The 56776-nt window shown below is 65.6% G+C and carries 53 protein-coding genes (1 of these 53 cut by a window edge); 35 read left to right on the top strand and 18 right to left on the bottom strand.

Going from position 1 to position 56776, the window contains the following annotated elements; translation table 11 throughout:
* From ACU0B3_RS14145 to ACU0B3_RS14115, 7 genes are all read right to left on the bottom strand, one after another.
* Window positions 1–790: the 5' portion of a TRAP transporter large permease gene (locus tag ACU0B3_RS14145; RefSeq protein ID WP_446261511.1), read on the bottom strand. It extends 527 nt beyond the left edge of the window; the window shows 790 of its 1317 coding nt (coding positions 1–790); its start codon is at window positions 788–790; its stop codon lies off the left edge, out of view.
* Window positions 783–1346, bottom strand: a complete 564-nt coding sequence (locus tag ACU0B3_RS14140; protein WP_446261510.1) for a TRAP transporter small permease — start codon at window positions 1344–1346, stop codon at window positions 783–785. Before ACU0B3_RS14140 ends, ACU0B3_RS14145 begins: the two co-directional genes overlap by 8 nt.
* A gap of 59 nt (window positions 1347–1405) precedes the next feature.
* The gene (locus tag ACU0B3_RS14135) at window positions 1406–2425 is read right to left on the bottom strand and encodes a TRAP transporter substrate-binding protein (RefSeq protein WP_446261509.1); all 1020 of its coding nucleotides are present in this window, start codon (window positions 2423–2425) and stop codon (window positions 1406–1408) included.
* A 63-nt stretch (window positions 2426–2488) separates the two neighbouring features.
* The gene (locus ACU0B3_RS14130) at window positions 2489–3919 is read right to left on the bottom strand and encodes a class I adenylate-forming enzyme family protein (RefSeq protein WP_446261508.1); all 1431 of its coding nucleotides are present in this window, start codon (window positions 3917–3919) and stop codon (window positions 2489–2491) included.
* Entirely contained in the window at window positions 3909–5180 is a 1272-nt protein-coding gene (locus ACU0B3_RS14125) for an acyl-CoA dehydrogenase family protein (RefSeq protein WP_446261507.1), read from the bottom strand. The genes ACU0B3_RS14130 and ACU0B3_RS14125 overlap by 11 nt, the downstream gene beginning before the upstream one ends.
* Window positions 5177–5950 (bottom strand): alpha/beta fold hydrolase, encoded by a 774-nt coding sequence (locus tag ACU0B3_RS14120; RefSeq protein WP_446261506.1) that lies wholly within the window; start codon window positions 5948–5950, stop codon window positions 5177–5179. Before ACU0B3_RS14120 ends, ACU0B3_RS14125 begins: the two co-directional genes overlap by 4 nt.
* Window positions 5947–6984 carry a peptidase M29 gene (locus ACU0B3_RS14115; RefSeq protein ID WP_446261505.1) on the bottom strand — a complete coding sequence of 346 codons (1038 nt, stop codon included), beginning with the start codon at window positions 6982–6984 and terminating at the stop codon, window positions 5947–5949. The genes ACU0B3_RS14120 and ACU0B3_RS14115 overlap by 4 nt, the downstream gene beginning before the upstream one ends.
* A gap of 77 nt (window positions 6985–7061) precedes the next feature.
* Here ACU0B3_RS14115 and ACU0B3_RS14110 point away from each other — a divergent pair, with 77 nt between their 5' ends.
* The 8 genes from ACU0B3_RS14110 to mnhG all read left to right on the top strand — a co-directional run bounded on the left by ACU0B3_RS14110 (window position 7062) and on the right by mnhG (window position 14434).
* Window positions 7062–8273, top strand: a complete 1212-nt coding sequence (locus ACU0B3_RS14110; protein WP_446261504.1) for a cytochrome P450 — start codon at window positions 7062–7064, stop codon at window positions 8271–8273.
* Between the two features lie 371 nt (window positions 8274–8644).
* Window positions 8645–11011 (top strand): putative monovalent cation/H+ antiporter subunit A, encoded by a 2367-nt coding sequence (locus ACU0B3_RS14105; RefSeq protein ID WP_446261503.1) that lies wholly within the window; start codon window positions 8645–8647, stop codon window positions 11009–11011.
* Complete coding sequence (locus tag ACU0B3_RS14100; protein ID WP_446261502.1) at window positions 11008–11427, top strand: Na+/H+ antiporter subunit B; 420 nt, start codon at window positions 11008–11010, stop codon at window positions 11425–11427. The genes ACU0B3_RS14105 and ACU0B3_RS14100 overlap by 4 nt, the downstream gene beginning before the upstream one ends.
* On the top strand, window positions 11427–11807 hold the full coding sequence (locus ACU0B3_RS14095; protein ID WP_446261501.1) for a Na+/H+ antiporter subunit C: 381 nt from the start codon (window positions 11427–11429) through the stop codon (window positions 11805–11807). The genes ACU0B3_RS14100 and ACU0B3_RS14095 overlap by 1 nt, the downstream gene beginning before the upstream one ends.
* Window positions 11804–13303, top strand: a complete 1500-nt coding sequence (locus ACU0B3_RS14090; protein ID WP_446261500.1) for a Na+/H+ antiporter subunit D — start codon at window positions 11804–11806, stop codon at window positions 13301–13303. The genes ACU0B3_RS14095 and ACU0B3_RS14090 overlap by 4 nt, the downstream gene beginning before the upstream one ends.
* Window positions 13300–13785, top strand: a complete 486-nt coding sequence (locus ACU0B3_RS14085; RefSeq protein WP_446261499.1) for a Na+/H+ antiporter subunit E — start codon at window positions 13300–13302, stop codon at window positions 13783–13785. The genes ACU0B3_RS14090 and ACU0B3_RS14085 overlap by 4 nt, the downstream gene beginning before the upstream one ends.
* Window positions 13782–14114 (top strand): monovalent cation/H+ antiporter complex subunit F, encoded by a 333-nt coding sequence (locus ACU0B3_RS14080; protein ID WP_446261498.1) that lies wholly within the window; start codon window positions 13782–13784, stop codon window positions 14112–14114. Before ACU0B3_RS14085 ends, ACU0B3_RS14080 begins: the two co-directional genes overlap by 4 nt.
* Entirely contained in the window at window positions 14111–14434 is a 324-nt protein-coding gene (mnhG, locus tag ACU0B3_RS14075) for a monovalent cation/H(+) antiporter subunit G (RefSeq protein ID WP_446261497.1), read from the top strand. Before ACU0B3_RS14080 ends, mnhG begins: the two co-directional genes overlap by 4 nt.
* 9 nt (window positions 14435–14443) lie before the next feature.
* Here the strand turns inward: mnhG and uxuA are convergent, their stop codons facing one another.
* Entirely contained in the window at window positions 14444–15628 is a 1185-nt protein-coding gene (gene uxuA, locus ACU0B3_RS14070; RefSeq protein WP_446261496.1) for a mannonate dehydratase, read from the bottom strand.
* Between the two features lie 147 nt (window positions 15629–15775).
* Between uxuA and ACU0B3_RS14065 the strand changes: the two genes are divergently transcribed.
* Together ACU0B3_RS14065 and ACU0B3_RS14060 are read left to right on the top strand one after the other, a co-directional pair.
* A complete protein-coding gene (locus ACU0B3_RS14065) occupies window positions 15776–17296 on the top strand; it encodes an acyl--CoA ligase (RefSeq protein WP_446261495.1) in 1521 nt (506 codons plus the stop codon).
* A 99-nt stretch (window positions 17297–17395) separates the two neighbouring features.
* On the top strand, window positions 17396–18376 hold the full coding sequence (locus ACU0B3_RS14060; protein ID WP_446261494.1) for a 2-dehydropantoate 2-reductase: 981 nt from the start codon (window positions 17396–17398) through the stop codon (window positions 18374–18376).
* On the opposite strand, the gene nagA is transcribed toward ACU0B3_RS14060, so the two are convergent.
* From nagA to rbfA, 4 genes are all read right to left on the bottom strand, one after another.
* Entirely contained in the window at window positions 18364–19524 is a 1161-nt protein-coding gene (nagA, locus tag ACU0B3_RS14055; protein WP_446261493.1) for an N-acetylglucosamine-6-phosphate deacetylase, read from the bottom strand. The genes ACU0B3_RS14060 and nagA overlap by 13 nt on opposite strands.
* Window positions 19521–20378, bottom strand: coding sequence for a BadF/BadG/BcrA/BcrD ATPase family protein (locus ACU0B3_RS14050; RefSeq protein WP_446261492.1), 858 nt, complete (start codon window positions 20376–20378; stop codon window positions 19521–19523). The genes nagA and ACU0B3_RS14050 overlap by 4 nt, the downstream gene beginning before the upstream one ends.
* An 87-nt stretch (window positions 20379–20465) precedes the next feature.
* Complete coding sequence (locus ACU0B3_RS14045) at window positions 20466–21197, bottom strand: phosphodiester glycosidase family protein (RefSeq protein ID WP_446261491.1); 732 nt, start codon at window positions 21195–21197, stop codon at window positions 20466–20468.
* Window positions 21194–21628 carry a 30S ribosome-binding factor RbfA gene (gene rbfA, locus ACU0B3_RS14040; protein ID WP_446261490.1) on the bottom strand — a complete coding sequence of 145 codons (435 nt, stop codon included), beginning with the start codon at window positions 21626–21628 and terminating at the stop codon, window positions 21194–21196. Before rbfA ends, ACU0B3_RS14045 begins: the two co-directional genes overlap by 4 nt.
* A 60-nt stretch (window positions 21629–21688) precedes the next feature.
* On the opposite strand from rbfA, the gene dapB reads away from it, so the two are divergent.
* Both dapB and ACU0B3_RS14030 read left to right on the top strand, forming a co-directional pair.
* A complete protein-coding gene (dapB, locus tag ACU0B3_RS14035; protein ID WP_446261489.1) occupies window positions 21689–22504 on the top strand; it encodes a 4-hydroxy-tetrahydrodipicolinate reductase in 816 nt (271 codons plus the stop codon).
* A gap of 88 nt (window positions 22505–22592) precedes the next feature.
* Complete coding sequence (locus ACU0B3_RS14030) at window positions 22593–22970, top strand: dihydrodipicolinate reductase (RefSeq protein ID WP_446261488.1); 378 nt, start codon at window positions 22593–22595, stop codon at window positions 22968–22970.
* Window positions 22971–23010: 40 nt separating this feature from the next.
* Here the strand turns inward: ACU0B3_RS14030 and ACU0B3_RS14025 are convergent, their stop codons facing one another.
* Window positions 23011–23235, bottom strand: coding sequence for a DUF1674 domain-containing protein (locus tag ACU0B3_RS14025; protein WP_446261487.1), 225 nt, complete (start codon window positions 23233–23235; stop codon window positions 23011–23013).
* Window positions 23236–23280: 45 nt separating this feature from the next.
* Between ACU0B3_RS14025 and ACU0B3_RS14020 the strand changes: the two genes are divergently transcribed.
* From ACU0B3_RS14020 to ACU0B3_RS13990, 7 genes are all read left to right on the top strand, one after another.
* Window positions 23281–24528, top strand: a complete 1248-nt coding sequence (locus ACU0B3_RS14020) for an RsmB/NOP family class I SAM-dependent RNA methyltransferase (protein ID WP_446261486.1) — start codon at window positions 23281–23283, stop codon at window positions 24526–24528.
* 129 nt (window positions 24529–24657) lie between these two features.
* Window positions 24658–26409: a heparinase II/III family protein gene (locus ACU0B3_RS14015; RefSeq protein ID WP_446261485.1), complete on the top strand. Its 1752-nt coding sequence runs from the start codon at window positions 24658–24660 to the stop codon at window positions 26407–26409.
* A 77-nt stretch (window positions 26410–26486) separates the two neighbouring features.
* Window positions 26487–28085 (top strand): bifunctional phosphoribosylaminoimidazolecarboxamide formyltransferase/IMP cyclohydrolase, encoded by a 1599-nt coding sequence (purH, locus tag ACU0B3_RS14010; protein ID WP_446261484.1) that lies wholly within the window; start codon window positions 26487–26489, stop codon window positions 28083–28085.
* Between the two features lie 10 nt (window positions 28086–28095).
* Window positions 28096–28596 (top strand): signal peptidase II, encoded by a 501-nt coding sequence (lspA, locus tag ACU0B3_RS14005; protein ID WP_446261483.1) that lies wholly within the window; start codon window positions 28096–28098, stop codon window positions 28594–28596.
* A gap of 35 nt (window positions 28597–28631) precedes the next feature.
* Complete coding sequence (locus tag ACU0B3_RS14000) at window positions 28632–29147, top strand: DUF3035 domain-containing protein (RefSeq protein WP_446261482.1); 516 nt, start codon at window positions 28632–28634, stop codon at window positions 29145–29147.
* Between the two features lie 382 nt (window positions 29148–29529).
* Complete coding sequence (locus ACU0B3_RS13995) at window positions 29530–30876, top strand: M16 family metallopeptidase (RefSeq protein WP_446261481.1); 1347 nt, start codon at window positions 29530–29532, stop codon at window positions 30874–30876.
* Window positions 30873–32210, top strand: a complete 1338-nt coding sequence (locus tag ACU0B3_RS13990; protein WP_446261480.1) for a M16 family metallopeptidase — start codon at window positions 30873–30875, stop codon at window positions 32208–32210. Before ACU0B3_RS13995 ends, ACU0B3_RS13990 begins: the two co-directional genes overlap by 4 nt.
* 40 nt (window positions 32211–32250) lie before the next feature.
* On the opposite strand, the gene dapA is transcribed toward ACU0B3_RS13990, so the two are convergent.
* Window positions 32251–33123, bottom strand: coding sequence for a 4-hydroxy-tetrahydrodipicolinate synthase (gene dapA / locus ACU0B3_RS13985; RefSeq protein ID WP_446261479.1), 873 nt, complete (start codon window positions 33121–33123; stop codon window positions 32251–32253).
* 124 nt (window positions 33124–33247) lie between these two features.
* Here dapA and ACU0B3_RS13980 point away from each other — a divergent pair, with 124 nt between their 5' ends.
* Window positions 33248–35353: a transglycosylase SLT domain-containing protein gene (locus tag ACU0B3_RS13980; protein WP_446261478.1), complete on the top strand. Its 2106-nt coding sequence runs from the start codon at window positions 33248–33250 to the stop codon at window positions 35351–35353.
* A 155-nt stretch (window positions 35354–35508) separates the two neighbouring features.
* Here the strand turns inward: ACU0B3_RS13980 and ACU0B3_RS13975 are convergent, their stop codons facing one another.
* Together ACU0B3_RS13975 and mnmD are read right to left on the bottom strand one after the other, a co-directional pair.
* The gene (locus ACU0B3_RS13975; RefSeq protein WP_446261477.1) at window positions 35509–36381 is read right to left on the bottom strand and encodes a DMT family transporter; all 873 of its coding nucleotides are present in this window, start codon (window positions 36379–36381) and stop codon (window positions 35509–35511) included.
* A 7-nt stretch (window positions 36382–36388) separates the two neighbouring features.
* Window positions 36389–37063: a tRNA (5-methylaminomethyl-2-thiouridine)(34)-methyltransferase MnmD gene (gene mnmD / locus ACU0B3_RS13970; protein WP_446261524.1), complete on the bottom strand. Its 675-nt coding sequence runs from the start codon at window positions 37061–37063 to the stop codon at window positions 36389–36391.
* A 40-nt stretch (window positions 37064–37103) separates the two neighbouring features.
* On the opposite strand from mnmD, the gene ACU0B3_RS13965 reads away from it, so the two are divergent.
* The 9 genes from ACU0B3_RS13965 (at window position 37104) to rpoC (ending at window position 50083) form a co-directional block, all read left to right on the top strand.
* Window positions 37104–38132, top strand: a complete 1029-nt coding sequence (locus tag ACU0B3_RS13965; protein WP_446261476.1) for an NAD(P)/FAD-dependent oxidoreductase — start codon at window positions 37104–37106, stop codon at window positions 38130–38132.
* 159 nt (window positions 38133–38291) lie between these two features.
* Window positions 38292–38717, top strand: coding sequence for a 50S ribosomal protein L11 (gene rplK / locus ACU0B3_RS13960; protein ID WP_446261475.1), 426 nt, complete (start codon window positions 38292–38294; stop codon window positions 38715–38717).
* Between the two features lies 1 nt (window position 38718).
* On the top strand, window positions 38719–39420 hold the full coding sequence (rplA, locus tag ACU0B3_RS13955) for a 50S ribosomal protein L1 (RefSeq protein WP_446261474.1): 702 nt from the start codon (window positions 38719–38721) through the stop codon (window positions 39418–39420).
* Between the two features lie 355 nt (window positions 39421–39775).
* On the top strand, window positions 39776–40294 hold the full coding sequence (gene rplJ / locus ACU0B3_RS13950) for a 50S ribosomal protein L10 (RefSeq protein WP_446261473.1): 519 nt from the start codon (window positions 39776–39778) through the stop codon (window positions 40292–40294).
* Window positions 40295–40366: 72 nt separating this feature from the next.
* Window positions 40367–40747: a 50S ribosomal protein L7/L12 gene (gene rplL / locus ACU0B3_RS13945; RefSeq protein WP_446261472.1), complete on the top strand. Its 381-nt coding sequence runs from the start codon at window positions 40367–40369 to the stop codon at window positions 40745–40747.
* A 341-nt stretch (window positions 40748–41088) separates the two neighbouring features.
* Window positions 41089–45225, top strand: coding sequence for a DNA-directed RNA polymerase subunit beta (gene rpoB, locus ACU0B3_RS13940; protein ID WP_446261471.1), 4137 nt, complete (start codon window positions 41089–41091; stop codon window positions 45223–45225).
* Window positions 45222–45578 carry a hypothetical protein gene (locus ACU0B3_RS13935; protein ID WP_446261470.1) on the top strand — a complete coding sequence of 119 codons (357 nt, stop codon included), beginning with the start codon at window positions 45222–45224 and terminating at the stop codon, window positions 45576–45578. Before rpoB ends, ACU0B3_RS13935 begins: the two co-directional genes overlap by 4 nt.
* An 11-nt stretch (window positions 45579–45589) precedes the next feature.
* Complete coding sequence (locus ACU0B3_RS13930; RefSeq protein WP_446261469.1) at window positions 45590–45832, top strand: hypothetical protein; 243 nt, start codon at window positions 45590–45592, stop codon at window positions 45830–45832.
* Between the two features lie 9 nt (window positions 45833–45841).
* Window positions 45842–50083, top strand: a complete 4242-nt coding sequence (gene rpoC / locus ACU0B3_RS13925) for a DNA-directed RNA polymerase subunit beta' (protein ID WP_446261468.1) — start codon at window positions 45842–45844, stop codon at window positions 50081–50083.
* A 130-nt stretch (window positions 50084–50213) separates the two neighbouring features.
* On the opposite strand, the gene ACU0B3_RS13920 is transcribed toward rpoC, so the two are convergent.
* A complete protein-coding gene (locus tag ACU0B3_RS13920; protein WP_446261523.1) occupies window positions 50214–50813 on the bottom strand; it encodes a DJ-1/PfpI family protein in 600 nt (199 codons plus the stop codon).
* A gap of 5 nt (window positions 50814–50818) precedes the next feature.
* A complete protein-coding gene (locus tag ACU0B3_RS13915; RefSeq protein ID WP_446261467.1) occupies window positions 50819–51256 on the bottom strand; it encodes a VOC family protein in 438 nt (145 codons plus the stop codon).
* Window positions 51257–51356: 100 nt separating this feature from the next.
* Between ACU0B3_RS13915 and ACU0B3_RS13910 the strand changes: the two genes are divergently transcribed.
* The 6 genes from ACU0B3_RS13910 to ACU0B3_RS13885 form a co-directional block, all read left to right on the top strand.
* On the top strand, window positions 51357–52166 hold the full coding sequence (locus ACU0B3_RS13910) for a glycosyltransferase (RefSeq protein WP_446261466.1): 810 nt from the start codon (window positions 51357–51359) through the stop codon (window positions 52164–52166).
* Window positions 52167–53027, top strand: coding sequence for a DMT family transporter (locus ACU0B3_RS13905; RefSeq protein WP_446261465.1), 861 nt, complete (start codon window positions 52167–52169; stop codon window positions 53025–53027).
* A gap of 281 nt (window positions 53028–53308) precedes the next feature.
* Window positions 53309–53680, top strand: coding sequence for a 30S ribosomal protein S12 (gene rpsL, locus ACU0B3_RS13900; RefSeq protein ID WP_050532627.1), 372 nt, complete (start codon window positions 53309–53311; stop codon window positions 53678–53680).
* 12 nt (window positions 53681–53692) lie between these two features.
* Window positions 53693–54163, top strand: a complete 471-nt coding sequence (gene rpsG, locus ACU0B3_RS13895) for a 30S ribosomal protein S7 (protein ID WP_446261464.1) — start codon at window positions 53693–53695, stop codon at window positions 54161–54163.
* A 39-nt stretch (window positions 54164–54202) separates the two neighbouring features.
* Window positions 54203–56320, top strand: coding sequence for an elongation factor G (gene fusA / locus ACU0B3_RS13890; RefSeq protein ID WP_446261463.1), 2118 nt, complete (start codon window positions 54203–54205; stop codon window positions 56318–56320).
* 81 nt (window positions 56321–56401) lie between these two features.
* A partial coding sequence (locus tag ACU0B3_RS13885; protein ID WP_446259580.1) for a GTP-binding protein occupies window positions 56402–56776 on the top strand: 375 nt, incomplete at its 3' end.

Raw genomic sequence — 56776 nt, 5'->3', positions numbered from 1 at the left:
TCAGGAAGGCGCCTGCCGCGCCCATGCCCGCGGCTTCGGTGGGTGAGAATGTCAGGTAGATCGGCCAGATGTTGAGGGCTCCGTAGAGCCCGCCGATCACGAGGAAGAAGAGCAGCAGCACCGCCCAGACGGATTTGAGCGCGAGAAGACGGCCCTTGAGGTCGGTCTTTTCCCCCGCCGGGCCGGCATCGGGGTTGCGGGCCACGGTGTAGCGCACGGCGGCGAGGTAGAAGAAAACGCCCAAGAGGCCGGGGATGATGCCCGCGATGAAGAGCTGCCCGATCGAGGTTTCAGTCAAAAGCCCGTAGATCACGAGGATTACCGAGGGCGGGATCAGGATGCCGAGCGTGCCGCCCGCCGCGATGGAGGCGGTCGAGAGGCTGTCGGAATAGTTGTACTTGCGCATCTGCGGCAGGGCGACCTTGGACATGGTCGCGGCAGTTGCCAAGGACGAGCCGCAAATCGCGGCAAAGCCGCTGCACGCCACGATGGTCGCCATTGCGAGCCCGCCGCGCAGATGGCCGAGAAAGGCGTTCGAGACCTGGTAGAGCTCGCGGCTGAGGCCGCCCTTGTTCACGAAGAGCCCCATCAGGATAAAGAGCGGGACCACCGACAGGCCGTAGTCCTGAGCCGTGTCGATCAGGAGGCGCCCGACCATCGAGATGGCGGCGCGAAAGTTCCGCAGCTCCATGAAGCCGACAAAGCCGACGATCCCCATGGCAATCGCGATCGGCATCCTGAGGAACACCAGAACCAGCACTGCGCCGAGGCCGATCAGCGATTCAGTCATCGTGTGATCCCTTCGGGGTCAGCCGGTGGGGCGCAAAGATACGCACCAGCCCGCGCGCGAGAAAGACGAGCGCGGTGATGGCGGTAAAGGCGGCGATGAACCAGCCGGGGATGTATTGCGGAAAGCCCAGATACTCGGTCTCGTCCCCGAAAGAGCGCGCGCGCTCGGCGAGGTCAAAGACGCGCTTGGCGGGCCAGAGGAGCGCAGCACCGCACACAAGGTCGATCAGCGCATCGCGCCAGCGTGCGAGCGCCCGGGTAAAGAGCGGATCGAGCAGGTCGACGGCGATATGTGTGCCCTTCCAGCTGACCATCGGCAGCGAGGCAAAGACGATGATCGCCATGAAGAGCCGCGTCAGTTCGGTCGCGGATTCGATGGGATTGTCGAGCGCCGAGCGCAGCACGACGTCGAGAAACGTCATCGCCATCAGCGCAAAGAGGAAGAGCCCCGCGATCCAGCCCGGCAGCACCCCGATCAGGTGCCAAACGCTGGGCTGGCGCAGCGAAACTTCCTCCGCCCGGATCGCGGTTTCGGTCTGGCCTTCAAGGTCACTCACGGGGGGGGATCCTCAAGCAAACGGGGCCCTGCGAGAGGGCCCCGTCAGTTCGGTCGCGATCAGGAGCCGCCAGCGGCCATCTGTTCGGAGATGAAGGCACGCGCGGCGCTCGCGTCGATGCCGGCGCCGTCGACCTCGGCCATGACCTCGGTGATGATGCCCTCGGCGATGCCGTTCCATGTGGCGGCGTCTTCGGCGGAGGCTTCGATCAGCTTGTTGTCGGGCGCGTCGGCCAACGCCTGCGCGCCGATTTCGTCGATCTCGTCCCAGACTTGCCCGGCCATGCGCGAGGTCATCTCACCGAACAGTGCGGAAAGCGCCTCCTGATCCTCGGTGCTCATGTCCGCGAACGTGTCCTCGTTCATGATCAGCGCGAACGAGCCGCGGTAGAACCCGCCCGGCACGGTGTAGGTGTTCTTGGCGACTTCGTAGAGTTTGAAGCCTGCCTTGCCCTCCATCGGCATCATCACACCGTCCGCAGCATCCGAGGCAAGCGTCTCGTAGACCTTGGGCGCAGGCACGCGGATGCCGGTCGCGCCAAGCGCCGCGCCGACCGCGCCCGAGACACCACCGCCGAGGCGCAGCTTCATCCCTTCGATGTCCGCGAGCGAGGTGACGTCGGCATTGGTGTGCAGCACGCCCGGCCCGTGCGTCATCAGGCCGATCAGCTTGACGCCCCGGTGCTCGTTCGCGGCGCCGAGGAACTCCTCATGCGCGCGCCAGTAGGCGACGGCGGCGGCCTCGGCGTTGCCCTCGTAGCCCGGCAGCTCGATCATCTTGGTCGCCACGAACCGGCCCGGGTTGTAGCCGTGGAAAATCCACGTCATGTCTGCCGCGCCATCGAGGATAAGATCCATCTGCGCAGGCGGGGAGGCGAGACCGTACTTGACCTCTGCCGTGACGCGCCCGTCGGTGGCGGCCTCGATCTCTTCGATCAGGCGCGGCCAGAAGAGCGCGTTGATCCCGTGCGTGGGCGGCGCCCAGCTGGAGATCGTGAGCGTGGTGTCAGCAGCAAAGGCCGCGACCGATGACACGGCGATGGCGGAGCTGGCCACCAGCGTTTTGAGCAAAGTCTTCATATCGTCCTCCCTAGACGTGTGTGGTCCCTGCCGCGGTGTGCTCCCGCGGTCTTGGGTCAAGTGTTAACACTTGGCCTTGAGGCTTGTCGCCAGCTTTCTGACCTCCTCCGCCACGACCTTGCCCATGGCATTCCGGGGGAGAGCGTCTGCAAAAAGCACCTCGCGGGGGTGTTTGTAACGCGCGAGCGTGCCGTCGAGCATCGCGAGGAGGTCCTTGCCTTCGAGCGGTGCGCTTTTCACGGCCACCACCACCGGCGTTTCGCCCCACTTGGGATGCGGAAGACCGACCACCGACAGCTCCTTGATTGTGGGGTGCGTGCGCAAGATGCGCTCGATCTCCGCCGAGTAGATGTTCTCCCCGCCTGAGATGATGATGTGCTTGATCCGGTCGGCGAAAAAGTACTGTCCGTCCGCATCACACGTCGCCACGTCCCCGGTTTTGAACCAGCCGTCTTCGAACGCGGCGTCTGTCAGCGCGTCGTTCCGCCAGTACCCCAGCGCCACGTTCCGCCCGCGCACCCAGATCTCCCCCGGAGCGCCATCTTGCGCGGCACGCCCCTCGGGCGTGACAAGCCGCACCTCGCACGTCCCCTTGCGCCCGAGCGAGCCTGCGGTCTCGATGGCGTCCTCATGGGTCTGGTAGATCGCAAAGGGCGCTGTCTCCGTCGCGCCGTAGATCTGCATCATCGGGATGCCCCGCGCATGCACCGCGTCGATCAATTCGCGCGGCACATCTGTCGAGCCAATCGACAGGCACCGCACACCCGAGAGGTCCGCCGTCTTCCAAGCCTCCGTTCCCAGCATGGCGCCCAGCACCGTTGGCACCGTCACCGCCGTCTGAGCTTTGGCTAGGTCCTTCACCGCCGCGACAGGATCGAACGTCCGGTGCAAGAGCACCGTCGCACCCACCGAAAAGGCAGGCGTCGGCAGGATATTGAGCCCGCCCACATGAAACGTCGGCAGGATGCTCAGCACCGTATCGTCCGCCGTCAACCCATGCGCCGCCACCGACATCTCGGCATTGGCCACCAGCGCCTCCTGCGCCAGCACTGCACCCTTCGGCTCACCCGTCGAGCCGGAGGTGTAGACGATCAGGAGCGGGTCACCGAGGCTCGGCTCTGTATCCTTCCCCTCGGGCTTTGCCACCGGAAGCGCCGCCGCCTTCTCCGCAAACGCCTCATCCCAGTAGACCGCCGAGGGTGCACAATCCGAGACGATCCGCGCGATCTCTTCGTCGGCCAGCCGCCAATTGAGCGGCACAAAGATCGCTCCGATCCGTGCGCAGGCAAAGATGAGGACAAAGACCTCCGGCGCATTCAGCCCGTACCACGCCACGCGGTCACCATGGCCAATGCCCTTGGCCCGCAGCTCATCAGTACGCTCCGCAATCAGCGCCGCGAACGCCGCATAGCTCAGCGCCTCATCTTCAAACAGGATCGCAAAGTGACCGGGCTGAGCCTCAGCCGCCCCCACAATCCAGGCGTCAAGCGTCATCGCTCTCGCCAGGCTGATAGAGCGCGCCCTTGCCAAGCATGTCGAGGCAGAGCTCCGCCGTCCACGGCAGCATCAGCGAACCGCACCGGCTGTCGCGATAGAGCCGTTCCAAAGGCAAGGACCGCAGCATCGATTGCCCTCCGCACGTGCGGATCGCCAGCTGCGCCATCTCGTTGGCGTTCTCCATCACCGTGTGCTGCGCCGCCCAGGCGCGCATCAGGCTGTCGTGCGAGGGATCGGGCCGCGCCTCGGAGATCGCCTGGAACCAGAGCCCTTTGGTCTGCTCCAGCATCACCCGCATCTGTGCCACCGCCAGCTGCTTGGTCGGGTACATCCGGCGCTTGACCGGGGGCGTGCCCGGCACTTCTCCGCGCAGATAGGCCACGGTGAAGTCATAACACGCCTGCGCAATCCCCATGTAGGCGGGCGTCAGCGTCATGAACATATGCGGCCAGCGCCGCGCCGCGCAGGGGTAGACCCCCATCGGCATCAGCTGCGCCTCGTCCGGCACGAACACGTCCTCGAAAAGCAGCGTCCGCGAAACCGTCCCGCGCATGCCCAGAGGGTCCCACTCCCCCTCGACCCGAACCCCCTCGGCGTCCGCAGGCACGGCGAGGTACATCGTGTTGCGGCGGGAGTGCTCTTCGTCCGGGGTTTGGAGTGCAGTGCACAAGGCGCCGTAGTAATTCGCGTGCCCGGAGAGGGAGGCAAAGATCTTCTTCCCGTTCACCTTCCACCCGCCATCGACCTTCAACGCCGTCGTGCCGAACGCCTTGAACCCCGCAGCTGCTGCGCCCCCTTCTGAGAAGGGCTGGGCGTAGATCTTCCCTTCATCGAGAATGCGCCGGTAGTGCAGACGCCGCGCCGCGTGGTGCTCCTTGCGGACCGAGTCCTCCAGCTCCAGTTGGTCGAGCAAGTCTCCGGTCCAAAGGCAGGACGAGACGTGCATGTTGAACGTCAGCGCCGTCGCCCCGCAGAACCGCCCGATCTCGGAGGCGGTCAGCATGTAGGTCTTCAGATCCGCGCCGAGCCCGCCCTCGGCCTCCGGGATGCAAATGCCCAAGAGGCCGGACGACGCCAGATCGGCAAAGTTCTCCGTCGGGAAGGACGCCGCCCGGTCATACCCCGCCGCTCGCGCTGCAAAGTTCGTGGACGCCAACGCCCGCGCCTTGGCCGACAGCGAAGCCTGCTTCTCGGTCAGCCCCCAGGCGTCCGGCTCAAAGATCGGCGCGATGTCAATCGGAGCATGATGTGCCGTCACGAGATCACCTCTTGCAAAAAGTCCCTCACCAGCGCGTTGAACGCCTCTGGCTGTTCTTGGTGCGGCATGTGCCCTGCGCCTTCAAGGGTATGAAACCGCGCACCCGGGATGCGCTGGGCCATCTTGGCCATGGTCTGCGCGGGTGCATTGCGGTCCTCGCTGCCTGCGATCAGGAGGGTAGGGTGGGCAATCTCGCCCACCTCCGCCGCACGGTCAAAGGTCACGAGACACTTAAGGATACCGCGCCACGTCTCCTCCGGTACATCCGCCAGAACCTCAGCGATGAAGGCGATCTCGGCAGGGTCCGTTCTCGGCCCGACCAGATGCGGCGCCGCTTGCTTGGCCATCTCCGCCATCGTCTGCCCCGCTTCGAGCGGCGCGAGGCGTGCTTTGAGAAAGGCATCCTTGAAGCTTTCATCGCGCCCGCCAAACCTCGGGGTAGTTGTAACCAGCACCAGCGACGCGATCTGTTCCGGCCGCCTCAGTGCGTGGTCCAAAGCGATCATCCCGCCAATCGACTGCCCCATCAGGTGTACGGGTGTCCCGAACTCCTCGAGGAAGGCGGCTAGCCGCTGCGACAAGGATTCAAACGTCGGTGCCTCCCGCAGCTCCGACCCGCTATAGCCGGGCATGTCCCAGGTCACCACGCGCCAGCCGTCGAACGCTTCCATCTGGTGGTGAAAGCTCCGCCCGTCCGCGCCGATCCCGTGCAGGCAGACCAGTGTCTGCGGTCCGTCACCAACTTCGCGGTGTGCAATCCCGTGGCTCACACCGGCACCCCGTCCCGCACCACGTGCACCCCGTCGAGGAGGATGTCACAGCCCATCATCGGCAGGTCGAAATGCCCGCGGGTGAAGCGGTCGGCGAACTCGTTGGCGCCTGTCGAATAGAGAAAGTTTCCGGCCAAAGCCCGCAGCTCGGTCCCGTTGAGGTCAGCCTTGTCGTACATCGTTAGCGCCTCGTAGCGGGCCGCGGGATTGAGCCCCCAACCGACGTGGCTCGTGGCATAGGCAAGTGGGTCGTCGAACCCGGCGTAGTAGCTGCGCATGAGCCGCGCGTCGGTGCCAGACCCTTCGATCGACGTCACGAAGTCCGCCTCCAAGGTGCAGGTCACCGCAATCTCGAAATACCGTTTGAAGGTCAGGTTGATGTCGCCCGGTGCAAAGACCAGCCGCCCGTTCACACTGCCCGCCTTGGGAAAGCTCACCACCAGCCCGCCCGGCCAATGCGCCAGCGTGCCGGGGCGGTCGGTGTAGCCCCAGACGCCCACGGTGGCCGCGCCCTCCATCGCGACAGTCAGGTCTGTCCCGGCCTCGGATGTCACCCGCATCTCGCGCGCGGCGCGGCAGCGGGCGACGGCGTCTTTGACCACATCCTTGATCGCCGGGTCGGGGACAAGGCGGCAGAGAATGTCCGGATGCTCGTTCGAGATGTTGAGGATGCGCGCGCCGGAGCGAAGGATCTTCCCCGTTTCAGGCGCGTGCATGAGTCCTTCGACGGTCAGGTCGATCACCACATCCACTGCGCAGAGTTGGGTGACGGCCTCTAGCTGCGGCGTCAACGCCTCGCAGGCGCCTGTTGAGCGGATGATCGGACCCGGAGCGGGCGCGGGCGTCGGGACGGTCACGCGTTCGAAGTGCAGGCCCATCCGGTCCAGCGCTGCACAAGTTAAGGAGACGTTCACCGCCCGCGAGCCGGTTTCCGACAGCACGGCGATGCGCTCGCCCTGCGCCATCTTGCACAGCGTGAAGACCCGCTCGAATGCGTCCAGCCATGCCGGATGAATGATGCTTGTCTCGTCCACAGTCCCTCGCTCCCTTGCGCGTTAGGGTTGCCGGTCATCCCCGCTTGGTTCAAGCTAAATGTCCGAAGGGGGCTACGATGGAAACTGACCTGAGCGCGTTCGATCTGCGCGCCGTTCCGGAGGCGTATCTCGAGGACCCCTATGCCGTCCTTGCGCAGCTCCGGACCCAAGCGCCGGTGCACCAAGCGCCCGACGGGACCTTTGTGCTGACGCGCTACGACGACATCGTGCAGACCTACCGCGACCCGGCGCTCTGGTCGTCGGACAAGACCGCGGCTTTCCTGCCGAAGTTCGGCGACACCCCGCTTTTCGAGCATCACACCACCAGCGTCGTCTTCACCGACCCGCCCGATCACACGCGCATCCGGCGGCTCTTCCAGTCGGCCTTCACCCGCAAGGCGCTGGCCGCGTTTGAGCCTCGGATCACGGCGCTTGTGGACGGCTATCTCGACCGGCTTGAGGATCAGGGGAAGGTGGAGGTGGTGGAGGAGTTCTCCTTTCAGTTGCCCATCGAGGTCGTGTGCGATCTGCTCGGCGTGCCGGGGGAGGACCGGGAGCTGCTCCGCCAATGGGCGAACGCCATCCTCACCGCGCTCGAACCGGCGCTGACGCCGGAACAGCTCGAGGCGGGGAACACCGCCGTTGTGCAGTTCAAGGACTACCTGCGGGACCTCATCGCGCACCGCCGCGCGCATCCCGAGGGGGCGCAGGACACCGAAGTGCTGACGGTTCTGGCCGATGCCGAGGCGGACGGGGAAAAGCTCACCGAGATCGAGCTTTTGCACCAGTGCATCTTCATGCTGAACGCGGGCCACGAGACCTCGACCAACATGCTGAGCCACGGCATTCACGAGATGCTCCAGCGCCCCGATCAGGTTGCGCGGCTCCGTGAGGACCCGGCGTTGATCGACACATTGGTCGAGGAGGTCCTGAGGTTTCAGGCGCCGATCCAGATCAACAACCGGCAGGCGACGCAGGACCAAGTCCTGTCGGGCGTCACCATCCCGGCGGGCAGCACGGTGCACATGATGATCAACGCCGCCAACCGCGACCCGGCGCAATTCGCGGACCCGGACACCTTTGACATCGGGCGCAAGCCAAACCGGCACCTCTCGTTTGGCCTTGGCGTGCACATCTGTGCGGGCAACGCGCTGGCGCGGATGGAGGCGGTGATCGCCTTCCAGCGTCTCTTTGCGCGCTTCCCCGGCCTCACGCTCGCCGCCCCTGCCGAGATCGCGCCGCGCCTGCGGTTCCGCGAGGTGGCGCGGCTCGAGGTGGTGCTGGCTTAGAGCGGGCGACCTTAAGCTTGATGCATACGAAACGGATGTGCACGCGCCGTCCCGCGGGGTGGCGCAATCGCGCCGCCCCATGGGGGCGGGCCGGCGCAGCCTGACGTTACCCGTCAGGCGGGCGCTTAAGTCTAAGCTCGCCTGCCTTAAGGCCGCATTGTGCATGTGCAGAAACTTGCGCGCGAAGTGGATTTTCGATTTGAAGATTGCAGACTGCGACCCATCTACACATCCGAAGAAGGTGTAGTATGACGCGCAAGAATCCCTCCCCACTGAGCACTCCTCCCGCTTTGAAGAACGTCCTCTGCCGCATTGAGACGCGCCGCCCTGTGCAGGAATCGCGTCACAAGACGTTGCGGATCGGCTGATCCATGGCTGACATGACCGATATGGACGCGCCCCGCGGCAACGGGCTTGTGGGGATCGCGCCCGTCGCGCTGGCGCTGGCGCTCTTTGCCCTCTTTGCCACGATGATCCCCGATATCGCCGCCGGTGAGACGCTGCGCTACGCCTGGGATTGGGTGCCGTCGCTCGGGATCGCGCTGTCGTTTGTGGTCGACGGGCTGAGCCTGACCTTTGCGCTCCTGATCAGCGGGATCGGCACGCTGGTGCTGCTGTACTCGAACACCTACCTCGCCGGGCATCCGCAATTCGCGCGGTTCGCGCTTTTCCTGACGTCATTCATGCTGGCGATGCTGGGGCTGGTGCTGGCGGACAACCTGATCGCGCTCTTCGTGTTCTGGGAGTTGACGACGATCACCTCGTACCTGTTGATCGGGTTCGGGCATGAGACAAGCAAAGGTCGGCGGTCGGCGCTGCAGGCGCTCTTTGTGACGGGCGCAGGGGCGCTGGCGATGCTGGCCGGCTTTATCCTGCTGGGCTTTACCGCTGGCACCTTCGAGATCTCGGAGATCATCGCGCAAGGTGATGCGATCATCGACGATCCTATGTACCTGCCGATCCTGATCCTCGTGCTGGCGGGCGCGTTCACCAAGTCGGCGCAATTCCCGTTTCATTTCTGGCTGCCGAACGCGATGGCGGCGCCGACACCGGTGTCGGCGTTCCTGCACTCGGCCACGATGGTCAAGGGCGGCGTCTACCTGATGGCGCGGCTCTACCCGGCTTTGTCGGGGACAGACGTTTGGATGTGGACGCTGACCATTGCGGGCGCGTTCACTGCGGTCTTTGCGAGCCTTCTGGCGCTCAGGCAGACCGACCTGAAGCAGGCGCTGGCCTATACGACGCTGATGGCGCTGGGCACGCTGACGCTGTTTCTGGGGCAGTCGGGCGGTTACGCGATGACGGCCTTCGTGACTTTCCTGATCGTGCACTCGCTCTACAAGGCGGCGCTGTTTCTGGTGGTGGGCTGCATCGATCACGGCACCGGCACGCGGGAGGCGGATGTGCTGGGCGGTCTGTTGCGCCCGATGCCGGTCACGGCGTTTGCTGCGGCGCTTGCGGCGCTGTCGATGGCGGGGCTGCCGCCTTCCATCGGGTTCATCGGCAAGGAGCTGATGTATGCCGGCGCGATCGAAGCGCCGTCGAACGCGTGGTTCGTGACGGCGGCGGTGGTCGCTGCCTCGGCGCTGATGTTCGCGGTTGCGTTTGTCGTCGGTTACAAGCCGTTCTGGCGGCCCGCGGGGGGCGAGATGCCGGTCAAGCCGCACGAGGCGCCCTGGCAGATGCTGGCGGGGCCGGTGCTGCTGGCGGTGCTGGGCCTGACGTTCGGTCTGGTGCCGGCGCTGCTGCAAGCGCCGCTCGTGGACCCGACGGTGGCCGGCCTGATGGGCGAAGGCGCCGATCCGAAAACGCTCAAGCTCTGGGCGGGCGTGAACCTGCCGCTTTACCTGTCGGTTGCCACCATCGTCGGGGGTCTGGTCCTCTACGCGCTGCACCGTCCGCTGAGGGCGGGGCTGGCCGCGGCGACCGAGGCGGGGCCGAATTTCGACCGAGGCTGGGACCGGTTCCTTGCGGGCCTCAAGGCGTTCGCGGCCTGGCAGACGCGGGTGATCCAGCCAGGTGTCCTGCGCATCTACATCTTTGCGACCTTTGCGACGGTGCTGGTGGCTGTGGGCGGGACGATCCTGATCAAGAACGCGCTGCCGGCCTCGGTCGATTTCTCGGACGTGACCTGGAAGAACTTTGCCCTGATCGCGCTGATCCTGACGGGCGCCCTGCTGACCGCGGCGACGAACTCGCGCATCACGGCGATGGCGGCGCTCGGGGTCGTGGGGATCGGTGTCGCGGTGGTCTTTATCGTGTTCGGCGCGCCGGACGTTGCGATCACGCAGCTGCTGGTCGAGACGCTGGTCGTCGTGCTCGTGGCGGTCGCGCTCTTGCGTCTGCCGACGCTGGGCGCGCCGGGGTCCAACCCCTTCCGCCCGTGGGATGCCTTGCTGGCCGGCGGGATCGGCGCGGTTGTGACGGTGACGCTCTTTGCGGTGATCGAAGTGCCGATCGACCGGCGGCTGACGGATTATTTTGAGGCCGCGAGCTGGCCGGACGCCTTTGGCCGCAACATCGTGAACGTGATCCTCGTGGATTTCCGCGCGCTCGACACCTTTGGCGAGATCGCGGTGGTGGTGATCGCGGCGCTGGCCTCTTACGCGCTCTTGCGCACCACAAGCCCCGTGGGGCGGTTCAGCCTGCCCCCGAGCAGCGTCAGGCACGGCAGCGTCCGAGAGGTCGGGACCCTTCCCACGGACGATATGGCCAAAGGGTCGGAGGAGCGCACATGAACTCGATCATCCTGCGCGCGGGCACACGTTACCTGGCCGGGCTCTTGCTGCTCTTTTCGATCTACATGCTCCTGCGCGGGCACAACGAGCCGGGGGGCGGCTTTATCGGCGGGCTGATCGGCGCGACGGGGTTCGTGCTTTACGCGATCGCCTGCGGGACCGCCGACGCGCGGCAGGCGCTGCGGGTGATGCCACAGAGCATTGCGATGGTCGGGCTTGGGATCGCGCTCCTCTCGGGCGTCTTTGCGGTGTTCTTCGGAGACGCGCTCTTTACCGGGCAGTGGCTTTTTATCGGCGGCACCAAGGAGGAGGGCGGATTGCCGTTCTCCACGGTGCTCTTCTTCGACATCGGGGTCTACATGGTCGTCTTCGGCTCGATCCTCACGCTGGTGTTCGCGATGGAGGAGGAGATCTGATGGAGGCGCTGCTGGCCATATCCATCGGGGTGCTCGTCGCCGCCGCGGTCTATCTGATGCTGTCACGGCACGTGTTGCGGTTCATCTTTGGCCTCGTGCTGATCTCGAACGCGGCGAACCTGGTGATCTTTACCGCCGGGGGCCTGACGGAGGGCAGTCCGCCGCTGATCCCTTACGGCGAGGTTGCGCCGGTGGGCGTCGTCGGCAACGCGCTGCCGCAGGCGCTGGTGCTGACGGCCATCGTGATCGGGTTCGGGCTTTTTGCTTTTGCGTTGATCCTGATGTTCCGCGCCTACACGACGCTTGGCACGCTCGACAGTGACGAGATGCGCATTGCCGAGCCGCGTGAGGACGATGGCGGCGTGGAGACCCGGGCATGAGCTGGTACCTCGCCACGCCGCTGGTGATCCCGTTCCTGACGGCGGTCGCGGCGTTCATGCTGCGGCAAAGCCCGTGGGGCCGGTGGGTCAGCATCCTCGGCAACGTGCTCTTCCTGGCAGCGGCCCTGGTGCTGATGGCGCAGGTGCTCGCCGAGGGCATCGTGGTGGGCCAGATGGGCGGCTGGGGTGCGCCCTTCGGCATCACGCTGGTGGCCGATTACCTGAGCGGGGTCATGGTCGTGATCACCGCGATCACGGGTCTTGCCGTCGCCGTCTACGCCCTGTCGGATATCAACGAGCGCAAGGAGTACCTCGGGTACCACGCGCTCTTTAACGTGCTGCTCGGTGGCGTCACTGGCGCGTTCATCACGGGCGACCTTTTCAACCTCTATGTCTGGTTCGAGGTCATGCTGATCTCGTCCTTCGGCCTGCTCGTGCTCGGCGGGAGCAAGGCGCAGATCGATGGCGGGGTGAAGTACGTCACGCTCAACCTGATCTCCACGATCCTCTTTCTCGCCGGCATTGGCCTCCTTTACGGCATGACTGGCACGCTCAACCTCGCGGACCTCGCGCGCACCGTGCCGCAGGTCGAGAACAAGGGCCTCGTGACAGTTATTGCGATCATGTTCATGGTGGCCTTCGGGGTGAAGGCGGCGGTCTTCCCGCTCTTTTTCTGGTTGCCGGCGGCCTATCACACGCCTGCGTTCTCGGTGTCGGCGGTCTTTGCGGGCCTTCTGACAAAGGTCGGCGTCTACGCGCTGATCCGCATGTTCACGCTTGTCTTCAACGGGGACATCGCCTTTACCCACACGATCCTTTTGTGGGTGGCCGGGTTCACGATGGTGACGGGCGTTCTTGGCGCGGCGGCGCAGAACGACATTCGCAAGATCCTGTCGTTCCACATCGTGTCTCAGATCGGGTACATGATCCTCGGCCTCGCGCTGATGACGCCGCTGGCGATTGCCGGTGCGGTATTCTACCTCGTGCACCACATCATCGTGAAGGCGAACCTCTTTCTCATCGGTGGTGTGGCCGAGCGGGTGGCGGGCTCGACGGACCTGGCGCGCATCGGCGGGCTCTACAAGTTCGCGCCGCTGCTCGCCGTGCTGTTCCTGATCCCGGCCTTTTCGCTGGCAGGCTTTCCGCCGCTCTCGGGGTTCTGGGCGAAATACGTGCTCGTCGCGGCCGCGCTCGAGGCCGAGGGCTGGATCATCGCGGGCGTGGCGCTGGTCGTGGGCCTGCTCACCATCTACTCGATGACCAAGATTTGGGCGGAAGCCTTCTGGAAGGCGCATCCCGAGGGCGCCGAGCCGCGGCTGGCGCTGCTGACGGCCGAGGACCGGCGGTGCCTCTTGGGACCGATCGCGGCGCTGGCGGTGCTGACGCTGATCATCGGGTTCTTTCCCGAGCCCTTCGTGACCTTTGCGACGGACGCGGCGGCGCAGCTGTTGGACCCCGAAGCCTATGCGACGGCGGTGCTGGGGGCGGCCCCATGAGCAATTTCGCAGCCAACATCTTTCTCGCGGCGGCCTGGGCGGTGCTTTTCGGCAGCTTTACCTGGCTCGCGATGATCTCGGGCTTTGTGGTGGGCTACGCGGTGCTGTGGCTCTTGCAGCCGCTGACGGGCGTGCGGTCGAGCTACTTCAAGCGCGTGTGGTACTGGCTCAAGCTGCTGGTGCTCTTTCACTACGAGCTGGTGGTCTCGAGCGTGCAGGTCCTGTGGGACATCGTGACGCCGACGCTGCTGGCGCGACCGGCGATCCTCGAGATGCCGCTCGACGTCAAGACGGACGCGGGCATCCTTCTGGTCACCAACCTCATCTCGCTGACGCCGGGCACGCTGAGCATCGACGTAAGCGAGGACCGCAAGACCCTGACCATCCACGCGATGTTCGCCGACGACCCGGACGCGGTCATCGCCGCGCTCAAGAACGGGATGGAGAAGTGGGTCATCGACGCCGTGGAGGAACGCGCATGACGGCCGATCTCTTGGACGGGGCGATCATCCCCGGCGGGTTCTTTGACTGGGCGGTGATGTTCGGCTTCGCGATGGTCTTTTTCGCGGCCTTCATGGCGCTGGTGCGGCTTGCCAAGGGGCCGACGCTGCCGGACCGGGTCGTGGCGCTCGACATGATGACCGTCGCCATCGTCGCGTTCTGCGGTCTCGCGGCGCTGCGTTCGCGCGATGCGGCGTTTCTCGACGTGGCGGTGGTGCTGGCGCTGGTGGGCTTCCTGGCCACCGTGGCGCTCGCGCGCTTTGCCGAGCGGCAGGCCGTGCGACGCGAGCGGCAGGAGGACGACACATGACCGAGTTCATCGCAGCCGTGTTCGTCATCATCGGCGGGGTCATGTCGGTCTTTGCCGGCATCGGCATCCTGCGCCTGCCGGACGTCTTTATCCGCATGCACGCCGCCACCAAAGTCGGCACGCTCGGCTCGGGCCTCATCATCGCCGGCGTTGCGGTGCATTTCAACGATCCGGGCGTGGTGCTGCGCTGTATCCTGATCGTGTTCTTCCTGCTCCTGACCGCACCCATCGGAGCGCATATGATCGGGCGCGCGGCGCTGCGCATCGGGGTCAAGCCCTGGGGCGCCAAGGACACCGATGTGCACAACAGCGACAGCTGACGCGCGAGGCTAGCCCGCGCCCAGCGCGTGCAGGATGCCCCGCAGCTCGGCCAGACCGCGCAGCCGTCCGACCGCCGGATAGCCGGGCTGCGCCGGCCTTTCGAGATCGCTCATCAGGCGGTGTCCGTGGTCCGGGCGCATCGGGATCTCCCAGTCGGTCCGGCCTTCGGCCTTGCGCCGGGTCTCCTCGGCGCGGAGCGCGCGCAGCACGGCGACCATGTCCGTGTCCCCTTCGAGATGCGCGTCCTCAAAGAAGTCCGGGCGCGCAGCATCCCCCGACCGCGTCGTGTTGCGCAGGTGCGCAAAGTGGATGCGACCCGCGAAGCGCTGCGTGAAGGCGGGCATGTCGTTCGAGGCCAGCACCCCCAGCGAGCCCGTGCAGAGCGTCACCCCGTTGGCCTGCGACGGCACCATGTCGAGCAGCGCCTGATAGTCCTCTGCATTCGACAGGATGCGCGGCAGGCCGAGGATCGGGAACGGCGGATCGTCGGGATGCGCACAGAGCCGCAGCCCCAGCTCTTCGGCAACCGGCACGATCCGCTCGAGGAAGGCGGCGAGGTTGGCCCTCAGCCCGTCCGCCCCGATGCCGGCATAGGTGTCGATGAGGCCGGGCAGCGCGTCCAGCGCGTGAAAGTCGTTCGCCCCGGGCAGGCCGGCACCGACCGTGTTTCCGAGCCGCGTCCGCTCGTCATTGGACATGGCCGCAAAGCGCTCTTCGGCCCGCGCCAGCACGTCGGGTGCGTAGTCGTCCGCAGCGCGCTTCCGTTTCAGGATAAAGAGGTCGAACGCGACGAAGTCGGTAAACTCGAACGCCATTGCCGTGCCGCCGTGGGGCAGGACCTTGTCCGTGTCCGTCCGCGTCCAGTCGAGCACCGGCATGAAATTGTAGCAGACAACCTCTGGACCCTCGGCCTCCGCCAGCCTGCGCAGCGTCTCGGCGTAGGCGTCGAGATGGGCGTCGCACTCCGGGCCTGCCGTCTTGATCGCTTCGGAGACGGGCACGCTCTCGACCACGTCCCAAGTGAGGCCCGCAGCTTCGATCTCGGCCTTGCGCGCCGCGATGGCCGCCGAGGTCCAGGCCGTGCCGGGAGCAAACTGGTGGCAGGCGGTCACGATGCCGTCGGCGCCCGCCTGGCGGACCCACGCCAGTGGCACGATGTCGTCAGGTCCGAACCACCGCCATGTCTGCCGCATATCTGCCTGCCTTTCGAGGTGCTTTGGGTGCGTCTGCCGCCGCGCCCAGACAGCGGGATGCCGTGGGGGCGGGCGTATTGCCGGACGCCCTTTCACCTTGCCTGCCCGGCGACATGAGGTCAAATGCGTGCAGACCGCAGGAGGGCCGTGATGACCACGTTGAAAACCCTGATCGACGCGCAGCCGCCCGAGGCGCAGGCGCTGGGTGCGCCGTCCAAGGACTGGCTGAGCTACGGGCAGATGCAGGCGATGTCGGCGGACGTGGCCGCGCAGCTGCGCCGCACGGGTGTGGCCGCGACCGACCGGGTGGCCATCGTGCTTCCGAACGGCGCGGCGATGGCGTCGGCCTTCGTGAGCATCGCGCAGGCGGCGACAACCGCGCCGCTCAACCCGGCCTATCGGGAGGAAGAATTCGCGTTCTACCTCGAGGACCTCAAGGCCAAGGCCATCGTGCTGGCCGAGGGCGAGGACGGCCCGGCGCTGGCCGCGGCGCGGGGATTGGGGCTCAAGGTGCTGTGGCTCCGCGAGGACGCTTCGATTGCGGGCCTGATCACGCTTGAATGTGACGCTGCCGGGGCGCCTGCGCAGGAGGGCGCGCCAGAGCCTGACGATGTGGCGTTGATCCTGCACACGTCCGGCACCACGTCGCGCCCCAAGATCGTGCCGCTCCTGCAGTCCAACGTCGCGGCGTCGGCGCAGCATATCGCCGCCTCGCTGGCGCTGACGCCCGCGGACCGCTGCCTGAACGTCATGCCGCTCTTTCACATCCACGGGCTCTTGGCGGCGGTGTCGGCGACGCTTGTTTCGGGCGGGTCGATCTTTTGCACGGCCGGGTTCAACGCGCTCAACTTCTTTGCGATGCTCGGCGAGGCGCGGCCAAGCTGGTACACGGCGGTGCCGACGATGCACCAGGCGATCCTGTCGCGCGCGGGGCGCAATGCCGAGGTGATCGCGGACGTTCCGCTGCGGTTCCTGCGCTCCTCTTCGGCTTCCCTGCCGGCGCAGGTGATGGGGGCGCTGGCGGAGACCTTTGGCGCGCCGGTGATCGAGGCCTACGGCATGACCGAGGCCGCGCACCAGATGTGCTGCAACCGGCTCGATCTGCAGAAACCTGGCTCGGTCGGCGTCGCGGCGGGACCGGAGGTGCGCATCGCGGACGAGGCCGAGGACAGGCTGACCGAGGGGCTGGGCGAGGTCGTGATCTCGGGCCCGAACGTCACACCCGGCTACGAGAGCAACGCGGAGGCCAACGCCAAGAGCTTTTTCGAGGCTGAAGGTCGGCGCTGGTTCCGTACGGGCGATCAGGGCACCTTTGACGGGGACGGCTTCCTCAGCCTCACGGGCCGGCTCAAGGAGATCATCAACCGCGGCGGCGAGAAGGTCTCCCCGCTGGAGGTGGACGACGTGCTGATGGACCACCCGGCGGTCGCGCAATGCGTGGCCTTTGCCCTGCCGCACCCCAAGCTGGGCGAAGAGGTCGCCGCAGCGATCGTGCTGCGCGAGGGGGAGGCCGCAACGGAGCGCGACATCCGCGATTTTGCCTCCGCGCGCATGGCGGATTTCAAGGTGCCGCGGCGCGTGGTGATCCTCGATGAGATCCCCAAAGGCGCAACGGGCAAGATGCAGCGGATCGGGATGGCGGAGAAGTTGGGGCTGGTGGGCGCCTAAGTCTGTGACGTCGGTTTTCGTTTCGAGTTCGGGAGCCTCCGGCGGGGATATTTTTAGCCAGAAGAAGCCCGGGGCTGGTGCAGAGATGGGGAGCGCGGGATGAAGATTTGTGTGTTCGGAGCGGGCGCGATTGGCGGCTATATGGGCGCCAAGCTGGCGGGTGCCGGGGCTGATGTGAGTCTCGTGGCGCGCGGGCCGCATCTGGCGGCGATGCAGTCGCAGGGCCTGCGTCTGATCGAGGAGTCCGGTGAGACCTCTGTGCCGGTGCGCGCCTCCGAAGACCCAGGCCAGCTGGGGGTTCAGGACTACGTCATCGTCACGCTCAAGGCGCATTCGGTGCCGCCGCTTGTGCCGCGTATGGCGCCGCTGATCGGGCCGGAGACGACCATCGTGAGCGGCGTGAACGGGGTGCCCTGGTGGTACTTTCACAAGATCGGCGGGCCGCTGGAGGGCACTCGGCTGGGCACGGTGGACCCCGGCGACGCGCAGTGGGACGGGTTCGGCCCGGACCGGGTGCTGGGCTGCGTGGTCTATCCGGCGGCGGAAGTGATCGCGCCTGGCGTCGTCAAGCACATCGAGGGCAACCGGTTTTCGCTCGGCGAGCCGGACGGGTCCAAGTCCGAGCGCGCTCTGGCGCTGTCGAAGGCGCTGGTGGCGGCGGGGCTGAAGGCGCCGGTGCGTCCCAAGCTGCGGGACGAGATTTGGGTCAAGCTGTGGGGGAACCTGTCGTTCAACCCGATTTCGGCGCTGACCCATGCGACGCTCGACGTGCTCTGCACCGATCCCGGCACGCGGGCGGTGGCGCGCGGCATGATGCTGGAGGCGCAGGAGATCGCCGAGAAACTGGGTGTGAAATTCCCGATCGACGTGGAGCGGCGGATCGACGGCGGTGCTGCGGTTGGCGCGCACCGCACCTCGATGCTGCAGGACCTCGACCAGGGGCGCCCGATGGAGATCGACGCGCTGGTCACGTCGGTGCAGGAGCTGGGGCGGATCACCGGCACGGCGACGCCTGTCATCGACACGGTGCTGGCGCTGGTGCAGCTGCGCGGGCGGAGTGCGGGGCTTTACGGCGCCTGAAGCGGTTCGGCGCGCGAGAGGCCTGCGCGGATGCGGATGACGTCCCGGAGGGGCGTGCCGCTGGCGAGGTGGCCGACGGGCTGGCCAGTGAGCCGCGCGGGGATCGACGTGGCGGCGGCGAGAGCGTCTGCGAGGCTGAGCCGGGCTTCTGTGTGCAGCACGCGGACTGCGGTCACCAGGTCGAGGTCGGCGCCGGCGAGCGTGCCGTCTTCGAGTGTAAGCCGTCCGTTTTGGCGGAGCACGCGGCGGCCTTGCAGGTCGAACTCGCTCTCTGTGCTGCCCGCCACGGCCATCGCGTCACTGACGGCAAAGAGCGCACCGGGGCCGCGTTTGGCGGTCCAGGCTGTGCGGAGGCTTGCCGGGTGCACGTGGACCGCGTCGGCGATCACGCCGGCGGAGACGTGGCCCGCGTCGAGAGCTGCGCCGACGAGGCCGGGTGCGCGGCTCGTGAGCGGGCTCATCGCGTTGAAGAGGTGCGTGGCGCAGGACGCGCCGGCCTCGAAGTAGCTCAGGCACGTTGCGTAGTCGGCGTCGCTGTGGCCGAGACTGACCAGCGCGCCGGCCTTTGCGAGAGCGGCGACTTGGTCCAGCGTGGCGTTTTCCGGGGCGAGGGTCACCTTGAGCAGCGGCAGCGCGTCCGCGGCGTGCAGAAGCAGGTCGAGGTCGGCGGGCGTCATCGGTCGGATCAGGGCGGCGTCGTGGGCGCCCTTGCGAAGGACCGACAGGTGCGGGCCTTCGAGGTGCAGCCCGAGAAGGCCGGCGACGCCGTCAGAAAGAGCCTCCCGGGTGGCCGCGATGGCGGCTTCGGTGACGTCCGGCGTGTCCGTGATGAGCGTGGGCAGGATGTGCGTGGCGCCGAGGCTGCGATGAGCCGCGGCGATGGTGCGCAGGGTGGAGGCCGAAAGCGCGGCGCCGAACATCACCCCGCCGCCTCCGTTGACCTGCAGATCGACAAAGCCGGGCGCGAGGATGTCGCCATCGAGGTTCAGGGTTTTGGCGCCGGGGATGTCGGGTGTGCCGTATTGGAGCGTGCGCAGGAGGCCGTCTTCGAAGAGTGCGGCGTAGCCGTCCCACAGGCCTGTGCCGTTGAAGATCGGGCCGCCGTGGACGATGAGGCGGTCCGGTGTGGGTCGTTTGGCGGGGCTCATGGACGTGCCTCGGCGGCGAAGTCTTGCGCGAGGGCAAGTGCGCCGTCGATGGCGCTGGCGAGGGGGGCCTTGAGGCAGGCGCGCAGGTCGTCCGGGAGGAAAGGCGCGAAGTGGGGGCCGATTCCACCGGTGAGGCAGACGGGCATCTCCGGCGTCCAGCCGAGTGCACGGGCGGCGTATGCGATTTCGGCTGCGCCTTCTTTGAGGATGTCTTTGGCGAGTGGGTCCGTGGCGGCTTCGGTGACCATTGGGGCGAGGGCGGCGATGTCGGACGTGGGGCGTGTGCGAACGCCGGTGACGATGCCCGAGGGGGTGCCGAACCGCGCAAGGAGTCGCTCGGAAAGGGGCGAGGCGGCGCGGCGTCCGTCGCAGATCTTGAGCGTTTCTGCCAGCGCGCGGCGCACGAGCCACGCGGCGGAGGCTTCGTCGCCGAGGTCCGCGCCCCAGCCGCCGGCACCGTGTGCCTGGCCTTGGGATTGCAGGACAAAGAAGCTGCCGGTGCCGCATTGCGCGAGAAATCCGTCCGCCGACCCAAGCGCGCCGCGCGCGGCGGCGGGGCGGTCGTCGGTGACGCGCAGGCGGGTGAGGGGCAGGGCCGCTGTGACCCTTTGCGCCATGTCCGGCGTCAGGACGCCCGCGAGCCCGGCGAAGGTCGGAATGTCGGTCAGGTCGACGCCCGAGCGGTCCGCGAGATCGGCGAGGCCGGCCTTGAGCTCGGCGACGGCACCGTCGAAATCGGCAGAGACGTTGGCGCCGCCGCGGCTGAGCTGCCAGCTCTTGCCACGGGCGATCAACGCAAACCTGCTGGTGCTGCCGCCTCCGTCGATGGCGAGGCAGGCCATTTCGTCTTTCACGGGAGTCCCTCCATCCCCGCGCCACTATAGCGATAGGCGGTTGCGCGGAAAGACCGTCTTTGTGTCAGCAGCTTAGGCTCCTAAACCCTAGCGCGTGACGGCGACGATCGGTCCCATGCGGCGGCCCGGGTCGCGGCGGTTCAGCGTCGAGGCGTAGAGCCGCGAAACGGAGCCGTCGAGAAAGAGCGCTTGGTCGAGGTTCAGCGTGTCCCGGAAGAGTCGCGCGAACTCGTGGAACGTGACGGCGGTGTTCGAGATTGCAAAGACCGCGCGCCGTCCGTCGCGGGACGTGCCGACGCCGTTGCGGATATGGCGCGACGTCGAGTTCGGCAAGAACCGGGGATGCAATGCGCCATCGATCACCAGCATCGGGCCGGATTGCGTGGCGTGCGTGCAGGCCGGCTTCTGTCTCGCGAACTGGCGGGTCTCGATCACGTTCGCGCGCCCCTCCCTGATGCAGAGAACCCCGTTGGGCAGCAAGCCGAAATTGCCGCGCGACGCGCCGGTGAGGAGCGGGGAGTGTGCCTGTCCGGCTTCGACATAAAGCCCGACGGGTGCGCGGTCGGCGTGGTACATGCCGGCGTTCATGGCAAAGACCAGCTCTTGCCCGCGCGCCCTGAGATCACGCGAGAGCACGTTGAAATGCCCGTAGGGCGTGCCGGTTTCGTCCACGCGGTGGAGCGACAGCGCGTCCTGCTTCAGGTCGACCGTGCAGATCGTGTAGGATGTGCCTTCGAACGTCGTGTCCTCGCACGCAGCGGCGAAGGCCGTGGTCGCGCAAAAGGTCCAGAGGAAAAGCGCAACAAGCGCGCGGGTCACGTGTCCGGCTCATCGTCGTTTGCGCCCTCGGCCTCGGGGCGGGACACGTCGCGGCGCACGATGTCCTGTGCCAGCATCGCGCGGGTCGCGTCCATCTGGTCGAAGGTCTCGTCGAGGCGGAACCGCAGATCCGGCGCGAACTTGAGCCCCGTTTTCTTGCCCACCACGCGGCGCAGCTCGGACTTGTTGCGCGCCAGCAGCGCGACGGCGTCCTCCTCCCCACGTCCCCCCAGAGGCATGACGTAGGCGGTGGCGATCTTGAGGTCGGGCGAGCAGCGCACCTCGGCCACGGTGATCGACAGCCGGTTGAGATCAGGGTCGTGGATGTCGCCCCGCTGCAGCACTTCGGAAAGCGTGCGCCGAATCACTTCACCCACGCGCAGCTGGCGCTGGGAGGGACCGGGGCCGTCATGGAACTTGTTCTTTGCCATGGGATCGCACATAGGCGAGGGCCAGGGTGCATACAAGCAGGCGGCGGCAAGGAGAGTGGGATGGCACAAGGTCCGGGGATCGTGGTCACGGGCGCATCGGGGCGCATGGGGCAGATGCTGATCGAGACGATCAAGGCGAGCGATGCCGCGTATCTCGTCGGTGCGGTGGAGCGCAGCGGTCACCCTTGGGTCGGGCAAGACGTCGGCACTGCGATGGGCGGTGCGGCGCTGGGCGTGACGGTGACGGACGACCCGCTCGAGGCTTTCGCGAACGCGCAGGCGGTGATCGACTTTACCGCGCCCGCCGCGACGGTGGAGTTCGCGAAGCTGGCCGCCCAGGCGCGCTGCGTGCACGTGATCGGCACCACGGGCATGACGGGCGATGACATTGCCGCGCTCGAGCCATGTGCGCGCCACGCGGTGATCGTGCGCGCAGGGAACATGTCGCTGGGTGTGAACCTTTTGGTGCAGCTGACCAAGCGTGTGGCCGCCGCCCTCGACGAGGATTTTGACATCGAGGTGATCGAGGCGCACCACCACCACAAGGTCGACGCGCCGTCCGGCACCGCCTTGATGCTGGGCGAGGCGGCTGCGGAGGGGCGTGGCGTTGACCTCGCGGATGTGCGCGACAGCGGACGGGACGGGATCACCGGTGTGCGCAAACGCGGCGACATCGGCTTCAGCGCCATTCGCGGGGGGGACATCGTGGGCGAGCACGACGTGCTCTTTGCCGCGCCGGGCGAGCGGATCGTGCTGCGCCATCTGGCGACCGATCGCGCGATCTTTGCCCGCGGCGCGCTCAAGGCGGCGCTTTGGGGACAGGACAAGGCGCCGGGCGCTTACGACATGGTCGACGTGCTGGGTTTGAACGACTGATCGTCGGCGACTTGCCGCGCGGCGCCGGCCAAAATGAACCGAAGCGGCAGATCGGACGTATATCCTCGGTAACGTCTGGAGTACCCCCATGTCTGTTTTGCGCGCCTCTGCCCTCGCACTTGGAGTTTGTCTTGCGCTTGCCGCTAGCGCCGCCACCGCCACGGCGAGTATGGCCAAGATCGACACGCGTGCGCAATTCCTCGACGCGCTCTCGGGCAAGAGCCTGCGGATCGGCATCTACGGCCTGTCACTCGATGTGCAGCCTGGTGGAAAGATCGTGGGCCGCGCGGTCGGTCGTCCCGTGACCGGCGACTGGGCGTGGCAGGACGGCTATTTCTGCCGAACGATCTTTTGGGGCGAGCGGGAAATCCCCTACAATTGCCAGCGCGTGGATTACGATGGCGACACGATGCGGTTCACCTCGGACCGTGGGGCGGGCCGCTCTGCGGATTTCAACCTGCGCTGAGGGCGGCGTGGGTAGGGTGGGCAGATGCCCACCTTACGGATCAAAAGTCGATCGCGAGCCCTTTTTTCTCCCAATCGCCGTAACGCACGGGTTCGGGTCCGTCGCGTCCTCCAAGCTCGACCGGCAGCTCCAGCGCGTTTGCGTCGGCCTTGCGCGCGTCGGCTTCGGCGAGGGCGCGTTGGGCGGCCTCCGGCAGCTTTGAGCGGCGTGCGGCTTCGGCGGCGGCAGCCTCTTCCGGCGTGGGGGTGATCTGTTCCTCGTCCATACCCGGTGATATAGCCCGCGCGCTGATTAAGACCAAGGGGCCGCCATGTCGCGCATCACGCCAGCCCGCCGCGCGGGGTTCGACCTGCTTTGGCAGGTGCTGGGACATCAGAAATTGCTGAGCGAAGTCGATCTGGACCCGCGTCTGGACCCAGCCGACAGGGCGCGCGCGCGCCGGCTCGCGGTCGAGACGCTGCGGCATCTGCCTACTCTCGATACGGTCTTGTCAAAGCATTTGCGCAAGTTGCCTCCTGCGCGTGCGCGGGCCATCCTGCGGATATCGGCGCTCGAGCTGTGTCAGGGAGGTGCGGCGCATGGCGTGGTGAACGACGCCGTGGCGATGGCGACGCGTCATCCCAAGACGGCGCCGCTCAAGGGGCTGATCAACGCGGTGCTGCGCAAGGTGGCCGAGACGGGTCCGGCGGCCTTTGCCAAGGCGCCGCCACCGCGCTTGCCTGAATGGCTGCGCGGTCCGCTGGAGATGGCGTACGGCGAAGCGCGGCTGTGCGCGATGGAGATGGTGCACGCACAAGTCCCGCCTACCGACCTGACGCTCAAACCGAACGCGACGCAAACGCCCGAGGGCATGCTCTTGCCGTCGGGCTCGCTCAGGCTTGAGGCGCCGGGCCAGATCAGCGCCCTGCCGGGGTTCGAGGCGGGTGCGTGGTGGGTGCAGGACGCCGCGGCCGCACTCCCGGCGCAGGTTTTGGCGGTTCAGCCCGGCGAGCAGGTGCTTGACATGTGTGCGGCGCCGGGCGGCAAGACCCTGCAGATGGCGGCAGCCGGGGCGGAGGTCACCGCGCTCGACCTTTCGGAACGGCGTCTGGCACGGGTACAGGAGAACCTCGACCGGACGGGTCTGACGGCCAAGCTGGTTACAGGGGATGCGCTCGAACACGCGGGCTCCTACGATGCGATCCTGCTGGATGCGCCATGCTCGGCCACCGGCACGCTGCGCCGGCATCCCGACCTTCCGTATGCCAAGGACGGGTCGGGCTTTTTCGAACTCTTCAGCTTGCAGGCGAGGATGATCGACGTCGCTGTGACCTGCCTCAAGCCCGGCGGGCGGCTGGTGTTCTGCACCTGCTCGCTTTTGCCGGACGAAGGGGAGGTGCAGGCCGAGGAGGCGCTGTCTCGACATGACGACCTTGTCCCTGACCCCGAGGCGCTAGACCGCCCCGGCATCGACCCTGCCTGGCGCGATGGGCCTTGCGGTTTGCGCCTGACGCCCGAGGTGATGGCCGAGGCGGGCGGGTGCGACGGGTTCTACATCGCCGCCTTCCGCAAAGCATGATCTCGCGGCATTTGCGCGTCAGTTTGCGCACACGTGCCCGCTGCCACTCGCGCGAGGTTTTCTGGCAGTGTATACATGCGCTCAAACGCGCGTCAGGCGCGTGACAGAGGCTTTCGAGGCGCCCGCAAGATGAGCACCCTTCGCCCCACATGGACCGCGCGCCGGACACGTGCGCTCAACCGTGCCTATGCGTGGGGGACCGGGTTTGCCAAACCGGCGACAGGGTTCGTGCTGCAACCCGAGCCACGCTCGACCGGGCACTTTGCCAAGGGGCGGCAGCTGACGGCGGGCAACCTGATGTTCGCGGGACACCTCATCGAGGCCAAAGATGCGATGCTCTGGGACCTCGATCTGCCCAATGCCGCCTTCGCGGATGAAATCCACGGCTTTGGCTGGCTCGACGACCTAGCGGCTGTGGGCGATGCGGGCGCGCGTGCCGTGGCGCAGCGCTGGCTCTGGGGCTGGATCGAGGCGTATGGCCGTGGCAAGGGTCCCGGCTGGACGCCTGAGCTGTCAGGCCGGCGCATCATCCGCTGGATCCACCATGCTCTGTTTTTGCTGCGCGGGGTGGAGCCGGAGCAATCGCACCGCTTTTTCCGGGTACTTGGCCGTCAGGCGCTGTTCCTCGGACGTCGCTGGAAGGCCGCGCCGCCGGGGCTGGCGCGGTTCGAGGCGTTGACGGGGCTGCTTTACGCCGGGCTGTCGCTCACGGGGATGGAGCGGCACGTGGCGCCCGCGCGCAAGGCGCTGGCCGACGAGTGCCGCCGTCAGGTGTCGGACCAGGGCGGGATCCCGACGCGCAATCCCGAAGAGCTGCTCGAGGTCTTTACGCTGCTGACCTGGGCGGAGGCGGCGCTTTCGGACACGGGCCACCAGCCCCCCGAAGAGGTGCGCGCGGCGATCCAGCGGATCGCGCCGACGCTCCGCACGCTGCGCCACGCCGATGGCGGTCTGGCGCGGTTTCACGGGGGCGGGCGTGGTCTGGACGGGCGGCTTGATCAGGCGCTGGCGGCATCGGGGATCAAGCGGCGGCAGACGGATGGGCTGGCCATGGGCTTTGCCCGGCTGTCGGCGGGGCGCACTTCGATCATCGTGGACGCGAGCCCTCCGCCGACGGGGCGCGCCTCGCATAACGCGCATGCCTCGACGCTGGCGATGGAGCTCACGTCGGGAAGGCGCCCGGTGCTGGTCAATTGCGGCTCTGGCGCGACCTTTGGTGAGGATTGGCGCCGGGCCGGGCGCGCGACGCCGTCGCATTCGGCGCTGTCGCTCGATGGCTATTCCAGCGCACGGCTTGGCTCGCCGGGGATCATCGCCGGTGCGCGGCTCGAGGCGCTGGAGGACGTGCCGGTCCACGTGCCGGTGCAGATCAGCCCGCTGGCCGAAGGCTACCGGTTCGAGGGCGGGCATGACGGCTACGTCGCGACCCACGGCCTGACGCATGCGCGCATCCTCGAGCTGAGCCTCGACGGGCGCACGCTGATGGGTGAGGATCTGCTCCTGGTGATGGAGGACGGGCACAAGCGCTACTTTGACGCTGCGATCGAGAGCTCGCGCCTCAGCGGGATCGCCTGGCAGGCGCGGTTTCACCTGCACCCCGAGGTCGAGGCCGAGATCGACATGGGCGGCACGGCCGTCTCCCTCGCGCTGCGTTCGGGTGAGGTCTGGGTGTTTCGCAGCGAGGCATCCGTGACGATGGCGCTCGAGCCGTCGGTCTACCTCGAAAAAGGCCGTTTGCGTCCCCGAGGCACCAAACAGGTGGTTTTGTCTGGCCGCGCGGTGGAGTATGCGACGCGCATCCGCTGGTCGGTGGCCAAGGCACAGGAGACTGCCGATGCAGTGCGGGACCTCGCGCAGGACGCGCTGGACCCGACTGCCTGAACGACGCTGCCTCGGCCTATGGCCGGCGGACTGCTCTGAGGTCTCTGCTGTGAGGCCGCTCAACGATAGGACTGCCCATGACCCCGAATGCCGACACACCTCCCGATACGGTGGCTGTCACCCTTGCTCTGATCTCGGTCTCTGAAAAGACCGGCCTTGTGGAGCTGGGGGAGGCGCTGGTGGCGCGGGGTGTGGCGCTTGTCTCGACGGGCGGGTCGGCCAAGGCGCTGCGGGCCGCTGGGCTTGACGTGCAGGACGTGGCGGACCTGACCGGCTTTCCCGAGATGATGGACGGGCGCGTCAAGACGCTGCACCCGACGGTGCATGGCGGGCTGCTCGCGCTGCGCGGCAACGCGGATCACGTGGCGGCGATGGACGCGCATGGCATCCCGCCGATCGACCTCTTGGTGGTCAACCTCTACCCGTTCGAGGCGACAGTTGCGGCGGGTGGAGACTACACGGCCTGCGTCGAGAACATCGACATCGGCGGGCCGGCGATGATCCGGGCCGCAGCCAAGAACCACGGCTATGTGACGACCGTGGTGGATGTGGAGGATTACGGCGCGCTCCTCGAGGAGATGGACCAGCACGGTGGGACGTCGTTTGCCTACCGGCAGACGATGGCACAGCGCGCCTATGCGCGCACGGCGGCTTACGATGCGGCGGTCTCGACCTGGATGGCGGGCGCGGCGGAGATTGCCACGCCTCGGAGGCGGGCAGTGGCCGGCACGCTGAGTCAGGAGCTGCGGTATGGCGAAAACCCGCAACAGGCGGCGGCGTTCTACGTCGACGGCTCGGACCGGCCGGGGGTTGCCACTGCAATGCAGCATCAGGGCAAGGCGCTGAGCTACAACAACATCAACGACACCGATGCGGCCTTTGAGCTCGTCAGCGAGTTCGCCGGCGGCGCACCGGCCTGCGTTATCGTCAAGCACGCCAACCCGTGCGGGGTGGCGCAGGGCGGCTCTTTGGCTGACGCCTATGGGCGGGCTTTTGACTGCGACCGGGTGAGCGCCTTTGGCGGGATCATCGCGCTGAACCAGCCGCTCGATGAAGAGACGGCGCAAATGATCACCGGGATTTTCACCGAAGTGGTGATCGCGCCCGGGGCCAGCCAAGCGGCCATGAATATTTTTAGCCAGAAGAAGAACCTGCGTCTGCTCACCACCTCCGGCCTTGCCGATGCGGGTGCGGCGGGCATGATGCTCAAGCAGGTGGCGGGCGGGTACCTCGTGCAGGACCGAGACAACGGGCAGCTGGGTGACGTGCAGGTTGTGACCAAGCGCGCGCCGTCGGAGCAGGAGATGGCGGATTTGCGGTTTGCCTGGACGGTCGCCAAGCACGTCAAATCCAACGCCATCGTCTATGCCAAGGACGGCGCGACGGTGGGGGTTGGCGCGGGCCAGATGAGCCGGGTGGATTCGGCGCGCATCGCGGCGCGCAAGTCGGGGGACATGGCCGAGGCGCTGGGGCTGGACACCGCGCCGATCGTCGGGTCGGTCGTGGCGTCGGATGCGTTCTTTCCCTTTGCCGATGGGCTGATGGCCGCGGCGGAGGCGGGCGCGACGGCGGTGATCCAGCCGGGCGGGTCGATGCGTGACGCGGACGTGATCGCGGCGGCGGACGAGGCGGGGCTTGCGATGGTCTTTACCGGCATGCGCCACTTCCGGCACTGAGGAGCGCGCCATGGCATTGGTGTTCTGGGTGAGCTTTTGGACGTTCCTCTTGGATCAGGTGACCAAGTACGTCGTCGTGCACATGCTCGATCTCAAGACGGTGGGGTCTTTGGACGTCATCGATCCGTTTCTGAACCTGCGCATGGCGTGGAATTACGGGATCAACTTTGGCCTTTTTGCGAGCAATCAGGACGTGATGCGCTGGGCGCTGATTGCGCTGGCGCTCGGGATCGTGGCCGTTGTAATCGTCTGGATGCTGCGCGATCCGCCGGGCAAGCTGGGGCTGATTTCGGCGGGTCTTCTGATCGGAGGCGCGCTGGGCAATATCGTGGACCGGGTGCTGTATGGCGCGGTGGCGGACTTTCTGAACATGTCGTGTTGCGGGATCGAGAACCCCTATGCGTTCAACGTCGCCGACATCACGATCTTCATCGGCGCTTTTGGGCTGGTCTTCTTTGGCGGCTCGGAGAGCGGCAAAAGTGCGGGTGACGCGCCTCGCAAAAGCCGGTAATGATTGGCTGAAACACTCCGTTGAGGGTCGAGAGCATGATCAGGTCCCTTTGTCTGTGTCTGGCGGCGACGCTGCTGCTGACGGCCTGTGGTGGTGAGAACTACAGGCTGAACAATTTTGTCTCGGACGGCACACCCGAAGAGTTCGGCATCGTGCCGCGCGAGCCTTTGGAGCTGCCCGATGGTCTGGCGGCGCAGTCGCTGCCGCAGCCGACGCCCGGGGGCAGCAATCGGACGGATCAGACGCCGCTGAGCAACGCGGTGGCCGCCCTGGGCGGAAGCCGTGGGGCGTTGGCGGCGACGGGGGTGCCGGCGCGCGATGCGGGGCTGGTGAACTCGGCCGGCCGGTTCGGGATTGCGAGCGATATCCGCGAGACGTTGGCGGCAGAGGACGCCGCGTTCCTGCGCCGGGCCAAGCTCTTTAACGTCAAGCTGATCCGCGACGACGAGTACCGCAAGGCGTACCGCCGGTCGCTGCTGGACGCGCGTGCAGAGCTCGAGCGATTCCGCCGGGCGGGGGTGCAGACGCCGACGGTGCCGCCACGGCGGTGACGGGGGGCTGAGGCGGTGTGGGCCGGGATGGTCTGCTTCAAGGTGGTTTCCCAATAGGGTGACGATTGGGCTTGTGGACCTGTCTGCGAGGCTCGGGGCGTTTGTTTGCCATTTTCGGCAGTGCCCACCCTACTAGCACTTCCTCCCCGCGCTGGTAAGGTGGGCACTGCCGATGCGCTGACAGAGCCAGCCTTGCTGCCGCTGTTGTTGGTGCCGCGGTGACGGGACTGTGAGGCCTCGACGTATTGGCCCTTAAGGCGGGGCAGGAATTAATACGCATCTCGGTCTATTGGCCTGCGGCAACACGCTTTCGTCAGACCGCTTGAACCTCCGCGCCAGCGCCGTACCTTTGCCAAAGCATTTGTTCAAAGGGAGGCGCCTTATGCGCTGGATCTCGCAGATCGTCCTCTGCTGCACGCTGGCGCTTGCCGGCACTGCGCGGGCGGACATCCTCGACCAGGTCACGACTTTCACCCTCGACAACGGCATGGACGTCGTGGTGATCGAAGACCACCGGGCGCCCGCCGTCGTGCACATGATGTGGTACCGCGTAGGCTCGGCCGATGAGCCGGCAGGCGCCTCGGGCGTGGCGCACTTCCTCGAGCACTTGATGTTCAAGGGCACCGAGAACATGGAGGCCGGCGAGTTTAGCCAGGTGGTTGCGGCCAACGGCGGGTCGGACAACGCGTTCACGTCGTTCGACTACACCGCCTATTTCCAGCGCGTTGCGGCGGACCGTCTGAGCCTGATGATGCAGATGGAGGCCGACCGAATGCAGAACCTGCGCCTGACCGAGACGGACATCCTCACCGAGCGCGAGGTGATCATCGAGGAGCGCAACCAGCGAACCGAGAACGACCCCGGCGCGCTCTTCCGCGAGCAGCGGATGGCGGCGCAGTACCTCAACCACCGCTACGGGGTGCCGATCATCGGCTGGCGGCACGAGATGTCCGTGCTCGATATGGACGACGTGATGTCCTTTTATGAGGCGCATTACGCCCCGAACAACGCGATCCTGATCGTGGCGGGTGACGTGACGCCGGACGAGGTGCGGGCGCTTGCGATGGAGCATTACGCGCCGATCCCCGCAAACCCCGCCATCGAGGCGCGCGACCGGGTGCAGGAGCCACCACAGCAATCCGAACGGCGTTTGACGTTCAGCGATCCGCGCGTCGCGCAACCCTACGTGATCCGGTCTTACCTCGCGCCCGAGCGGGACGCTGGGGACCAGCGAGAGGCGGCAGCGCTCTACCTGCTCGGTGAAGTGCTGGGCGGCGGGCAGACCTCCGTTTTGGCCGGCAAGTTGCAGTTCGAGGCGCAAAAGGCGGTCTACGCCTCGGCCTGGCACGCGCCGACGCGGCTCGACGACACGATCTTTTCCAAGGTCATGGTCCCGGTGCCCGGCGTGTCGCTCGAAGAGGCCGAAGCTCTGCTGGACCAGGCGATTGCGGAGTTCCTCGAAGAGGGCGTCGACGAAGCGCAGCTGGACCGGATCAAGCGCCAGCTCAAGGCATCGCAGATCTACGCGCGCGACAACGTGAGCGATCTGGCCAACCTCTTTGGCCGGGCGCTGACGTCCGGTCTGACGGTCGAGGACATCGGCGCGTGGCCGGACCTCGTGCAGTCGATCACCGGAGAAGAGATCATCGCCGCGGCCAAACGCACTTTCGTGCGCGAGCGGGCGGTGACCGGATACCTGATGCAAGACACCCCGGAGGTCAGCCAATGATCCGCACGCTTTTCACACGCGCCTTCGCGACCTGCACGTTGGTGGTCTCCACCGCCACGCTGGCGAAGGCGGAGATCGACATCACCGAAGTCACCTCCCCGGGCGGGATCGAGGCATGGCTGGTCGAGGAACACTCGATCCCGTTTGTCGCCATCGAGCTGCGCTTTCGCGGGGGCGGGTCGCTCGATCAGCCCGGCGAGCGCGGCGCCACCAACCTGATGGTCGGCCTGCTCGAGGAAGGCACCGGCGAGATGGACGCGCAGGACTTTGCCCGCGCCGCCGAAGAGTTGGCCGCCAGCTTTTCGTATGACACGTCGGACGACGGGATCTCGATCTCTGCGCGGATGCTGACGGAGAACCGCGATGAAGCGGTGGAGCTGCTCCGCAAGTCCATCGTGGAGCCGCGCTTTGACGAGGCGGCGCTGACCCGTGTGCGCCAGCAGGTGGAGGCGAACATCCGCGGAGACCTGACCGAGCCGCGCGACATCGCGGGCCGGGCCTTCGATCAAAAGGCGTTCGGGACACATCCCTACGCCACCAGCCTCAGCGGCACGCTCGAGAGCGTAGCGGCCCTGACTCGGGACGACATCGTGGCGCATCACCGCGGCACGATGGTGCGCGACCGCGTTTATGCCAGCGCGGTGGGGGACATTACCGCCGAAGAGCTGGGTGCGCTCCTCGACACGCTGGTCGGAGCGCTGCCGGAGGGCGGTTTTCCGCTGCCTGAGCAGGCCGATGTGACGCTGGGCGGCGGTGTGCATGTGGTGCCGTATGACGTGCCGCAATCGGTGGCGATCTTTGGCCACGAGGGTTTTGCCCGCGACGACCCGGACTTCTTTGCGGCCTACATTCTGAATGTCGTGATGGGCGGCGGAGGCTTCGAGTCGCGCCTGATGAGCGAGGTGCGCGAAAAGCGCGGGCTCACGTATGGTGTCGGCTCGTATCTCGTGCCAAAGGACTTTGCCCCGCTCTACCTCGGGCAGGTCGCGTCTGCGAACAACCGCATGGCGCAGGCCATCGAGGTCATTCAGGACGAGTGGCGCAAGATGTACGAGGCGGGCGTGTCGGAAGACGAGCTGACGCGGGCCAAGACCTACCTGACCGGCGGCTACCCGCTGCGGTTCGACGGCAACGCGCGCATCGCGAACATCCTCGTGGGCATGCAGATGGAGGGGCTTTCGCCCGACTACGTCGTCACCCGCAATGCGCAGGTGGAGGCCGTCACGCTCGAGGACATCGACCGGGTGGCCAAGCGCCTGATGCGCCCGGAAGAGCTAACCTTTGTGGTGGTGGGCCAGCCCGAAGGTCTAGATGAGGCGCCGCGCCTTCAGTGAGACCTAAAGTAGGATGGGTGCAAGCACCCATCCTACGCGCCTAGATCAGACCCGCGTGCTGCATGGCCGCTTCGATCTTTTGCTTGGTGCCAGAGGTCAGCTCCGTCAGCGGCAGCCGCACGTTCGGCGCACAAAGGCCGAGCACACTCATGCCGTACTTCGCGCCCACCAGCCCCGGCTCGGTAAAGATTGCCTGGTGCAGCGGCATCAGCCGGTCGAGGTAGTCCAGCGCCAGCGCGTAGTCGCCAGCCAGCGTCGCAGCCTGGAACTCGGCGCAGAGCTTGGGCGCCACGTTCGCCGTGACCGAAATGCAGCCGACGCCGCCGTGGGCGTTGTACCCCAGCGCCGTCGCGTCCTCGCCCGACAGCTGCACGAAGTCCTTGCCGCAGGTGATCCGCTGTTGCGGCACGCGGCTGAGGTCCGCTGTCGCGTCCTTGACCCCGATGATGTTCTTGAGCTTGGCAAGCTGGCCCATCGTCTCGGGCGACATGTCGACGACCGAGCGGGGCGGGATGTTGTAGATGATGATCGGAATGTCGACCGCGTCGTTGACGGCGGTAAAATGCGCGATCAGCCCGGCTTGGGTCGGCTTGTTGTAGTAAGGCGTCACCACCAGCGCGGCGTCAGCGCCAACCGTCTTGGCATGCTGGGCGAGGCGGATGCTCTCGACCGTATTGTTCGAGCCCGCGCCCGCGATCACCGGCACCCGGCCTGCGGCGGCCTGCACAACGGTCTCGACCACGAGGTCGTGCTCGTCATGGGTCAGCGTCGGGCTCTCGCCCGTCGTGCCGACCGGCACCAGCCCGTTCGAGCCCTGGTCGACGTGCCAGTCCACCAGCTTCTTGAGCGTGTCCACATCAACCGCGCCGTCCTTGAACGGCGTCACAAGAGCAGGAAGGGATCCTTTGAACATGTGCACGCTCCTTGGCTGAAAGCCGCCGGGGATCGGGGCTTTTGTGGCAATTGCCGGGCACGTGAATTGAAGCTGGCGCGCCAGGCGATATATTTTGCTGCGTGTAGTCGGAAGTTCGTCGCCAATGCAAGCGATCATGCGCCACGGGGTGGCCCTCGCCGCAACTCTGATGTGCGCCGTGTCCGCGGCAGCGCAGGAGACGAGTTTGCGCCCGCAGGCCCGCCCGGCTGCAGAGGCGTCCAAGACCGTCTCCACCAATTCTCCGGTAGCCGAGACCTCCGAAGCGGAAGGCCCGTTTGCGGACCTGCGACCCGTGGCGCGCGCCGACGCGGCCCGGGCGCAGGGCGTGAGCGAGGCCGAGCTTCTCGCGCCGCTCCGCCCGCTGGCGCAGGCGATGGCGCTGGTGCGCAGCAGCCAGTTCGCCGCCGCGCTCGAGGTTGCCGGCGAGGACGGACCCGTCGCGGTGGACATCGTCGAGTGGCACCGCCTGCGCGCAGGACAAGGCACGCCGGACGAGGTTATGGCCTTTCTCCGCCGCAACGGGGACTGGCCGGGACTGCCCTTCCTGCGCCGCAAGTCGGAGCCGAATTTCCTCGGGGCTGGCCGTGCCGTGACGCGGGCGTTCTTCGAGGGCCAGACGGCACAGACTGCCGCAGGCGCTTTTGCGCTGGCCGTCGCGCAGGGCGGCGCGGAGGGGCGCGCAACTGCGGTGGCCGGCTGGCAGACCCACCCTATGCCGAGCGCCTTGCAGGCGCGCTATCTCGAAACCTTCGGCGATGCTCTGGCGCCGCATCACGCGACCCGGCTCGACGCTATGCTGTGGGAGGAGGCGACAAATTCCGCCGGGCGGATGTTGCCGCTGGTGGACGAAGAGGCACGCGCGCTTGCAGGGGCCCGGCTGGCGTATCTTACGCGCGCCGGGGACGTGGCGGCCAAGCTCGAGGCCGTCCCGGAAGACTTGCGCGCCACCCCCGGGCTGCAATTCGCGCGGTTCGACTGGATGACCGCCAAGCGCCAGCGCGCGCGGTCTATCGAGGTGATGCTCGAGGCGTCCGAAAGTGCCGAAGCGCTGGGCGTGCCGGAGGCATGGGCGCCGCGCCGCCGTGTCCTTGTCCGGCAAGAGTTGCGCGCGGGCCGGTTTCAGAGCGCCTACGACCTCGCCGCGCCGCATTTCCTCGAGAACGGGACGGCGTATTCGGACCTCGAATGGTTGGCGGGCTATGCCGCGTTGCGGCTGGGGCGTGCTGGCGATGCGCTCAAACACTTTGACCGGCTCGACGCCAATGTCGCCTCCCCGATCTCGAAAGGGCGCGCAGGGTACTGGCGTGGCCGGGCCTACGAGGCGATGGGCGAGGAGGCTGCCGCGCAGGCCGCCTACGCCGACGGTGCGGCGTTTCAGACCTCGTTCTATGGCCTTCTGGCGGCGGAAAAGGCGGGCATCGCGCCGCCCGATAGCCTCGCGGGTCGGGAGGATTTCCCGCCCTGGCAGGACGCCCCGTTCCGGCAGACGTCGGTCTTTCGCGCGGCGATTCTACTGCTTGCCTCGGATGAGGATGTGCTGGCCGAACGGTTCTTTACCCACCTGACGGAAAGCCTTGACCGGACGGAGGCGGGCCAGCTTGGCGATCTGCTGATGGTGCTCGAAACGCCGCACATCCAGGTGATGGTCGGCAAGCGCGCGGCGCAGGCAGGGCTCGAGATCCCGGGGCCGTACTACGCGCTGCATCCGGTGGCGGAGATGGACCACCCTGTGCCGGCGGAGCTGGTGCTGGCGATCTCCCGCCGCGAGAGCGAGTTCGATCCGGTGGTGATTTCGGGTGCCGGAGCGCGTGGCTTGATGCAGCTGATGCCGGGGACCGCGCGCGATGTGAGCCGCGATCTGGGGATGCCCTATGGCCGGGACCGGCTGCTGACCGATTTCGAGTACAACGCCACGCTCGGGGCCAAATACCTAGAGGGACTTGCGCGACGCTTTGACGGAAACATCGTGATGATGGCGGCGGGCTACAACGCCGGACCGGGCCGTCCGATCCAGTGGATGGAGCGCAATGGCGATCCGCGCCGGGGCGGTATCGACATCGTCGACTGGATCGAGCTCATCCCGTTCACCGAGACGCGCAACTACGTGATGCGGGTGACCGAGAGCCTGCCGGTCTATCGCGCGCGGCTTGGCAAGGACCCTCTGCCAGTGCCGTTTTCCGAAGAGTTGGTTGGCTCGACGATGCGGTAGTTAGGGCAACCTATCCCACGCTCAAATCAAAGCGCCCGCCTGACGGTAACCGTCAGGCCGCGCCGACCCGCCCCCCTGGGGCGGCGCGATGCGCCACCCCGCGGGACGGCGCGTGAACTAGTATAGCTTTCCGTCTTTATTGAAAGTTGCGTATTTCAACCTTTGACCTGCCGCTCTCGCCACCACGTAAAGAGTCCCGCGCCGACGATGATCGCCGCGCCGATGATCACCGCCAGACGCAGGTTCTCCGAAAAGGCGACAAGCCCGACCAACGTGGCGAATACAAGCTGGAGGTAGGCAAAGGGCTGCAAAAGGCTCGCCTCGGCCAGATCGAGCGCCTTGATCAGCAGCCAGTGTCCGCCCGCGCCGGTCAGGCACAAGAGCCCCATCCAAAGCCAGTCACCCCGCGCCATCGGCTCCCACATCCAAAGGCCGACCGGCGTCAGCGCAACCGCTCCAACGACGCCGGTATAGAAGAACGCCGTCGCCGCGCTGTCGGTCCGGTTCACCAGCCGCGTGAGCGCATTGTAAAGCGCAAAGAGCGTCGCTGCGCAGAACGGCACCAGCGACCAGCTCGAAAAGATGCCGCTACCCGGCTGCAGGATTACGAGCATCCCCACAGCGCCGAAGGCGATGGCCGCCCAGCGTTTCCAGCCGACGCTCTCGCCCAAAAGCGGGACCGAGAGGGCGGCGACAATCAGCGGGTAGGCGGCAAAGATGGCATGCGCCTCGATCAGGCCGAGCTTGGTGAAGCCGAACACCATCACGTTGATCTCGGTGGCGAGGATGAGCCCGCGCAGAACTTGCAGGCCCGGCCGCCCAGAGCGCACCACGTGCCGCAACCCGCCCGCCTGCCGGGCGGTCAGGGCGATCACGAAGAGGCCGAAAAACCAGTACCGGATCGTGACGACCATGGCCGTGTTGTAGGTCTCCGCCAGGTGCCGGGAGATCCCGTCCTGCACGGCAAAGACCATGGCCATCAGCACCATCAGCGCGATCGCGAGTTGGGGGTTCTGCGGGGCGCTCATCGGCGGATCATTTCATGGCCTGCGTCATATGGCGCTTGCGTCCGTAGCCGGGAGCGCGAGTGACGGTGAAGCCTGCGTCCGCGAGCGCCCGGCGCACGTGGCCCGCGGCGGTGTAGGTCGCGGCTGTCCCGCCCGGAGTGGTCTTGTCGCCGACGGCCTCCATCAACTCGGGCGTCCACATCTCGGGGTTCTTTGCGGGCGAAAATCCGTCCAGAAACCAGGCGTCGGCTCGCCCCTCCCATACGGGGAGTGTCTCGCGGGCATCGCCCTCGATCATCGTGAAGCGGAGGGTGTCGGTCTGGAAAGACGTTTGGCCGAGGTAAGGCGCGAGAGCCTCCGCCTGTGCAGCGAGATCTGGAAAGGCGGCGTGCGCTTGGCGCATGGTCTCAGCATCCAGCGGATGCGCCTCGAATGTGGTGAAGTGCAGCGTGCCGGGTGTGCCGAGGTCGTCCCATAGCGCCATCAGCGCCAGCAGGTTTAGGCCCGTACCAAAGCCCAGCTCCGCCACGTGAAAACCGTCCCGCAGCCGGGCGCGCAGATCGTTGCCGTCCAGAAAGACGTGCCGGGTCTCCGCCAGCCCGTCCTCGAGCGAGTAATAGGGATCGTCGAACCTCTGCGATACGGGCACCGACCCGCCCGCCGCGCGGGGGCGCCAGTCGAGCGGTTCTGGTGTCTCGGGCAAGCTCATGGCAGAGGGTTCGCGCAAACGGGAGCCGCGCGCAATGGTCGATCTGACAGTTCTGGGAGCAGGGGTGTTCGGCCTGTCGGTGGCGTGGTCTGCGGCCAAGCGTGGCGTGCGTGTGCGTGTGATCGATCCTGTCGGCGTCGCGGCGGGCGCCTCGGGCGGGATCGTCGGCGCGTTGGCGCCGCATGTGCCGGAGAATTGGAACGCCAAGAAGGCGTTTCAGTTTGAGAGCCTGCTCATGGCCGAGGGCTGGTGGGCGGAGGTTTCTGAGGCTGGCGGCGGTGATCCGGGGTACGCGCGGACGGGACGGCTCCAGCCGATCCTCGATGATCATGCCTTGGAGCTTGCCAAGGGGCGGCGCAAAAGCGCCGAAGAGCTTTGGAAGGGGAAGGCGATCTGGGAGGTGACAGATACGCCCGGAGGCTTTGCACCGAACTCACCCACAGGGCTCTGGATTTGGGATACGCTGAGCGCGCGTGTGCATCCAAAAAGGGCGTGCGAGGCTTTGGCGCAGGCGATCACCAGCAAAGGCGGGGAGATCGTGACCGATGGCCCGCATGAAGGGCCGGTCATTGACGCGCGTGGGGTGGCGGGGCTGGAGGCACTCATCCAAGAGCTTGGCCGGATCGAAGGGGCGGGTGTCAAAGGGCAGGCGGTGCTTCTCAGGCATGACGCGCGCGAGGCCCCGCAACTCTTTGTCGACGGGGTGCACATTGTGCCGCACGGGGACGGGACGGTGGCGATTGGCTCGACCTCGGAACGGGACTTCGACGATCCGCAAAGCACAGACGCACTCATCGACCCGGTGCTCGAGAAGGCGCGTGCGGCAGTGCCCACCTTACGGGACGCGCCGGAGGTCTTGCGCTGGGCGGGCGTGCGCCCTCGTTCTGCCTCCCGCGCGCCGCTGCTGGACGCGCATCCTACAAAACCAAACACATGGATCGCCAATGGCGGGTTCAAGATCGGCTTTGGCATGGCGCCTCTCTGCGGCGAAGTGCTCGCGGACCTGATCCTCGAAGGACACGACCGCATCCCGCCGGACTTTCGCCTACGCCCACTGACATAGACTCCGCTTGCAATAAAGCCGCCTCCGGTGCATACGCCGCCGGTGTCGCAATAGCGGCATCCATGTGGGAGGCGCGCGCACCGCGGTGTGCAGACCGGACCACGGCAACATCACGCAGAGGGACGCGTCCCGACGCGGTTGGAAAGGAGGGTCTGAGAGATGGCCAAGAAACTCGTCGGCAGCATGAAGCTGCAGGTGCCCGCAGGGCAAGCAAACCCAAGCCCGCCGGTCGGCCCGGCGCTGGGTCAGCGCGGCATCAACATCATGGAATTCTGCAAGGCGTTCAACGCCAAGACGCAGGACATGGAGCCCGGTGCGCCGTGCCCGACCGTGATCACCTACTACCAGGACAAGTCCTTTGAAATGGACATCAAGACGCCGCCCGCGTCTTACTACCTGCGCAAGGCGGCGAAGCTGAAATCCGGCGCGAACAACCCGGGCCGCGAAACCGTTGGCACCGTGACCGCGGCGCAGGTGAAAGAGATCGCTGAAGCGAAGATGAAGGATCTCAACGCCAACGATATCGACGCGGCGATGCAGATCATCCTGGGCTCCGCCCGCTCCATGGGCATCGAGGTGAAGTAAGATGGCAAAGCTCGGAAAACGCACCAAAGCCGCCCGCGAAGCGTTCGCTGGCAAGCACGACATCTCGGTCGAGGACGCCGTCGCGCTGGTCAAGTCCAACGCGACTGCCAAGTTCGATGAGACCGTCGAGATCGCCATGCAGCTCGGCGTCGACCCGCGCCACGCCGACCAGATGGTCCGCGGCGTTGTTGGCCTTCCGAACGGCACCGGTAAGACCGTCCGTGTGGCTGTCTTTGCTCGCGGTCCCAAGGCCGAAGAGGCTGAGGCCGCAGGCGCAGACATCGTTGGCGCCGAGGACCTGATGGAGACCATCCAGGGCGGCAAGATCGAGTTCGACCGCTGCATCGCGACCCCGGACATGATGCCCATCGTGGGCCGTCTCGGTAAGGTGCTTGGTCCCCGCAACCTGATGCCGAACCCCAAGGTCGGCACGGTGACGATGGACGTCAAACAAGCCGTCGAGGACGCCAAGGGCGGCCAGGTGCAGTTCAAGGCCGAGAAGGCCGGTGTTGTGCACGCAGGTGTCGGCAAGGCGTCGTTCGACGAAGGCAAGCTGGTCGAGAACGTGCGCGCCTTTATCGACGCGGTGGCCAAGGCCAAACCGTCGGGCGCCAAGGGCACCTACATGAAGAAGATCTCGCTGACCTCCACCATGGGTCCCGGCGTGACTATCGACGTGGCGACCGCGCTCAGCGAAGGCTGATCCGGCTTCATAGGTTTTTTGATAGGGCGGTCCACCGGGGCCGCCCTTTTTCTTTCTCCGCCGGCCGCCACGGCAGCGCCACTTTTGCCCTTGGCATTCCCGGCGAATGGTCCTAAAGAGCGCGCTGTCAGATGGCCCGGTCTTCCGGGCTGTTTGTCGTTTCGTCCGAGACGGTGGGTGGTCGCGATACGGCGGTCATAATTCCTGCCCGAGACGGGACCGAAGGTATTCTTACCGGGATCAGCTCCCGGGGCGGATTGGCTGCGGACCCGTGCGGACCCGATGTCGGGTCATTCGTGATCCGGCGAATTGAGCCGGGGGGTCGTCAAACGCCCTCCAAACCTTGGAGTGAACTGTGGATAGAGCCCAGAAAGAGAAAGTGGTCGAGGAACTCGGCCAGATCTTTGAAAGCTCTGGCGTGGTGGTCGTTGCCCACTACGAAGGTCTCACGGTTGCCGACATGCAGGACCTGCGCGCACGTGCGCGTGACGCAGACGCCGCTGTGCGTGTCGCCAAGAACAGGCTCGCCAAGATCGCCCTGGACGGCAAGCCTTGCGAATCCATCGCAAGCTACCTGACGGGCATGACCGTTCTCACCTACTCGGAAGACCCCGTGGCAGCAGCCAAGGTCGCCGAGGACTTTGCCAAGGCGAACAAAAAGTTCGACATCCTCGGCGGAGCCATGGGCGAGAATGCGTTGGACCGGGCCGGTGTCGAGGCCGTGTCGAAAATGCCGTCGCGCGAGGAGCTCATCGCTTCCATCGTCGGCTGCATCGGCGCACCTGCATCGAACATCGCCGGGGCCATTGGCGCACCTGCTTCGAACATCGCTGGCATTCTCTCGACCATCGAAGAGAAAGCCGAGGCGGCGTAAGGCAATCACGGGAGTTTCGTGGGGGTTGCAAACCTCGCGTTGGAACACATCTGATAACGGAAAGAAGTCGACATGGCTGATCTGAAGAAACTGGCAGAAGAGATCGTGGGTCTCACCCTGCTCGAAGCACAAGAACTGAAAACCATCCTCAAGGACGAGTACGGCATCGAGCCCGCAGCGGGCGGCGCAGTGATGATGGCCGGCCCGGCAGGCGACGCAGGTGGCGACGCCGCAGAGGAACAAACCGAGTTTGACGTGATCCTGAAATCGGCCGGCGCGTCGAAGATCAACGTCATCAAAGAAGTCCGCGGCATCACCGGCCTCGGCCTGAAAGAGGCCAAAGAGCTCGTCGAAGCAGGCGGCAAAGCGGTCAAAGAGCAGGTTTCGAAAGACGAAGCCGAAGAGATCAAAGGCAAGCTGGAAGCAGCTGGCGCCGAGGTCGAGCTCAAGTAATTTCGCGAGATGGGTGGCAACCACCCATCCTACGAAGGCTCCGGCCAAACGTAGGATGGGTGATGTCACCCATCTCGGCCAGAACATCGAGGCTGGGCGCGGGAAACCGGGCTCAGCCAAAAGCGTCTAAAGAGGACCTGTTCCTCAGAAGCGAACCTGTCTCAGAGAGGGCCCGGATGCCGCGACACGGCGGCGGCCAGACCCTCTCTCAGGCAAGTTCACCGGTCGGGAGGCTCCCTTGGGACGGGGGCCAGGTATGGACCGGTCTTGTCCTCTCGATAGGGGATGTGCGCTGCGGCCCGGCGGCGGCACATGCCTCGTAGAGAAAGGTGCGCGTCCGCATGGCACAAACATTCCTTGGTCAGAAACGTCTCCGCAAGTACTTCGGCAAGATCCGCGAAGTGCTCGAGATGCCGAACCTCATCGAGGTGCAGAAATCGTCCTACGATCTCTTCCTCAAGTCCGGCGACCAGCTCCAGCCGATGGACGGCGAGGGCATCAAAGGTGTGTTCCAGTCGGTCTTCCCGATCAAGGATTTCAACGAGACCGCGATCCTCGAGTTCGTCTCCTACGAGCTCGAAAAGCCGAAATACGACGTCGAGGAGTGCCAGCAGCGCGACATGACCTACAGCGCACCGCTCAAGGTGACGCTGCGCCTCATCGTATTTGATGTGGACGAGGACACCGGCGCCAAGTCGGTCAAGGACATCAAGGAACAGGACGTCTTCATGGGTGACATGCCCCTGATGACCCCGAACGGCACCTTCGTGGTGAACGGCACCGAGCGCGTCATCGTCTCCCAGATGCACCGTAGCCCGGGCGTGTTCTTCGACCACGACAAGGGCAAGACGCACAGCTCGGGCAAGCTGCTCTTCGCCTGCCGGATCATTCCCTACCGCGGGTCCTGGCTGGACTTCGAGTTCGACGCCAAGGACACCGTGTTTGCGCGGATCGACCGCCGCCGGAAACTTCCGGTCACGACCCTGCTCTACGCGCTGGGTCTCGACCAGGAAGACATCATGGACGCCTATTACGAGACCGTGACCTACACCCAGCGCAAGGGTGAGGGCTGGGTTACCCAGTTCTTCCCCGAGCGCGTGCGCGGCACCCGCCCGACCTTTGACCTGGTGGACGCAGACAGCGGCGAAGTCATCGCCGAGGCTGGCAAGAAAGTGACCCCCCGCGCGGTGAAAAAGATCATCGACGAGGGCAAGATCACCGAGCTGCTCGTGCCGTTTGACCAGATCGTCGGCAAGTTCGTCGCCAAGGACATCATCAACGAAGAGACCGGCGCCATCTACGCCGAGGCGGGCGACGAGCTCACCTGGGAGGTCGACAAGGACGGCGACGTCACCGGCGGCATCCTCAAGGACCTGATGGACGCGGGCGTGACCGAGATCCCCGTGCTCGACATCGACAACGTCAACGTCGGCCCTTACATGCGCAACACCATGGCGGCGGACAAGAACATGAACCGCGACACCGCGCTCATGGACATCTACCGCGTGATGCGCCCGGGCGAGCCGCCCACCGTGGACGCGGCCTCCGCACTCTTTGACACGCTCTTTTTCGACAGCGAACGCTACGACCTCTCCGCCGTCGGCCGTGTCAAGATGAACATGCGCCTCGCCCTCGACAAGGAAGACACCCAGCGCACGCTCGACCGCGAAGACATCGTCAAGTGCATCAAGGCGCTTGTCGATCTGCGCGACGGCAAAGGCGACATCGACGACATCGACCACCTCGGCAACCGCCGGGTGCGCTCGGTCGGCGAGCTGATGGAGAACCAGTACCGTGTCGGCCTTCTGCGGATGGAGCGCGCGATCAAGGAGCGCATGTCGTCGGTCGAGATCGACACCGTCATGCCGCAGGACCTGATCAACGCCAAACCGGCGGCGGCTGCCGTGCGCGAATTCTTCGGCTCCTCGCAGCTGTCGCAGTTCATGGACCAGACCAACCCGCTTTCGGAGGTGACGCACAAACGCCGCCTCTCGGCGCTTGGCCCCGGCGGTCTAACGCGTGAACGCGCGGGCTTCGAGGTGCGCGACGTGCACCCGACGCACTATGGCCGGATGTGCCCGATCGAAACGCCGGAAGGTCCCAACATCGGCCTGATCAACTCGCTCGCCACCTTCGCGCGGGTGAACAAGTACGGCTTCATCGAAACGCCCTATCGGATCGTCAAGGACGGTCAGGTGACAGACGAAGTCCACTACATGTCCGCCACCGAAGAGATGCGGCACACCGTGGCGCAGGCGAACGCCAATCTCGACGAGACCGGCAAGTTCGTGAACGACCTCGTCTCGACCCGCCAGAACGGTGACTACACGCTGGCGCCGAACGAGAACGTGGACCTGATCGACGTCTCGCCGAAACAGCTGGTGTCGGTCGCCGCTTCGCTCATCCCGTTCCTCGAGAACGATGACGCGAACCGCGCTCTGATGGGCTCGAACATGCAACGTCAGGCCGTGCCGACGCTCCGCTCCGAGGCGCCGCTGGTCGGCACCGGGATCGAGGGTGTCGTGGCGCGCGACTCGGGCGCGGCCATCATGGCCAAGCGCGCCGGCATCATCGACCAGGTGGACGCCACCCGGATCGTGATCCGCGCCACCGCCGACCTCGAGGTGGGCGACCCGGGCGTCGACATCTACCGTCTGCGCAAGTTCCAGCGCTCGAACCAGAACACCTGCATCAACCAGCGTCCGCTGGTCGTCGTGGGCCAGGAGGTCGGCAAGGGCGAGGTCATCGCGGACGGTCCCTCCACGGACATGGGTGAGCTGGCGCTCGGCAAGAACGTCGTCGTCGCCTTCATGCCCTGGAACGGCTACAACTACGAGGACTCGATCCTGATCTCCGAGCGCATCGCGCGTGACGACGTCTTCACCTCGGTCCACATCGAGGAATTCGAAGTCGCCGCCCGCGACACCAAGCTCGGGCCCGAAGAGATCACCCGCGACATCCCCAATGTCGGCGAGGAGGCGCTGCGCAACCTCGACGAGGCGGGCATCGTCTATATCGGCGCCGACGTGGAGCCGGGCGACATCCTCGTGGGCAAGATCACTCCGAAGGGCGAATCGCCGATGACGCCGGAGGAGAAACTCCTGCGCGCCATCTTCGGTGAGAAAGCCTCGGACGTGCGCGACACGTCGCTCCGCGTGAAACCGGGCGACTTCGGCACCGTGGTCGAGGTCCGCGTCTTCAACCGCCACGGCGTCGAGAAAGACGAGCGGGCGCTGCAGATCGAGCGCGAAGAGGTCGAAAGCCTCGCCCGCGACCGTGACGACGAGCTCGCCATCCTCGACCGCAACATCTACGCGCGCCTGCGCACCCACATCCTCGGTAAAGTCGCGGTGAAGGGTCCCAAGGGCGTCAAGTCCAACTCCGAAGTGACCGAGGACCTCCTTGACACGCTCCCGCGTGGCCAGTGGTGGCAGCTCGCGCTCAAGGAAGAGGCGGACGCGCAGATCGTCGAGGCACTCAACGAGCAGTACGAGGCGCAGAAACGCGCCCTCGATGCACGGTTCGAGGACAAGGTCGAGAAGGTCCGCCGCGGCGACGACCTTCCCCCGGGCGTGATGAAGATGGTCAAGGTCTTCATCGCGGTGAAGCGCAAGCTGCAGCCGGGCGACAAGATGGCCGGCCGTCACGGCAACAAAGGCGTCATCTCCAAGGTGGTCCCGATGGAGGACATGCCCTTCCTCGAGGACGGCACGCCGGTCGACTTCTGCCTCAACCCGCTGGGCGTGCCGTCGCGCATGAACGTCGGGCAGATTCTCGAGACCCACATGGGCTGGGCGTCGCGCGGTCTGGGCATCCAGATCGACGAGGCTCTGGGCGAGTACCGCCGCTCGGGTGATCTCACCCCGGTGCGCGAAGCGCTGCGGATCGCCTATGGCGACGAGGTCTACGACGAGGGCTTTGCCCCGATGGAGGAAGACCAGCTGGTCGAGGCGGCCTCGACCGTCACTCATGGTGTGCCGATCGCGACCCCGGTCTTCGACGGGGCGAAAGAGGCGGACGTGAACGACGCGCTGGTGCGTGCGGGCTTTAGCGAAAGCGGCCAGTCGATCCTCTTTGACGGTCGTACCGGCGAGCAGTTCTCGCGGCCGGTGACTGTGGGCGTCAAGTACCTGCTCAAGTTGCACCACCTGGTGGACGACAAGATCCACGCGCGTTCGACCGGGCCCTACAGCCTCGTCACCCAGCAACCCTTGGGCGGTAAGGCGCAGTTCGGCGGTCAGCGTTTCGGGGAGATGGAGGTCTGGGCCCTCGAAGCCTACGGCGCCGCCTACACCCTGCAGGAGATGCTGACGGTCAAGTCCGACGACGTCGCGGGCCGGACCAAGGTCTACGAAAGCATCGTCAAGGGCGAAGACAACTTTGAGGCCGGTGTGCCAGAATCGTTCAACGTCCTCGTCAAAGAGGTGCGCGGCCTGGGCCTCAACATGGAGCTGCTTGACGCCGAGGTGGACGAATGAGGGCGCTTGGCGTTCTGACGATCGCCGGGCTGGCGCTGGCCGGCTGTGTGCCCACCGAGGGGGCGGTGCAAGACCCGCCCGCCGAGGCAGCCGCGCCCGCGCCCGTACTGACACCCGACCCGACCGGCATCCAGGTGCCGGCCCTCGTGGATTGCAGCGTCGGCGCCATCGGCCTCTTTGGCGATTGCGAGGACACGTCGCGGGCGGTCTGCGCAGGGGCGGGCCTCACCATGGCGCGCTTTGACAAGATCGACCCGGAAAACCCCGGCGTGGCCGGCTACAAGACCGAAAACGCATCCATCGTGGAAAGCGGCGCTCCAGTCTCCGCCACCCACCGTGTGATCTGCGCTTAGGAGGCCTGGGTATGGACGATGAGACAAGAAAGCTGTTTGGAGACGTGATCTCTCGCCTCGATGCGATTGTCACGCGCCTCGACGAGCAAGATCAGAGCCACGACCGCCTGATGGGCAAAGTGGACCGTCTGTCCGTCAAGGTCGACCAGCTCTCCGTCCTCGCCCGCGCCGGCGAAGAAGCCATGACATCGCTCGACGCGCTCTCGCGCCGCGTCGCCAAGCTTGAAGCCGCACAGCGCGGCAAAGATCAGTAGGAGTTCCCCATGAACCAGGAACTGACAAACAACCCGTTCAACCCGCTCACGCCGACCAAGGTGTTTGACGAGATCAAGGTCTCGCTCGCCTCGCCCGAGCGGATCCTGTCGTGGTCGTTCGGGGAGATCAAAAAGCCCGAGACGATCAACTACCGGACGTTCAAGCCCGAGCGGGACGGCCTCTTTTGCGCGCGCATATTTGGCCCGATCAAGGACTACGAGTGTCTCTGCGGCAAATATAAACGCATGAAGTACCGCGGCGTCGTCTGCGAGAAATGCGGCGTCGAGGTCACCCTGCAAAAGGTGCGCCGCGAGCGCATGGGCCACATCGAGCTGGCCGCGCCCTGCGCGCACATCTGGTTCCTCAAGTCGCTGCCGTCGCGCATCGGCCTGATGCTGGACATGACGCTGCGCGATCTCGAGCGTGTGCTCTATTTCGAGAACTACGTGGTGATCGAGCCGGGCCTGACGGACCTCACCTACGGTCAGATGCTGACCGAGGAAGAGTTCATGGACGCGCAGGACGCCTACGGCATGGATGCGTTTACGGCCAACATCGGCGCCGAAGCGATCCGCGAGATGCTGGCGGCGATCGACCTGGAATCCGAAGCCGAGACGCTGCGCGCGGACCTGGCCGAGGCGACGGGCGAGCTGAAACCGAAAAAGATCATCAAACGCCTCAAGGTTGTCGAAGCCTTCCTCGAGTCGGGCAACCGCCCGGAGTGGATGGTGATGACCGTCGTGCCGGTGATCCCGCCGGAACTGCGCCCGCTGGTGCCGCTCGATGGTGGTCGCTTTGCGACGTCGGACCTCAACGATCTCTACCGCCGCGTGATCAACCGGAACAACCGCCTGAAGCGGCTCATCGAGCTGCGCGCGCCCGACATCATCGTGCGGAACGAGAAGCGGATGCTGCAGGAATCCGTGGACGCCCTCTTTGACAACGGCCGCCGCGGCCGCGTCATCACCGGCGCCAACAAACGTCCGCTCAAATCGCTCTCGGACATGCTCAAGGGCAAGCAGGGCCGCTTCCGTCAGAACCTTCTGGGTAAGCGCGTCGACTTCTCGGGCCGTTCGGTGATCGTGACCGGTCCCGAGCTCAAGCTGCACCAATGCGGTCTGCCGAAGAAGATGGCGCTCGAGCTCTTCAAGCCGTTCATCTACTCGCGGCTCGAGGCGAAGGGTCTGTCTTCGACCGTCAAGCAAGCCAAGAAGCTGGTGGAAAAAGAGCGCCCGGAGGTCTGGGATATCCTCGACGAGGTGATCCGCGAACACCCGGTCATGCTCAACCGTGCGCCGACTCTGCACCGTCTCGGCATTCAGGCGTTCGAGCCGGTGCTGATCGAAGGCAAGGCAATCCAGCTGCACCCGCTTGTCTGTTCGGCCTTCAACGCCGACTTTGACGGTGACCAGATGGCCGTGCACGTGCCGCTCTCGCTCGAAGCACAGCTCGAAGCGCGCGTCTTGATGATGTCGACGAACAACGTGCTGTCGCCCGCCAACGGCGCGCCGATCATCGTGCCGTCGCAGGACATGATCCTGGGCCTCTACTACGTCACCATCGCGCGCGACGGGATGAAGGGCGAGGGCATGGTCTTCTCCTCGGTCGAGGAAGTGCAGCACGCACTCGACTCAGGCGCCGTGCACCTGCACGCCAAGATCAAGGCGCGCCTGCCGCAGATCGACGCCGAGGGGAACGAGGTCCACGAGATCTTTGAAACCACCCCGGGCCGGATCAAACTCGGCGCGATGATGCCGCAGAACAACAAGGCACCGTTTGCCCTGGTGAACCGCCTTCTGCGGAAGAAAGACGTGCAGAACGTGATCGACACCGTCTACCGCTACTGCGGCCAAAAGGAGTCGGTGATCTTCTGCGACCAGATCATGACGATGGGCTTCCGCGAAGCGTTCAAGGCTGGCATCTCGTTCGGCAAGAACGACATGGTCATCCCCGACGACAAGTGGGGGATCGTCGATGACACGCGCGAGCAAGTGAAGGACTTTGAACAGCAGTACATGGACGGCCTGATCACCCAGGGCGAAAAGTACAACAAAGTTGTCGACGCCTGGTCCAAGTGTAACGACAAGGTCACCGACGCGATGATGTCCACGATCTCGGCGGCGCAGACCGACGAGAACGGCGCAGAAGCAGAGCCGAACAGCGTCTACATGATGGCGCACTCCGGCGCCCGTGGCTCGGTCACGCAGATGAAGCAGCTCGGCGGGATGCGCGGCCTTATGGCCAAGCCGAACGGCGACATCATCGAGACGCCGATCATCTCGAACTTTAAAGAAGGTCTGACCGTGCTCGAGTACTTCAACTCGACCCACGGCGCGCGGAAGGGTCTGTCGGACACCGCTCTCAAGACGGCGAACTCGGGCTACCTGACCCGCCGTCTGGTGGACGTGGCGCAGGACTGCATCGTGCGCATGGCCGATTGCGGCACCGAACAGGCGATCATGGCGCAGGCCGCCGTGAACGACGGTGAGGTGGTCGCATCGCTTGGCGAGCGCGTGCTGGGCCGTGTTGCGGCGGACGACGTCATGGTGCCGGGCACCGAGGACGTTCTCTGCGCCAAGGGCACGCTCATCGACGAGCGCATGGCCGACGCCATCGAAGAGGCGGGCGTGCAGCAAATGCGCATCCGCTCGCCGCTCACCTGTGAGGCCGAAGAGGGCGTCTGCGCCATGTGCTACGGCCGGGATCTGGCACGCGGTACGCTGGTGAACCAGGGTGAAGCGGTCGGCATCATCGCGGCGCAATCCATCGGCGAGCCGGGCACGCAGCTGACGATGCGGACCTTCCACATCGGCGGCGTGGCGCAAGGTGGCCAGCAGTCGTTCCTGGAATCGAGCCAAGAGGGCAAGATCGCCTTCGAGAACACCAACGTGCTCGAGAACGCGAACGGCGACATCCTCGTGATGGGGCGCAACATGAAGCTGCGCATCGTCGACGAGCATGGCGGGGAGCGGGCGAGCCACAAGCTCGACTACGGCTCCAAGCTCTTCGTCAAGGATGGGCAGGCCATCGAGCGGGGCGAAAAGCTCTTTGAGTGGGACCCCTACACCCTGCCGATCCTGGCCGAAAAAGACGGGACCGCGAAGTACGTGGACCTCGTCGCTGGTGTGGCCGTGCGCGAAGAGACCGACGATGCGACGGGCATGACCCAGAAGATCGTCTCCGACTGGCGCGCCGCGCCCAAAGGCAACGAGCTCAAGCCGGAAGTCATTCTGGTCGGTGCGGACGGGGAGCCGGTGCGCAACGCCGCCGACAACCCGATCACCTACCCGATGTCGGTGGACGCGATCCTCTCGGTCGAAGACGGCCAGGAGATCAAGGCCGGTGACGTCGTCGCGCGTATCCCGCGTGAAGGCGCCAAGACCAAGGACATCACCGGGGGTCTGCCGCGTGTCGCCGAACTCTTCGAGGCGCGTCGTCCCAAGGACCACGCGATCATCGCCGAGATCGACGGCTACGTGCGGTTCGGGCGCGACTACAAGAACAAGCGCCGCATCGCGATCGACCCGTCGGACGAGTCGATGGAGCCCGTCGAGTACATGGTGCCCAAGGGCAAGCACATCCCGGTGCAGGAAGGCGACTTCGTGCAGAAGGGCGACTACATCATGGACGGCAACCCGGCCCCGCACGACATCCTTTCGATCATGGGGATCGAGGCTCTGGCCAACTACATGATCGACGAGGTGCAGGACGTCTACCGGCTGCAGGGCGTGAAGATCAACGACAAGCACGTCGAGGTGATCGTCCGGCAGATGCTCCAGAAGTGGGAGATCCAGGACTCCGGCGAGACCACGCTCCTCAAGGGCGAGCACGTGGACAAGGCCGAGTTCGATGCGGCCAACGAAAAGGCGATTGCCCGTGGCAAGCGTCCGGCACAAGGCGAGCCGATCCTTCTGGGGATCACCAAGGCGTCGCTGCAGACCCGGTCGTTTATCTCGGCGGCGTCCTTCCAGGAGACCACGCGCGTCCTCACCGAGGCTTCGGTGCAGGGCAAGAAAGACAAGCTCGTGGGCCTCAAGGAGAACGTCATCGTGGGCCGCCTGATCCCGGCGGGCACCGGCGGGGCGACGCAGAAGGCGCGCCGCATCGCGCAAGACCGCGACAACGTCGTGATCGAAGCGCGCCGCGAGGAGGCCGAAGCGGCCGCAGCCCTGGCAGCACCGATGGACGACATCGTGGGCGGCGACGCCTTCGACATCGGCATCGTCGACACGCCGGAAAGCCGCGACTGAGCTTGAGCGGGATGGGTGAAATCACCCATCCTACAAAAGTGCGACACAGGTAGGATGGGTGCTCGCACCCATCCCGACAAAAAGACCCCGCACGTTTGTGCGGGGTCTTTTGCTTTAAGAAGTTATTTCGTCAGCCGAGCCCAGCAGCCTTAGCAAAGGGATCGTGATCCGGGTCGCTGTTCCAAAGGTATTCATTGCCTTCGGCCATCTCCTCCGCAGCGGCGCGTCCAAAGAGGTCCTTCGCCACGCCAAGCGCCATATCCATGCCCGCCGAAACCGCGGATGATGTGTAGAACTTGCCGTCCCGCACCCAGCGCGCTTCCTTTACCCACGTGACATTCGGCGCCAAAGGCACTGTCGCCATGAAGTCGAGCTTGTTGGTTGTGGCGCGCCGTCCATCGAGGACACCCGACATGCCGAGCAGAATGGTCCCGGTGCAGACCGCCAGCACCCGTTCCGCTTGATCCGCGACGTCCCTCACCCATTGCATGAGCGCGGGGTCCTTTGCCGCATCCAGCGCGGAATCCCCGCCGGGGATGAAGAGGAGGTCATAGTCTGTCCGCTCCGCCAGACTGCAATCCGGGACAATATGCTGGCCATGCCGGCTGGGCACCGGCTCCTTGTCCATCGCCACCGTGGTCACCATAATCTCGTCCCGAAACCCGCCGAGCATCTCGATGGGACCAAAGAAATCGAGCGTCTGAAATCGCGGGAAGACCAGCGCCGCCATATGCCTCACAGCGCGCCCTCCTTTGGTGGCGTCACCTGCTGGTGCACCTCGATCACGTTGCCTTCGGGGTCCTGGAAGAACACCTGGTGCCATTCGGCGGCAAAGGCCGTGCCGTAGTCGGAGTAGGGGATGCCTGCAGCATCGAGCGTGGCGAGCACTTCGGCGAGGTCATCCGTGCGAAAGGCGATATGCCCCTTGGCGACCGGGTTGATGACCTGACCGTTCTTGAACGCCACGTCGAAGTCGCGTTCGGCGAGGTGAAACTGCATGCCGCCGTCGGTGGCGAACCGGATGTTGCCGTCAAACCCCTTCCCATCCGCCGCGGGTGTGCGGGGGAATTGCGAGATGGGGATGTCGTCGAGACCCAGCACTTCGGTATAGAAGCGGTGCAGCCGTTCGACGTCTTCGGCGACGTAGTTGATGTGGTGAAATTCGAGCTTCATCCTGCAACGCTAGCGCACCACTCGCGGCTTGCCCATCACCCACGGGCTTGATTGCCGCCCCGCGCTCGGTCACATCTGGGCAAAACGAGAGGGCAGGGCGGTGAGCCACACGATCCAGGTCCAGGGACTGATCCGCTTTTCGGTGCTGACCGAGGATTACTACGCGGACAAGTTCGACAGCATCGACAAGATCGCGGCGCATATCTTTGCGCCCGAGCGGATGGAGCGGCGGTTTCACCTCTTTGAAAAGCTCTGCCTGCCGTCGCTCATGCGTCAGACCGACATGGACTTTCGCCTCGGCGTGATCACCTCGACGCATTTGCCGGGGGATCAGCTGGAACGGCTGCTGAGCATCACCGCGCCGCATGACAACGTAGTGCTCTTTCCCGAAGAGCCGGCCAAGCAGTACAAACTGCTCCGCCGGTCTTATGCGCGGCTGAGGGACGAGCGGTTCAGCCACTCGCTGAGCTTTCGGATCGACGATGACGATGCGGTGGATACGGACTTCATCGCGCGGATCAAGCGGCAGGCGTCAGGACTTTTGCAAGTCGCGGACCCGGCCTCACGCACGATGATCGCGCACAATTACGGTTTTTACATCGACATGAACACGGACGGTCCCAACCGCGTGTTCGATGCCAAGGAGCGGATGCCGCTCTCTGTCGGATCGGCGCTCCTCAGTCCGATGGCGGACCCGGGCCTGCCCTACGCCTACAACCACCGCAAGTTCGCGCAGCACTATAATGTCTACAGCGACATCGACACGCCGGCCTTCCTGCGCACGCTGCACCCCGACAACAAGTCCGATCCGGCGCAGCTGGGGCTGATCGACAAGATGAAGCCCGGCCGGGTGGATCGCCTGATCCGCGACCACTTCGGGGTCGAGGTCAGCGACCTGCAGGCGCTCTGAATGTCGCCCAACGCGCGCGGGGCGCTGATGATGATGGCCTCCATGCTGTCGTTCACGCTGAACGATGTGTGCGTGAAGGCGACGGGCGGGGAGGTGCCGCTCTTTCAGATGATCTTCTTAAGGGGACTTGGCACAACGCTCCTGATCGGCGCCTTTTGCGCCTGGATGGGCGTCTTGTCGCCCCGGCTGGGGCGCCGCGATTGGACACTCCTATCGGTGCGGGTGGCGTCCGAGCTGTTGATCGTGTGCGCCTTTCTTACCGCGCTGCTCAACATGCCGATCGCGAATGTAACAGCGGTTTTGCAGGCGCTCCCGTTGCTGATCGCCTTTGCCGGAGCGGTGATCTTCAAGGAGCGCGTCGGGTGGCGCCGGATCACGGCAATCCTCGTGGGGTTTGTCGGTGTGCTGCTCATCATCCGTCCGGGCACGGCGGATTTCACGATCTACACGGTCTACGCGCTGATCGCGGCAGGCGGAGTGGTCGTGCGCGATCTGGTGACCCGGCCCATGTCGGACGATGTGCCGTCGATGTTCGTCGCCTTTACCACCGCCATCGGGATCACCATCGGCTGCGGCCTCCTCAGCCTTTTCGAGCCGTGGGAGGCGGTCAGCTCCGTCAACGCCCTGCGCATCACCGGCTCGGCCATTGCGATCATCGGCGGATACCTCTTCAGCGTGCTCGCGATCCGCTCGGGCGAGCTGTCGTTCACGGCGCTTTTCCGGTACACCGGCATCCTCTGGGCGCTGCTTTTGGGATGGCTCGTCTTTGCCGAGTGGCCGGATGAGCTGACCCTCGTGGGCGTGGTACTGGTGGTCGCGGCAGGGGTGTTCACGCTCCTGCGCGAACGGCAAGCGCGTTGACCGCTCAAGGCCCCGTGGGGCGCTGTTGACAAGGATTCCGACTCCCCCTATACGCCGCTCATCTCGCGGGCGGGGAAGTTCCGTCTTGCGACAATCAGACCTGTAGTGGCCACGATCCGGGCCTTGGCCCCGATCCTCTGACACCCCACCGCGGCGATCCTTTCCAGAGGATGGCGACGCGGTGTTTGCGCTTTGCAGACGTGTGAGGCGCGTAACGAACAAGAAACCCGCGCACCTCATGTGCGCAGACACATGAGCGCGAAACGGGAGCAAGAGCCCATATGCCCACGATCCAGCAGCTGATCCGCAAGCCGCGGCAGCCCAAAGTCAAACGGTCCAAGTCGATGCACCTCAAGGAGTGCCCGCAAAAGCGGGGCGTCTGCACGCGCGTCTACACGACCACCCCGAAAAAGCCGAACTCGGCCATGCGCCGCGTCGCCAAGGTGCGTCTCACCAACGGCTTTGAGGTCATCAGCTACATCCCCGGCGAGGGCCACAACCTGCAAGAGCACTCGGTTGTGCTCATCCGCGGCGGCCGCGTCAAAGACCTTCCGGGCGTGCGCTATCACGTGCTGCGCGGTGTCCTCGACACGCAAGGCGTCAAGGACCGCAAGCAACGCCGTTCGAAATACGGCGCCAAGCGTCCCAAGTAAGAGGAAGATCAGATGTCGCGTCGTCACGCCGCCGAGAAACGTGAAGTCCTGCCCGACGCCAAGTATGGCGACAAGGTCCTCACCAAGTTCATGAACAACCTGATGCTCGACGGGAAGAAATCCGTCGCAGAGCGTATCGTCTACGGCGCGCTCGACCGCATCGAGGCCAAGGTGAAGCGCGCGCCGGTGGAAATCTTCCACGAAGCGCTCGACAACATCAAACCGGCCGTCGAAGTCCGCTCGCGCCGCGTTGGTGGTGCCACCTACCAGGTCCCCGTCGAAGTGCGCACCGAGCGCCGCGAGGCCCTGGCGATCCGCTGGCTCATCACCGCCAGCCGCAACCGCAACGAGAACACGATGGAAGAGCGCCTCGCAGGTGAGCTTCTCGACGCCGTGAACTCCCGCGGGAGCGCCGTGAAAAAGCGCGAAGACACCCACAAGATGGCGGACGCCAACAAGGCGTTCTCGCACTACCGCTGGTAACCCAGCGCACCCCGACACAGGCACTCAGGAGCAGCCCCGATGGCACGCGACTATCCTCTCGACCGCTACCGCAACTTTGGGATCATGGCCCATATCGACGCCGGCAAGACCACTTGCTCGGAGCGGATCCTGTATTACACCGGCAAGTCCCACAACATCGGTGAGGTGCACGACGGCGCCGCCACCATGGACTGGATGGAGCAGGAGCAGGAGCGCGGCATTACCATCACCTCGGCTGCGACCACCACCTTTTGGGAGCGCACCGAGGACGGTCAGACCGCCGATACGCCCAAGCACCGCCTGAACATCATCGACACGCCCGGCCACGTCGACTTCACCATCGAAGTCGAGCGTTCGCTCGCGGTGCTCGACGGTGCCGTCTGTGTGCTTGACGCCAACGCAGGTGTCGAGCCGCAGACCGAAACCGTGTGGCGCCAGGCTGACCGCTACAAGGTTCCGCGCATGGTGTTCGTCAACAAGATGGACAAGATCGGCGCAGACTTCTTCAACTGTGTCGAAATGATCGAAGACCGCACCGGCGCCCGCGCCGTGCCCGTCGGTATCCCGATCGGCGCGGAGAGCGAGCTCGAAGGTCTGATCGACCTTGTCACCATGGAAGAGTGGCTCTGGCAGGGTGAAGACCTTGGCGCGTCCTGGGTCAAGGCACCCATCCGCGACAGCCTCGCCGACATGGCCGCCGAATGGCGCGAGAAGATGGTCGAAGCCGCCGTCGAGCAAGACGACGACGCGATGGAAGCCTACCTCGAAGGCGAAGAGCCGGACGTTGCCACCATGCGCAAGCTGCTCCGCAAGGGCACGCTCTCGATGGCGTTTGTCCCGGTCCTCGGTGGCTCGGCGTTCAAGAACAAAGGCGTGCAACCGCTCCTCAACGCTGTGATCGACTACCTGCCCAGCCCGCTGGACGTGGTCGACTACATGGGCTTTGCCCCTGGCGACGAGACCGAAGAGCGTAACATCGCCCGCCGCGCGGACGACGACATGGCCTTCTCCGGCCTGGCGTTCAAAATCATGAACGACCCGTTTGTGGGCTCGCTGACGTTCACCCGCATCTACTCGGGCAAGATGAACAAAGGCGACACCGTCCTCAACTCGACCAAGGGAAAGAAAGAGCGCATCGGCCGCATGATGATGATGCACTCCAACAACCGCGAAGAGATCGAAGAGGCATTTGCCGGCGACATCATCGCGCTTGCGGGTCTCAAGGACACCACGACCGGTGACACGCTCTGCGACCAGAAAGAGCCGGTGGTTCTCGAAACGATGACCTTCCCCGATCCGGTGATCGAGATTGCCGTCGAGCCGAAGACCAAGAACGACCAGGAGAAGATGTCCCAGGGTCTGCAGCGTCTTGCAGCCGAAGATCCGTCATTCCGCGTCGAGACCGACCTCGAGTCCGGTCAGACCATCATGAAGGGCATGGGCGAACTTCACCTCGACATCCTCGTCGACCGCCTCAAGCGGGAGTTCAAGGTCGAGGCGAACATCGGCGCGCCACAGGTGGCCTACCGCGAGACAATCGGTCACGAGGTCGAGCACACCTACACCCACAAGAAACAATCGGGTGGTTCGGGTCAGTTCGCCGAGGTCAAGATGATCATCACCCCAACCGAGCCGGGCGAAGGCTACTCCTTCGAGAGCCGCATCGTCGGTGGCGCGGTGCCGAAGGAATACATCCCCGGCGTCGAAAAGGGCATCCAGTCGGTCATGGACTCCGGTCCGCTGGCAGGCTTCCCGGTGATCGACTTCAAGGTGGCCCTGATCGACGGCAAGTTCCACGATGTGGACTCCAGCGTTCTGGCCTTCGAAATCGCCGCCCGCATGGGCATGCGCGAGGGCATGAAGAAAGCCGGCGCCAAGCTGCTTGAACCGATTATGAAGGTCGAAGTGATCTCGCCGGAAGAGTATACCGGCAACGTGATCGGCGACCTCACCTCCCGCCGTGGGCAGGTGACGGGCCAAGAGCCGCGCGGCAACGCCATCGCGATCAACGCCTTCGTGCCGCTGGCCAATATGTTCGGCTACATCAACAACCTGCGCTCGATGTCCTCGGGCCGCGCGCAGTTCACGATGCAGTTCGACCACTACGACCCGGTCCCGCAGAACATCTCTGACGAGATCCAGGCGAAATACGCGTGAGCAAAGCGAGCGTCCCGGACCTGATCCGGGACCTCAAAGACACTTGGCGGAGCGCCCGCCGGACGACTAAAGGAGGCCATCATGGCGAAGGAAAAGTTTGAGCGGTCGAAACCGCACTGCAACATTGGCACGATTGGTCACGTTGACCACGGCAAGACGACGCTGACGGCGGCGATCACGAAGCAGTTTGGCGACTTCAAGGCGTATGACGAGATTGACGGTGCGCCGGAGGAGAAGGCACGCGGGATCACGATCTCGACGGCGCACGTGGAATATGAGACCGACAACCGCCACTACGCGCACGTCGACTGCCCGGGCCACGCCGACTACGTCAAGAACATGATCACGGGTGCGGCGCAGATGGACGGCGCGATCCTGGTGGTGAACGCGGCCGACGGCCCGATGCCGCAGACGCGCGAGCACATCCTGCTCGGCCGTCAGGTCGGCATCCCGGCG

It is taken from the genome of Pseudaestuariivita sp., from assembly GCF_052825805.1.
Note: the sequence above shows the minus strand (reverse complement) of the source record. Positions and strands in the feature narration are given on the sequence as shown.

Bases quoted from the DNA above. Each gene is read 5' to 3' on its own strand.
- ACU0B3_RS14135 (WP_446261509.1), bottom strand. From the start codon at position 2,425: ATGAAGACTTTGCTCAAAACGCTGGTGGCCAGCTCCGCCATCGCCGTG.
- ACU0B3_RS14130 (WP_446261508.1), bottom strand. From the start codon at position 3,919: ATGACGCTTGACGCCTGGATTGTGGGGGCGGCTGAGGCTCAGCCCGGT.
- ACU0B3_RS14110 (WP_446261504.1), top strand. From the start codon at position 7,062: ATGGAAACTGACCTGAGCGCGTTCGATCTGCGCGCCGTTCCGGAGGCG.
- ACU0B3_RS14105 (WP_446261503.1), top strand. From the start codon at position 8,645: ATGGCTGACATGACCGATATGGACGCGCCCCGCGGCAACGGGCTTGTG.
- ACU0B3_RS14100 (WP_446261502.1), top strand. From the start codon at position 11,008: ATGAACTCGATCATCCTGCGCGCGGGCACACGTTACCTGGCCGGGCTC.
- ACU0B3_RS14095 (WP_446261501.1), top strand. From the start codon at position 11,427: ATGGAGGCGCTGCTGGCCATATCCATCGGGGTGCTCGTCGCCGCCGCG.
- ACU0B3_RS14090 (WP_446261500.1), top strand. From the start codon at position 11,804: ATGAGCTGGTACCTCGCCACGCCGCTGGTGATCCCGTTCCTGACGGCG.
- ACU0B3_RS14085 (WP_446261499.1), top strand. From the start codon at position 13,300: ATGAGCAATTTCGCAGCCAACATCTTTCTCGCGGCGGCCTGGGCGGTG.
- ACU0B3_RS14080 (WP_446261498.1), top strand. From the start codon at position 13,782: ATGACGGCCGATCTCTTGGACGGGGCGATCATCCCCGGCGGGTTCTTT.
- mnhG (WP_446261497.1), top strand. From the start codon at position 14,111: ATGACCGAGTTCATCGCAGCCGTGTTCGTCATCATCGGCGGGGTCATG.
- uxuA (WP_446261496.1), bottom strand. From the start codon at position 15,628: ATGCGGCAGACATGGCGGTGGTTCGGACCTGACGACATCGTGCCACTG.
- ACU0B3_RS14060 (WP_446261494.1), top strand. From the start codon at position 17,396: ATGAAGATTTGTGTGTTCGGAGCGGGCGCGATTGGCGGCTATATGGGC.
- nagA (WP_446261493.1), bottom strand. From the start codon at position 19,524: ATGAGCCCCGCCAAACGACCCACACCGGACCGCCTCATCGTCCACGGC.
- rbfA (WP_446261490.1), bottom strand. From the start codon at position 21,628: ATGGCAAAGAACAAGTTCCATGACGGCCCCGGTCCCTCCCAGCGCCAG.
- dapB (WP_446261489.1), top strand. From the start codon at position 21,689: ATGGCACAAGGTCCGGGGATCGTGGTCACGGGCGCATCGGGGCGCATG.
- ACU0B3_RS14030 (WP_446261488.1), top strand. From the start codon at position 22,593: ATGTCTGTTTTGCGCGCCTCTGCCCTCGCACTTGGAGTTTGTCTTGCG.
- ACU0B3_RS14025 (WP_446261487.1), bottom strand. From the start codon at position 23,235: ATGGACGAGGAACAGATCACCCCCACGCCGGAAGAGGCTGCCGCCGCC.
- ACU0B3_RS14020 (WP_446261486.1), top strand. From the start codon at position 23,281: ATGTCGCGCATCACGCCAGCCCGCCGCGCGGGGTTCGACCTGCTTTGG.
- ACU0B3_RS14015 (WP_446261485.1), top strand. From the start codon at position 24,658: ATGAGCACCCTTCGCCCCACATGGACCGCGCGCCGGACACGTGCGCTC.
- purH (WP_446261484.1), top strand. From the start codon at position 26,487: ATGACCCCGAATGCCGACACACCTCCCGATACGGTGGCTGTCACCCTT.
- lspA (WP_446261483.1), top strand. From the start codon at position 28,096: ATGGCATTGGTGTTCTGGGTGAGCTTTTGGACGTTCCTCTTGGATCAG.
- ACU0B3_RS14000 (WP_446261482.1), top strand. From the start codon at position 28,632: ATGATCAGGTCCCTTTGTCTGTGTCTGGCGGCGACGCTGCTGCTGACG.
- ACU0B3_RS13995 (WP_446261481.1), top strand. From the start codon at position 29,530: ATGCGCTGGATCTCGCAGATCGTCCTCTGCTGCACGCTGGCGCTTGCC.
- ACU0B3_RS13990 (WP_446261480.1), top strand. From the start codon at position 30,873: ATGATCCGCACGCTTTTCACACGCGCCTTCGCGACCTGCACGTTGGTG.
- dapA (WP_446261479.1), bottom strand. From the start codon at position 33,123: ATGTTCAAAGGATCCCTTCCTGCTCTTGTGACGCCGTTCAAGGACGGC.
- ACU0B3_RS13980 (WP_446261478.1), top strand. From the start codon at position 33,248: ATGCAAGCGATCATGCGCCACGGGGTGGCCCTCGCCGCAACTCTGATG.
- ACU0B3_RS13975 (WP_446261477.1), bottom strand. From the start codon at position 36,381: ATGAGCGCCCCGCAGAACCCCCAACTCGCGATCGCGCTGATGGTGCTG.
- ACU0B3_RS13965 (WP_446261476.1), top strand. From the start codon at position 37,104: ATGGTCGATCTGACAGTTCTGGGAGCAGGGGTGTTCGGCCTGTCGGTG.
- rplK (WP_446261475.1), top strand. From the start codon at position 38,292: ATGGCCAAGAAACTCGTCGGCAGCATGAAGCTGCAGGTGCCCGCAGGG.
- rplA (WP_446261474.1), top strand. From the start codon at position 38,719: ATGGCAAAGCTCGGAAAACGCACCAAAGCCGCCCGCGAAGCGTTCGCT.
- rplL (WP_446261472.1), top strand. From the start codon at position 40,367: ATGGCTGATCTGAAGAAACTGGCAGAAGAGATCGTGGGTCTCACCCTG.
- rpoB (WP_446261471.1), top strand. From the start codon at position 41,089: ATGGCACAAACATTCCTTGGTCAGAAACGTCTCCGCAAGTACTTCGGC.
- ACU0B3_RS13935 (WP_446261470.1), top strand. From the start codon at position 45,222: ATGAGGGCGCTTGGCGTTCTGACGATCGCCGGGCTGGCGCTGGCCGGC.
- ACU0B3_RS13930 (WP_446261469.1), top strand. From the start codon at position 45,590: ATGGACGATGAGACAAGAAAGCTGTTTGGAGACGTGATCTCTCGCCTC.
- rpoC (WP_446261468.1), top strand. From the start codon at position 45,842: ATGAACCAGGAACTGACAAACAACCCGTTCAACCCGCTCACGCCGACC.
- ACU0B3_RS13920 (WP_446261523.1), bottom strand. From the start codon at position 50,813: ATGGCGGCGCTGGTCTTCCCGCGATTTCAGACGCTCGATTTCTTTGGT.
- ACU0B3_RS13915 (WP_446261467.1), bottom strand. From the start codon at position 51,256: ATGAAGCTCGAATTTCACCACATCAACTACGTCGCCGAAGACGTCGAA.
- ACU0B3_RS13905 (WP_446261465.1), top strand. From the start codon at position 52,167: ATGTCGCCCAACGCGCGCGGGGCGCTGATGATGATGGCCTCCATGCTG.
- rpsL (WP_050532627.1), top strand. From the start codon at position 53,309: ATGCCCACGATCCAGCAGCTGATCCGCAAGCCGCGGCAGCCCAAAGTC.
- rpsG (WP_446261464.1), top strand. From the start codon at position 53,693: ATGTCGCGTCGTCACGCCGCCGAGAAACGTGAAGTCCTGCCCGACGCC.
- fusA (WP_446261463.1), top strand. From the start codon at position 54,203: ATGGCACGCGACTATCCTCTCGACCGCTACCGCAACTTTGGGATCATG.